Annotated in this window: 50 protein-coding genes (1 of these 50 running past the window's edge); 25 read left to right on the forward strand and 25 right to left on the reverse strand. The window is 71.7% G+C overall.

Annotated features, from left to right (window positions below; genetic code table 11):
- Nucleotides 1–731: 731 nt before the first annotated feature.
- Both K8612_RS35245 and K8612_RS35250 read right to left on the reverse strand, forming a co-directional pair.
- Nucleotides 732–1,016 carry a hypothetical protein gene (locus tag K8612_RS35245; protein ID WP_223743423.1) on the reverse strand — a complete coding sequence of 95 codons (285 nt, stop codon included), beginning with the start codon at nt 1,014–1,016 and terminating at the stop codon, nt 732–734.
- Nucleotides 1,017–1,060: 44 nt separating this feature from the next.
- Nucleotides 1,061–1,777: a class I SAM-dependent methyltransferase gene (locus tag K8612_RS35250; RefSeq protein WP_223765465.1), complete on the reverse strand. Its 717-nt coding sequence runs from the start codon at nt 1,775–1,777 to the stop codon at nt 1,061–1,063.
- 335 nt (nt 1,778–2,112) lie between these two features.
- Between K8612_RS35250 and K8612_RS35255 the strand changes: the two genes are divergently transcribed.
- Complete coding sequence (locus K8612_RS35255) at nt 2,113–3,618, forward strand: FG-GAP-like repeat-containing protein (protein WP_223765466.1); 1,506 nt, start codon at nt 2,113–2,115, stop codon at nt 3,616–3,618.
- 18 nt (nt 3,619–3,636) lie between these two features.
- Here the strand turns inward: K8612_RS35255 and K8612_RS35260 are convergent, their stop codons facing one another.
- A complete protein-coding gene (locus tag K8612_RS35260) occupies nt 3,637–3,933 on the reverse strand; it encodes a hypothetical protein (protein WP_223765467.1) in 297 nt (98 codons plus the stop codon).
- Nucleotides 3,934–4,168: 235 nt separating this feature from the next.
- Here K8612_RS35260 and K8612_RS35265 point away from each other — a divergent pair, with 235 nt between their 5' ends.
- Nucleotides 4,169–5,350, forward strand: coding sequence for a bifunctional methionine sulfoxide reductase B/A protein (locus tag K8612_RS35265; RefSeq protein WP_223743419.1), 1,182 nt, complete (start codon nt 4,169–4,171; stop codon nt 5,348–5,350).
- A 10-nt stretch (nt 5,351–5,360) separates the two neighbouring features.
- Here K8612_RS35265 and K8612_RS35270 read toward each other — a convergent pair whose 3' ends face one another.
- The 4 genes from K8612_RS35270 to K8612_RS35285 form a co-directional block, all read right to left on the reverse strand.
- Nucleotides 5,361–6,623 carry a trans-acting enoyl reductase family protein gene (locus K8612_RS35270; RefSeq protein WP_223765468.1) on the reverse strand — a complete coding sequence of 421 codons (1,263 nt, stop codon included), beginning with the start codon at nt 6,621–6,623 and terminating at the stop codon, nt 5,361–5,363.
- A gap of 90 nt (nt 6,624–6,713) precedes the next feature.
- Nucleotides 6,714–7,088, reverse strand: coding sequence for a DUF2256 and DUF3253 domain-containing protein (locus K8612_RS35275; RefSeq protein ID WP_223765469.1), 375 nt, complete (start codon nt 7,086–7,088; stop codon nt 6,714–6,716).
- 74 nt (nt 7,089–7,162) lie between these two features.
- A complete protein-coding gene (locus K8612_RS35280) occupies nt 7,163–8,233 on the reverse strand; it encodes a glycosyltransferase (RefSeq protein ID WP_223743416.1) in 1,071 nt (356 codons plus the stop codon).
- Entirely contained in the window at nt 8,230–9,369 is a 1,140-nt protein-coding gene (locus K8612_RS35285; protein WP_223765470.1) for a glycosyltransferase, read from the reverse strand. The genes K8612_RS35280 and K8612_RS35285 overlap by 4 nt, the downstream gene beginning before the upstream one ends.
- Before the next feature lie 234 nt (nt 9,370–9,603).
- Here K8612_RS35285 and K8612_RS35290 point away from each other — a divergent pair, with 234 nt between their 5' ends.
- The 4 genes from K8612_RS35290 (at nt 9,604) to K8612_RS35305 (ending at nt 13,422) form a co-directional block, all read left to right on the forward strand.
- On the forward strand, nt 9,604–9,990 hold the full coding sequence (locus K8612_RS35290) for a BlaI/MecI/CopY family transcriptional regulator (RefSeq protein WP_223743414.1): 387 nt from the start codon (nt 9,604–9,606) through the stop codon (nt 9,988–9,990).
- Nucleotides 9,987–11,816, forward strand: coding sequence for a M56 family metallopeptidase (locus K8612_RS35295; protein WP_223765471.1), 1,830 nt, complete (start codon nt 9,987–9,989; stop codon nt 11,814–11,816). The genes K8612_RS35290 and K8612_RS35295 overlap by 4 nt, the downstream gene beginning before the upstream one ends.
- Before the next feature lie 90 nt (nt 11,817–11,906).
- Nucleotides 11,907–12,782: a 4-hydroxy-3-methylbut-2-enyl diphosphate reductase gene (locus K8612_RS35300; RefSeq protein ID WP_223765472.1), complete on the forward strand. Its 876-nt coding sequence runs from the start codon at nt 11,907–11,909 to the stop codon at nt 12,780–12,782.
- Between the two features lie 250 nt (nt 12,783–13,032).
- A complete protein-coding gene (locus K8612_RS35305) occupies nt 13,033–13,422 on the forward strand; it encodes a VOC family protein (protein ID WP_223743411.1) in 390 nt (129 codons plus the stop codon).
- On the opposite strand, the gene K8612_RS35310 is transcribed toward K8612_RS35305, so the two are convergent.
- Complete coding sequence (locus tag K8612_RS35310) at nt 13,419–14,027, reverse strand: hypothetical protein (RefSeq protein WP_223765473.1); 609 nt, start codon at nt 14,025–14,027, stop codon at nt 13,419–13,421. The two genes, K8612_RS35305 and K8612_RS35310, sit on opposite strands and share 4 nt — an antisense overlap.
- Nucleotides 14,028–14,145: 118 nt before the next feature.
- On the opposite strand from K8612_RS35310, the gene K8612_RS35315 reads away from it, so the two are divergent.
- The 13 genes from K8612_RS35315 to K8612_RS35375 all read left to right on the forward strand — a co-directional run bounded on the left by K8612_RS35315 (nt 14,146) and on the right by K8612_RS35375 (nt 29,301).
- Nucleotides 14,146–14,973, forward strand: coding sequence for a lysophospholipid acyltransferase family protein (locus K8612_RS35315; protein ID WP_370639983.1), 828 nt, complete (start codon nt 14,146–14,148; stop codon nt 14,971–14,973).
- A complete protein-coding gene (locus K8612_RS35320) occupies nt 14,970–15,911 on the forward strand; it encodes an NAD-dependent epimerase/dehydratase family protein (RefSeq protein ID WP_223743408.1) in 942 nt (313 codons plus the stop codon). The genes K8612_RS35315 and K8612_RS35320 overlap by 4 nt, the downstream gene beginning before the upstream one ends.
- On the forward strand, nt 15,901–17,130 hold the full coding sequence (locus tag K8612_RS35325) for an MFS transporter (RefSeq protein WP_223765474.1): 1,230 nt from the start codon (nt 15,901–15,903) through the stop codon (nt 17,128–17,130). The genes K8612_RS35320 and K8612_RS35325 overlap by 11 nt, the downstream gene beginning before the upstream one ends.
- Nucleotides 17,131–17,274: 144 nt before the next feature.
- Nucleotides 17,275–18,486: an endonuclease domain-containing protein gene (locus K8612_RS35330; protein ID WP_223765475.1), complete on the forward strand. Its 1,212-nt coding sequence runs from the start codon at nt 17,275–17,277 to the stop codon at nt 18,484–18,486.
- Nucleotides 18,467–19,477 carry a hypothetical protein gene (locus K8612_RS35335; protein ID WP_223765476.1) on the forward strand — a complete coding sequence of 337 codons (1,011 nt, stop codon included), beginning with the start codon at nt 18,467–18,469 and terminating at the stop codon, nt 19,475–19,477. Before K8612_RS35330 ends, K8612_RS35335 begins: the two co-directional genes overlap by 20 nt.
- 25 nt (nt 19,478–19,502) lie before the next feature.
- A complete protein-coding gene (locus tag K8612_RS35340; protein WP_223765477.1) occupies nt 19,503–22,802 on the forward strand; it encodes an ATP-binding protein in 3,300 nt (1,099 codons plus the stop codon).
- Nucleotides 22,803–22,927: 125 nt separating this feature from the next.
- Nucleotides 22,928–23,218 (forward strand): hypothetical protein, encoded by a 291-nt coding sequence (locus K8612_RS35345; RefSeq protein ID WP_223765478.1) that lies wholly within the window; start codon nt 22,928–22,930, stop codon nt 23,216–23,218.
- 147 nt (nt 23,219–23,365) lie between these two features.
- Nucleotides 23,366–25,741 (forward strand): PAS domain-containing protein, encoded by a 2,376-nt coding sequence (locus tag K8612_RS35350; protein ID WP_223765479.1) that lies wholly within the window; start codon nt 23,366–23,368, stop codon nt 25,739–25,741.
- An 84-nt stretch (nt 25,742–25,825) separates the two neighbouring features.
- Nucleotides 25,826–26,650, forward strand: a complete 825-nt coding sequence (locus tag K8612_RS35355; RefSeq protein ID WP_223743401.1) for an aminotransferase class IV — start codon at nt 25,826–25,828, stop codon at nt 26,648–26,650.
- A 22-nt stretch (nt 26,651–26,672) separates the two neighbouring features.
- Complete coding sequence (locus K8612_RS35360; RefSeq protein ID WP_223765480.1) at nt 26,673–27,245, forward strand: alpha/beta hydrolase; 573 nt, start codon at nt 26,673–26,675, stop codon at nt 27,243–27,245.
- A gap of 97 nt (nt 27,246–27,342) precedes the next feature.
- Nucleotides 27,343–27,516 carry a hypothetical protein gene (locus tag K8612_RS35365; RefSeq protein ID WP_223765481.1) on the forward strand — a complete coding sequence of 58 codons (174 nt, stop codon included), beginning with the start codon at nt 27,343–27,345 and terminating at the stop codon, nt 27,514–27,516.
- A 78-nt stretch (nt 27,517–27,594) separates the two neighbouring features.
- Nucleotides 27,595–28,062 carry a carbonic anhydrase gene (locus K8612_RS35370; protein WP_223765482.1) on the forward strand — a complete coding sequence of 156 codons (468 nt, stop codon included), beginning with the start codon at nt 27,595–27,597 and terminating at the stop codon, nt 28,060–28,062.
- Nucleotides 28,063–28,104: 42 nt separating this feature from the next.
- A complete protein-coding gene (locus K8612_RS35375) occupies nt 28,105–29,301 on the forward strand; it encodes an MFS transporter (protein WP_223765483.1) in 1,197 nt (398 codons plus the stop codon).
- Between the two features lie 738 nt (nt 29,302–30,039).
- Here the strand turns inward: K8612_RS35375 and K8612_RS35380 are convergent.
- On the reverse strand, nt 30,040–30,777 hold the full coding sequence (locus K8612_RS35380) for a tetratricopeptide repeat protein (RefSeq protein ID WP_223743396.1): 738 nt from the start codon (nt 30,775–30,777) through the stop codon (nt 30,040–30,042).
- A gap of 96 nt (nt 30,778–30,873) precedes the next feature.
- Between K8612_RS35380 and K8612_RS35385 the strand changes: the two genes are divergently transcribed.
- A complete protein-coding gene (locus tag K8612_RS35385; RefSeq protein ID WP_223743395.1) occupies nt 30,874–31,587 on the forward strand; it encodes a hypothetical protein in 714 nt (237 codons plus the stop codon).
- A gap of 38 nt (nt 31,588–31,625) precedes the next feature.
- The gene (locus tag K8612_RS35390) at nt 31,626–32,453 is read left to right on the forward strand and encodes an alpha/beta hydrolase (protein ID WP_223765484.1); all 828 of its coding nucleotides are present in this window, start codon (nt 31,626–31,628) and stop codon (nt 32,451–32,453) included.
- A gap of 63 nt (nt 32,454–32,516) precedes the next feature.
- Here the strand turns inward: K8612_RS35390 and K8612_RS35395 are convergent, their stop codons facing one another.
- Together K8612_RS35395 and K8612_RS35400 are read right to left on the reverse strand one after the other, a co-directional pair.
- A complete protein-coding gene (locus K8612_RS35395) occupies nt 32,517–33,698 on the reverse strand; it encodes a FadR/GntR family transcriptional regulator (protein WP_223765485.1) in 1,182 nt (393 codons plus the stop codon).
- 416 nt (nt 33,699–34,114) lie between these two features.
- On the reverse strand, nt 34,115–34,999 hold the full coding sequence (locus K8612_RS35400; RefSeq protein WP_223765486.1) for an SDR family oxidoreductase: 885 nt from the start codon (nt 34,997–34,999) through the stop codon (nt 34,115–34,117).
- Between the two features lie 70 nt (nt 35,000–35,069).
- On the opposite strand from K8612_RS35400, the gene K8612_RS35405 reads away from it, so the two are divergent.
- The gene (locus tag K8612_RS35405; RefSeq protein WP_223765487.1) at nt 35,070–35,741 is read left to right on the forward strand and encodes a TetR/AcrR family transcriptional regulator; all 672 of its coding nucleotides are present in this window, start codon (nt 35,070–35,072) and stop codon (nt 35,739–35,741) included.
- Between the two features lie 96 nt (nt 35,742–35,837).
- On the opposite strand, the gene K8612_RS35410 is transcribed toward K8612_RS35405, so the two are convergent.
- The 12 genes from K8612_RS35410 to K8612_RS35465 all read right to left on the reverse strand — a co-directional run bounded on the left by K8612_RS35410 (nt 35,838) and on the right by K8612_RS35465 (nt 52,185).
- Nucleotides 35,838–36,641, reverse strand: coding sequence for a heme ABC transporter ATP-binding protein (locus K8612_RS35410; RefSeq protein ID WP_223765488.1), 804 nt, complete (start codon nt 36,639–36,641; stop codon nt 35,838–35,840).
- A 263-nt stretch (nt 36,642–36,904) separates the two neighbouring features.
- Nucleotides 36,905–37,984, reverse strand: a complete 1,080-nt coding sequence (locus tag K8612_RS35415; RefSeq protein ID WP_223765489.1) for an iron ABC transporter permease — start codon at nt 37,982–37,984, stop codon at nt 36,905–36,907.
- Entirely contained in the window at nt 37,981–38,844 is an 864-nt protein-coding gene (locus K8612_RS35420) for an ABC transporter substrate-binding protein (RefSeq protein WP_223765490.1), read from the reverse strand. The genes K8612_RS35415 and K8612_RS35420 overlap by 4 nt, the downstream gene beginning before the upstream one ends.
- Nucleotides 38,841–39,923 (reverse strand): hemin-degrading factor, encoded by a 1,083-nt coding sequence (locus tag K8612_RS35425; RefSeq protein WP_223765491.1) that lies wholly within the window; start codon nt 39,921–39,923, stop codon nt 38,841–38,843. The genes K8612_RS35420 and K8612_RS35425 overlap by 4 nt, the downstream gene beginning before the upstream one ends.
- Nucleotides 39,923–40,582 (reverse strand): HmuY family protein, encoded by a 660-nt coding sequence (locus K8612_RS35430; RefSeq protein ID WP_223765492.1) that lies wholly within the window; start codon nt 40,580–40,582, stop codon nt 39,923–39,925. Before K8612_RS35430 ends, K8612_RS35425 begins: the two co-directional genes overlap by 1 nt.
- 31 nt (nt 40,583–40,613) lie before the next feature.
- Complete coding sequence (locus tag K8612_RS35435; protein ID WP_223765493.1) at nt 40,614–42,644, reverse strand: TonB-dependent siderophore receptor; 2,031 nt, start codon at nt 42,642–42,644, stop codon at nt 40,614–40,616.
- Between the two features lie 433 nt (nt 42,645–43,077).
- Nucleotides 43,078–44,052, reverse strand: a complete 975-nt coding sequence (locus K8612_RS35440) for a metallophosphoesterase (RefSeq protein WP_223765494.1) — start codon at nt 44,050–44,052, stop codon at nt 43,078–43,080.
- Nucleotides 44,053–44,103: 51 nt separating this feature from the next.
- Nucleotides 44,104–44,454, reverse strand: coding sequence for a hypothetical protein (locus tag K8612_RS35445; protein WP_223765495.1), 351 nt, complete (start codon nt 44,452–44,454; stop codon nt 44,104–44,106).
- A 126-nt stretch (nt 44,455–44,580) separates the two neighbouring features.
- On the reverse strand, nt 44,581–45,960 hold the full coding sequence (locus K8612_RS35450; RefSeq protein WP_223765496.1) for a hypothetical protein: 1,380 nt from the start codon (nt 45,958–45,960) through the stop codon (nt 44,581–44,583).
- A gap of 49 nt (nt 45,961–46,009) precedes the next feature.
- On the reverse strand, nt 46,010–49,093 hold the full coding sequence (locus K8612_RS35455) for a hypothetical protein (protein ID WP_223765497.1): 3,084 nt from the start codon (nt 49,091–49,093) through the stop codon (nt 46,010–46,012).
- Nucleotides 49,090–50,256: a tryptophan 7-halogenase gene (locus K8612_RS35460; RefSeq protein WP_223765498.1), complete on the reverse strand. Its 1,167-nt coding sequence runs from the start codon at nt 50,254–50,256 to the stop codon at nt 49,090–49,092. Before K8612_RS35460 ends, K8612_RS35455 begins: the two co-directional genes overlap by 4 nt.
- A gap of 3 nt (nt 50,257–50,259) precedes the next feature.
- Entirely contained in the window at nt 50,260–52,185 is a 1,926-nt protein-coding gene (locus K8612_RS35465; protein ID WP_223765499.1) for a LodA/GoxA family CTQ-dependent oxidase, read from the reverse strand.
- Between the two features lie 199 nt (nt 52,186–52,384).
- On the opposite strand from K8612_RS35465, the gene K8612_RS35470 reads away from it, so the two are divergent.
- Nucleotides 52,385–52,843, forward strand: a complete 459-nt coding sequence (locus K8612_RS35470; protein WP_223765500.1) for a YaiI/YqxD family protein — start codon at nt 52,385–52,387, stop codon at nt 52,841–52,843.
- 15 nt (nt 52,844–52,858) lie between these two features.
- On the opposite strand, the gene K8612_RS35475 is transcribed toward K8612_RS35470, so the two are convergent.
- Both K8612_RS35475 and K8612_RS35480 read right to left on the reverse strand, forming a co-directional pair.
- Nucleotides 52,859–53,344, reverse strand: coding sequence for a hypothetical protein (locus K8612_RS35475; RefSeq protein ID WP_223743378.1), 486 nt, complete (start codon nt 53,342–53,344; stop codon nt 52,859–52,861).
- 112 nt (nt 53,345–53,456) lie between these two features.
- Complete coding sequence (locus tag K8612_RS35480) at nt 53,457–54,791, reverse strand: amidohydrolase (protein ID WP_223765501.1); 1,335 nt, start codon at nt 54,789–54,791, stop codon at nt 53,457–53,459.
- A gap of 247 nt (nt 54,792–55,038) precedes the next feature.
- Between K8612_RS35480 and K8612_RS35485 the strand changes: the two genes are divergently transcribed.
- A complete protein-coding gene (locus K8612_RS35485; protein WP_223743376.1) occupies nt 55,039–55,656 on the forward strand; it encodes an outer membrane beta-barrel protein in 618 nt (205 codons plus the stop codon).
- 7 nt (nt 55,657–55,663) lie between these two features.
- Nucleotides 55,664–56,363, forward strand: the start of a protein-coding gene (locus K8612_RS35490; protein ID WP_223765502.1) for a fatty acyl-AMP ligase. Its footprint extends 1,109 nt past the window's final position; 700 of the gene's 1,809 nt are visible here — the first part of the coding sequence; the start codon lies at nt 55,664–55,666; its stop codon lies off the right edge, out of view.

Consider the following 56,363-nt stretch of genomic DNA (forward strand, 5'->3'; position numbering starts at 1 on the left):
CTGGGGAGCGCGTGCTTCCGGCTCCAGGACGCGGCGCGCTGGGAGTCGGGGGCAACCTGCGCCCAGGCGGAGTTCGAGTTGCTTCGGGAGGCGGCGCGGGTGGCGGAGCGGCCCGGGCATGTGCTCCTCGTCCAGTCCCTGCAACGGGCCTTCATGGGAGGCGCCGCCAAACTGCTGCCGCTGCTGGGCGGAGCCGCGCTGCGCTCGTGGGCCTCCCGCGCGATGGCAATCCTGCACGAGCGCGACGTGCGGGCGCTTCAGCACGAGCTGCCGACACTGATGAAGGCTTGCGATGAGCTTGTGCTGGATGCCTTCGCTCCTGCTCCCCAGGCACCTGCGCCCCCGGAGGCCCTTCTCACTCAAGAGGGCATCCTTGGTGCGACAGCGTCAGCCACCGGGCGGGAGGATGCTCTGGAGGTACTCCCTGCCGTCGCGGACCTGAGCCTCGATTGCCTTCCGCCTGCATCCGAGGTGCTCGGGGCTGCTCCGTACCCTCGGGCACAGGGCCTCTCCGTGGCTCCGACCCGTGAGGCGCCTCTGTCGCCAACAGCGCCGGGGCTGCCTCCTCATGAGCATGGAGGGGAACGCGCCGAAAGCGAGGAGATGGGCTCGGCCCCGGGCAACCTGCCCGACTGTCGGACGGAGGGGGACGGCTCGTCTCCGGAGAGTGGCCCCTCCTGCGCGAGGCTTGCTTCAGCGCAGAATGGGGCAATGCGGCTTGGGCTGCCTGATCAGCCGCCGTAGCAGTTCAGGGTCGAACCGCCACAGTAGCTGGAGCCGGAGTTGCTCCAGGAGCCCGCCGAGTTGGTGCAGATCTGGTTCTGCCGGCGCTCCAGCGTCGGCGTGCAGCAGCCCACCTTGATGGTGCGCGTCTGACCGGGGATGCAACTGGCCTGCGCGGACACCTCCTGCGTGTCCTCCTGCGCCGGCGCGCCCTCCTCCGGCGCCTCCACGCCACAGCCCACGGTTCCCAGCAGGCAGCCCACCAGCAACAGTCCCCGCTTCAGCGTCTTCATGTGTCGCTCCCGGTTGTCGTGATTCACGGCGGCCCGGGACGCTATCAGGGAGTTCCTTCTTCACCAGGATGAACGGGATTGCCTGAGCCCGGCAGTCGGGCCCACAACACCGTGGCGTTGGGCCGGGCTGGCTCCGGGGTGATGCCCAGCTTCTTGAAGTCCTTCGAGTAGCGCGAGCCCTTCAGCACCACCAGCCGGCGTGCCACACGCCGGGCCTCGTCCACCGTCTCGCGCGTCAGCGGCGCGTAGTCCGCGTGGCGGCGCAGCGCTTCGAACGCGGCGGAGGACTTGCGCTCGCGCTCGAACATCGGGTCGAAGAGCACCACGTCGAACGCGCCGTCCGGCAGCGTGCGCAGCCGCGCCGCCGCGTCCGCGTGCACCACGTCCACCGCGCAGGAGGCCGGGTGGCGAGGCAGCCCCGCGAGCCCGTGACGCACCAGCAGGTAGAGCGCCGGACTCTTCTCCAACGCGGTGACGTGGCCGCCAGGCCCCACCAGCCTCGCCGCCACCTGCGCATCCGCGCCCAGCCCCAGCGTGCAGTCCAGCACGCGCTCCCCTTCGCGCAGCCCCGCGACGCGCAGGAGCTGGTCCTCCTTCACGCCCGCGTCCAACTGCTTCACGCGCAGGTGCGCCAGGCCCGGCGAGAAGCGCAGCGTCCCTTCCGCGTCCACCAACGACACCGCCGTGGATTCGAAGACGACGAGCGCGTCCGCCGTGTCGGTGAGCAGCTTCTTCAGGGGCAGCTTGTGGTGACGCTCCACATACGGAACGCCCACCTCCTCCGCCGCGCACCGCGCACGGTGTGCGAGCTGTGCGTCCACCCGGTCCGACGTGGTGACCACCAACGGCTGGCGGGGGAAAGACAGGGTTCCAGACGGAAGGGACATGGGGCGGCACAGCCTACCCCGCGCGCAAGCCGTCCCTCCGGGGACATGCCCCTGTCCACCGCCCGTCACCCCACCCGCCCCCGGGACACATGGCCCCGCCCGGCCCCCCTTCTTACTTCTTCGACACCGCGCGGGGATGTCATGGAAACCGCGTTCATATGGCCTTGCCGGTTCAGGGCCGTGAATCGTGAATGAAGAGGGGGATGGACATGAGACACCCACGAATGGCCCATGCGGGCGTGATGCTGTTCAGCGTCGCGGTGCTGGTCGCCATGGCGCTGCCGCGGATGGCGGCCAGCCCGGCCCGGCCGCTGCTGGACGCGCCTCGCGCCTCTCCCACGGGGATGGGGCCGCGCGCCGTGGCGCTGGGAGACTTCGACGAGGACGGACACCTGGACGTCATCACGGCCAACCACACCGCGGGCACCGTGTCCGTGCTCCACAGCCTGGGGGACGGGACGTTCTCGCCCGGCCTGGAGCGGCCCACCGGCGCGCTGCCCGGCGCGGTCGCGGTGGGGGACTTCGACGGGGATGGCCACCTGGACGCGGTCACCAGCCACTTCGGGGGCACGGTGTCCGTGCTGCTGGGGCGCGGGGATGGGACGTTCGGGGCGCGGACCGACCACTCGGTGGGCGCGGAGCCCTCGGCCGTGGACGTGGGCGACCTGGACGGCGACGGCCGCCTGGACGTGGTGACGGCCAACGCGCTCGATGACTCCGTGTCGGTCCTGCTGAACCGGGGCTTTGGACAGTTCGTGTCCCAGAAGGACGTGACCACCGGCACCAACCCCTTCGCCGTGAAGGTGGGGGACGTCAACCACGACGGGAAGATGGACCTCATCACCGCGAACTTCGTGGACACGGTGTCGGTGCTGCTCGGCAACGGGGACGGGACGTTCCAGCAGCGCATGGACTTCGCCACGGGCAACGCGCCCTACTCCGTCGCGGTGGCGGACGTGGACGGCGACGGGAAGATGGACCTCGTCACCGCGAACTTCCGGGGCCAGAGCGTGTCCGTGCTGCACGGCAACGGCACCGGCGCGTTCCCTTCGCGCGCGGACTTCCCGGTGAAGGGCGGGCCGTACTTCGTCGCGCCCGGCGACTTCAACGGCGACGGGATGCTGGACCTCATCACCGCGAACTTCAACGAGGACACCGTGTCCCTGCTGCCCGGGCAGGGCCACGGCGCCTTCGGCGCGCCCACGCGCCTGCCCACCGGCGAGGGCCCCGCGGCGGTCGCGGTGGGTCTGCTCGACGGTGACCTGAAGCCGGACGTCGTCACCGCCAACACCCGGAGCCATGACGTGTCCGTGCTGCGCGCCGCCGCCTCGGCGGACGTGGAGGTGACGCTCACCGCCGTCCCCAGGCCGGGGGTGTCCGTGCCGCGCATCGACTACACGCTCACCGTCACGCAGCACGGGCCGGATCCGCTGACCCGGGCCGTCATCACCGTGGCGCTGCCCCCGGGCCTCCTGGCCAGCACCCGGGACTGCCTCATGGTCGCCGGCACGCTCCAGTGCGAGGTGGGACCGATGGCCGTGGGCGACACCGCCCTCCTGCGCTTCAGTGCACCGCTGCCGCGCTCCAGCGTGGGACTGTCCTACCGCATCACCGCCACGCGGACGCTCAGCGTCCCCGCCGACCCTCACTCCGCCAACGACGCCGCGAGCCAGGACTACGTGTCCCTGGGAGGGCTCGCCGCGACGTGGTGGTAGTGGTCCGGACGGAGCGCTTCAGCGCGAGCGCTTCAGCTTGGACCACATGAGCCCGACGAAGGTGTCGGGGGCGGGCTCCGCGGTCATCAGCTCCTCGTCTTCGTGACCGCGCACGGGTTGCGGCAGGGGCTTGGGGGCCACGGGAAACGGCAGGGGCTCACTGGTGTTCAGCCCCTGCGCGTGGCGCTCCATCACCTCCGCGAAGGAGCGCTGGGGCGCGCTGCGCTCCGACACCGGCGCGGCGCCCTCCACGCCCTGGAGGGCCCGGATGCGAAGGATGACGTTGGCGCCCTCCGCGCGTGAGATGCCCGTCACCCGCCCGATTGGACCTCGTGGCCCGCGTGCCCGGCTCATCGGCTCCCTCCCGGTCCTTGCCTGAAACCGTAGCCCTTCCAGCCCCCCGCCGGCCACTGCCCGTCCCTCCAGCGCGCCACGGAGAGGCCCGCCCGGCTGGCAGGTCTGCATCCCTCCGCTGTAACCGCCCCCGGGTGTCGCGCGTACGTTGAGGTGGCGCCCACTCTTCTGACGGCGCCCGGAGGCTTCGCGACCCATGTCGTCCGCCCGAGCAGTGTCCTCTTCCCCCCGCCTGTCGCTGGCGCGCCGGCTGTGGCCCGCCGTGCTGGTGCTGGCCACCGCCCTGAGCGCGTGCACCGAGGCGCGTGGCGCCCCGCCCGGCGGCAAGCCCGCGGCCACCGCGTCCGCGCCCGTGCAGGACGGCCGCGCGTACACGAAGCCGTCCGACGCGGAGCTGAAGCGCACCCTGTCCCCCCTGGCCTACCAGGTGACGCAGCACGAGGCCACCGAGCCTCCCTTCCGCAACGCGTACTGGAACAACCACGAGGAGGGGCTCTACGTCGACGTCGTCAGCGGCGAGCCGCTGTTCTCCTCGCGCGACAAGTTCGAGTCCGGCACCGGCTGGCCCAGCTTCACCCGCCCCCTGGACAAGGCCCACGTGGTGGAGAAGCGCGACAGCACCCTGGGCATGGAGCGCGTGGAGGTGCGCTCGAAGGACGGCGACTCGCACCTGGGCCACGTCTTCGAGGACGGCCCCGAGCCCACCGGCCTGCGCTACTGCATCAACTCCGCGTCGCTGCGCTTCATCCCCGTGAACGAGCTGGCCGCGAAGGGCTACGGCGCGTGGCTGCCCGCCTTCGGCCGCGCGGCCCCGAGCGAGCCCCAGGGCGCGCTCGCCCCCGCCGCGGGCGCCACCGTGCTGGCGAAGGCCACGGCCCCCACGCAGGCCTCGCGCGAGACGGCGTACCTGGCGGGCGGGTGCTTCTGGGGCATGGAGGACATCCTCCGCAAGATTCCGGGCGTCATCGACACGGAGGTCGGCTACACGGGCGGCGCGAAGAAGGGCGCTACCTACGAGGACGTGCACACCGGGGAGACGGGCCACGCGGAGGCCGTGCGCGTCGTCTTCAACCCGAAGCTGCTGACGTACGAGGCGCTGCTGGAGCAGTGGTTCTTCCGCATGCACGACCCGACGACGCTCAACCGCCAGGGCAACGACGTGGGCTCGCAGTACCGCTCCGCCATCTTCTACCTGTCGGACGAACAGCGCCGGACCGCGGAGGCGGTGAAGGCCCGCGTGGACAAGTCCGGCAGGTGGCCCCGGCCCGTCGTCACGCAAATCACCGCCGCCGGCGAGTGGGTGCCCGCCGAGGGCTACCACCAGGACTACCTGGTGAAGAACCCCGGCGGCTACACCTGCCACTACCTGCGTGACTGACGGAGCGCCCTCACGCGGCGCGGTCGTGCACCTCGAACGTCATGCCCGCCTTGCGCAGGCGCTCCACCAGCACCATGCCCATGGCGGACGCGGGGGTGAGCACACCGCCCCGCTTGGGAATGGTGTCGAAGGCGAGGCACAGCGCGGACTCCGCCAGCATGCGCGCCGTGGCCGCGTAGCCCGGGTCGCCCTTCGCCGCGACCTTCCCCTCCACCTTCACGCGCTGGCCGCTCTTGGGCGAGTGCCCCTCGCCCAGGAGCCGCACCTCGAAGTGGCCGCGCTCGCGCACGGTGGCGGACGGGCCCTCGCCCGGCGCGGGCAGCACGTGCTTCTCCAGGAGCTCCCGCACGGGGTCCACGTTCGACAGGACCATGAAGCCGCCCAGCCCCGCGGTGGTCGCCGCGGCGAGCGCCAGGCCCCTGGGCCCGGGGCCGAAGTCGGAGACCTCCGAGTAGAAGAAGTCCCGGCCCCACGGGTAGCCCAACAGCGCGTTGGAGCGGCGCACGACGCGCGTGTTGACGGAGGCCATCACGAAGGGCGCGGTCCACGTGCCCGTGTCCGGGCTCTTCTTCACCGTGGCCAGGTCGCGCTCCTCCTTCGTGCCCCGGGAGGGCTCCGGGTCCAGCGCGTGGGCGCTGGTCAGCACCTTCTTGAGGGCCGGCTCGGCCTTCACCGCCGCCAGGGTGTCCATCATGCTGGCGATGGTGCCGCCGCTGAAGCCGCCGCGCATGCGCGTCAGGTGGAAGCGCACCTGGTCGCAGTGGCCGCCGTGCTTCTCCCGCATGTAGTCCTGGACCATCAGCGTGCCCAGGTCGGAGGGGATGGAGTCGAAGCCGCAGGTGTGCACGATGCGGGCGCCCGTCTCGCGCGCCCGCGCGTCGTGGGCGTCGATGGTCTTGCGCATCCACTGCACCTCGCCCGTCAGGTCGCAGTAGTCCGTGCCGGCGCGGACGCAGGCGGCGACCAGCTCGTTGCCGTAGCGCGCGTAGGGGCCCACCGTGGAGATGATGACGCGCGTGCGCGCCACCATCGCGTCCAGCGAGGCCGCGTCCTTCGCGTCCGCGAGCACCACCGGCAGGTCCGCGAACTCCGGCCGCACCGTGGCCAGCTCCGAGCGGACCTGCGAAAGCTTGCCTTCATCCCGCCCGGCGAGGGCCCACTTCGCGCGGTGCGCGTCCTGGTTGCGCGCCAGGTACTCCGCCACCAGGCGGCCGGTGAATCCCGTGGCACCCCACAGGATGATGTCGAACGCGGGCTTCTTGTCGTGGGCCATGGGGCGGCGCGTAGCCGGACCCTCCATGTGCGCGCAAGCGCGATTCCACGCTGCGTGAACGCCCTGTGCAGGGCGCCACATCCCGGGACGTCAGGCGCGCAGGCGCAGCCGGAGGGGCCCACGCGCGGTGGACGGGTCCACCACCCGGCCCCCCTGGACGATGTCCAGCACGCCCCGCGCGACGAGCCTGCGCGCCGCCTCGCGCACGGGCTCCATGCACGCGCGCCAGTCCTCCCCACCCGACGCCCGGGCGACCTCCGAGGGGCACACGGTGGCGCCGCCCGCCCGCTGGGAGAGCAGCTCCAGGATGCGCGCCTCCCAGGGGGAGTCCCGCGCCTGGGTCCGCTTCCCCCGGCACGCGTCCGAGCAGTAGCGCACCTGTTCCCAGTCGCGCGCCCACTTGCGGCGCCAGGTGATGTCCCGGCCGCAGACGGCGCAGGGCTTGGGGGGCGGAGGCGAGGCCATGTGCCTCCATCGATGCGTCCCGCCCCGCCGGATTTCAACCCCGACCGACGCCAGCGCTCGCGCACCCGGAGGATTCAGCCCAGCGCCGCCTCCACCTCCAGGGCGCGGTGCGCGTACGTGTGCTCGGCCAGCACGCGCCGGAGCGCGGCCTGTCCCATGCGCCGCGCATCCTCCGGGGTGAGGCGCCGCAGGTGCTCGGTGACCTCTTCACCGGAGCGGGCCACCAGCACCTCGCGGCCGGGCTCCAGGAACTGCTCCACCCCCTCGAAAGCGTCGGTGATGAGACAGGCCCCCGCGCCCGCGGCCTCGAACACGCGCGGGGCCGGTGAGAAGCCGAAGCGCGCCATGCTGTCGCGGTGGAGGTTGAGCACCGCGCGCGCCGAGCAGTTCAGCGCGTTGTGGTCCTGCGTGTAGACGTGGCCCAGGCGCCCGACGTTGGCGGGCACGACGCGCTCCTCCCAGCCGTTGCCGCCCAGGAGCATGCGCGAGCGGGGCAGCGCCTCCGCGACCTTGAAGAAGCAGGCCTCCACGCGCGCCTCGCGATCCGGCAGCCGGTGGCCCAGGAAGGCCAGGTCACAGGCGAAGCGCGCCTCGGGCGCCGCGGGGTGGTGCGTGTCCGGGTCCACCGCGGGGGGGATGGACACGCAGTGCCTGGCTCCCAGCTCGCGGTACGCGTTCACCACCGGCGCGCCGCCGCCGGACGTGAGGATGTGGTCGAAGCGCGGGATGCACTGGCGGAAGAGGTGGTGGGCGTCCTTCGCCACGCGCTCCAGCGTGGCGGGCGCGCTCAAGTCCCAGAACACCACCTGCGTGCCGGAGCGGCGCAGCTCCAGCACGCGCGAATCCAGGTACGCGTCGAGCGCGCCCACGTCACTGGCCTTCACCACGACGTCCACGCCGAAGGCGTCATCCAGGCACTCGTCCACCGAGCCCAGGTTGTTGGAGTAGACGACGACGCGGGCCCAGTCCGGCGCCTGGAGGTCGCGGTGCTGCTGCCAGCCGGAGACGTCCGGTTCATAGACAGTGACCTGGTGGCCACGCGCGTGAAGGGCGCGGAGCAGGCCGCGGTAGCAGGTGGCCGCGCCGTTCCACCAGGTGGACACGACGCTGGCACCGAAGAAGGCGATGCGCAGGCCATGGCTCATGCGAGGACTCCTTCCGAGGACAGCGGATGGAGGGCGGCGCCAGACATCCCCAGCTCCTGACAGATGACGAGCAACGCCTCCACCCGGTGCGCGCAGGTGTGCCGTGACAATACCGTGCGCAGGCCTGCTTCCGCGAAGGCGTGCCGCATCTGCGCGTCCGAGACCAGCGCGGACAGGTGGCGCCGCATCTCGGCGCCGTCCCGGGCGACGAGGTAGTCCCGGCCCGCGGTGAAGAGCCCATCCGAGTCCTCCCAGGGGGACGACACCAGCGGGATGCCGCACGCCAGCGCTTCGAAGGGGCGGATGGTGGGGATGCCGGGCAGCAGCGTGGCGTAGGGCCGCCGGGGGATGTGCACGGTGACGCGCGCCTGGGAGAAGGCCAGGGGCACGCGGTGGTTGGGCAGCCAGCCGGCGTACTCGATGCCGGCTTCGAAGAGGGCGCGCAGGACTGGGGCCGGGTAGCGCACGCCGTGCACCCGCGCGGAGAGGCCCAGCTCGTGCACCGGCTCCACCAGGAACTCCTGCAGCTCCTGCGTGCGCTCGTCATCCCCCCCGTTGCCAATCCAGACCAGGTCCCGCACCTCGCGGTTGCGCGGACGCGGGTGGAACACGCGCACGTCCGCGGCCTCATGCCAGGTCCATGCGCGCTGGGCCCAGCCCTTCTCCATGTAGAGGTCGCGCAGCACGTCCCCGGAGGCGAGCACGCCGTCGTAGCGGGACAGCGCGTAGCGGGCCATCGACCCGGGCGCGCTGACACCGCGGTGCCAGGTGTCGTGGAAGAGGAGGCGGAAGCGGCCGCCGTCACGCCGCTTCGCGCCGATGCGGCGCACCAGGTCCGGCGGCGTCCAGGCGTGCACCAGCACCAGGTCCGCGTCATCGAGCACGGTTTCCAGGTCCAGCGCTTCGGGCGCGTAGCGCTCCGGACGCACGTGCGGGTAGAGGGCGCGGACCTCGTTGAGCACGGCCACGCCGTGGGGCTCCTCCAGCAGACACTGGAAGCTGCGCGAGTCCTCGGGTTCGAGCACGCGCACGGAGTGGCCTCGCGCGGCCAGCTCCGTCACCACGCCGCGCAGGAAGTGGGCGTCTCCATGGTTCCAGTCCGACAGCAGGGAGTGACAGAAGAGGATGACACGCATGGATGGACGGCTCCTCGGGCCCACACCGCCGCGTCCATGGGCCCGGTCGGGAAAACGGTAAACACCCCGCCGTCCGGTTCACCCCTCCCTGATGGCTTGTCTGGGCGCCAGCCTTCGCGTGCACCCCACACCTCCCTCCAGGGCCCCTTGCCCATGAAGTACGAAGGGCTTCGTTGACATCTACGAAATCGTTCGTATAACTATCCGTAGGAAGCGGTGAGGAGAGAGGAAGCCATGAGCCGAGGAAAGCTGCCGCGACCCACGGATGCCGAGCTGGCCATCCTGCGGGTGCTGTGGGACGGGGGCGCGCGCACGGTGCGCGAGGTCCACGAGACGCTCCAGGACGGGAGCGGCTACACCACCGTCCTGAAGACGATGCAGATCATGACGGAGAAGGGGCTGGTGACGCGGGACGAGTCCCAGCGCGCGCACGTCTACAGCGCCCGGCTCCCCCGGGAGAGCACCCAGCAGCAGTTGGTCACCGACCTGGTGGACCGCGTGTTCGGCGGTTCGCCGGCGCGGCTCGCCCTTCAGGCCCTGTCCACGAAGAAGACGTCCCCGGAGGAGCTGGCGGAGCTGCGCCAGTTGCTGGATTCGCTGGAGAAGGAGTCGGGGTCATGAACGGTCTCATTTTGGAAGCGGTGGGTTGGGCGCTCGTGCACCTGGTGTGGCAGGGCGCGTTCGTGGCGGTGGCCCTGGCGCTGGCGCTCCGGTGGGTGGGGCGGCGTTCCGCGAACCTGCGCTACGCGCTGGCGTGCGGCGCGCTGGGCATCATGCTGGCGCTGCCGGTGGCCACCGCGTGGCGGCATGCCTCGCGCGCGACGGAGCTCCGTCCGGCGCGCACGGCGGTCGTCCCGCGGCCCGTGGCGCCCATGCCGGTCCCGGTGTCCGCCGCCGTGGCGCGGCTGCCCGCGTCGCGTCCCCTGCCCGTGAAGGAGGCCGCGAGGCTGCCCCGGCTGGACGAACTGTTCCAGCAGGTGGGCGAGCACCTGCCCTGGCTGGTGCTCGCGTGGGGTCTGGGCGTGGCGACGTCGTCGCTGCGGCTGCTCAAGGGCTGGATGGGGCTGCGCCGGCAGGTGGACGAGGCGGTGCACGCGTCATGGGAATGGCAGCAGCGGCTGGAGGTGCTGGCGCGGCGGATGAACCTCACGCGTCCGGTGCGCCTGCTGGTGTCGTCGAAGCTGGACGTGCCGTCCACGCTGGGCTGGCTGAAGCCGGTGGTGCTGGTCCCCACGGCCACGCTCACCGGGCTGGCCGTGCGCGAGCTGGAGCTGGTGCTGGCCCACGAGCTGGCCCACATCCGCCGTCACGACTTCGCGGTGAACGTGGTGCAGACGCTGGTGGAGACGCTGCTCTTCTACCACCCGGCCGTGTGGTGGATGTCCCAGGTCATCCGCGTGGAGCGCGAGAACTGCTGTGACGACCTCGCGGTGCGGCAGGGCCCCGGCGCCCTCCCCTACGCCCGAGCGCTCACCGCCCTGGAGGCGCTGCGGTTGCAGGGCACGGACGCCAGCGGGCCCGCGATGTCCGCGCTGGGCGGTTCGCTGAAGGACCGCGTGCGGCGGTTGGTGGTGACGCCCGCGTCGCGGTGCTCGTCGCGCTGGGCGGCGGGGGTGTCCATCGTCACGCTGGCCAGCAGCCTGGCGCTGGCGGTGCCGCTGACGGCGCTCGCCGTGCAGCACCCCGCGAAGGCGCCGGAGTCGAAGGCCCTGGCGTCTCCTGCCGTGAGCGCCGCCGGGGCACCTGCCCCGCTCGCGGGCTCACAGCCGATGCCGCTCCCGGTCCTCGCGGCGCCCCCTGCTCCGCCCCCGGCGCCCGCTCCGGTCATCGCGCCGGTTCCGAACCCCGGGCCCTCCTCGAAGGAGGCGGCTCGCGCGGCGAGGAAGGCGTCGGACGATGCCGACGAGAAGACCCGCGTGGGTGTGGATCCGCTGAGCGTGGACCAGCTCGTCGCGCTAAAGATCGCGGGCGTCACGCCGGAGGTCGTCGAGCGCATCTCCGCCATGGGCTACGAGCCCACCGTGAACACGCTGGTGGGCTTCCAGCATGCCGGCGTCACTCCGGACTACGTGAAGTCCATGACGGACCGCTTCGGCCGGTCCATCTCCGCCGAACAGCTCATGGCCCTGAAACACCTGGGCGTCACGCCGGAGTGGCTGAAGCAGATGGCCGCCCTGGGCTTCGACACGGTGGACTCCGACGACCTGCTGTCCGCGAAGGCGCTGGGCATCAACGCCGCGTGGCTCAACGAACTGAAGGCCGCGGGCTTCGGGAAGCTGAGCCTGGATGAAGCCGTGCAGCTCCGTGCGCTGGGTGTCGACTCCCGCTACCTGCGCGAGCTGGAAGGCGCGGGCGTCAAGCCCACCACCGTGGATGAGCTGGTGCGCCTGCGCACCGGCGGCGTGGACGCGGACTTCATCCGCCGCATGCAGAAGCCCCGGAAGTAACCCCTCCCTTCCCCTCCCAAGCGGCCCCACCGCGCGCGCCTTCCCGGGCGCGCGGGAGGGCCGCGCCTTGCCCGAAAAGGAGTCGCCGTCATGACGTCTCGCCTGTCTCCGTGGCTCACCCTGGTCGTGATGCTCTTCACCCTTCCCGTCCTCGCCGCTGACGCACAACGCACCGGCACGTGGGGGGCGTCCGTGAAGGAGCAGCAGTTGCATCTGTCATTGCAGCCCAAGGACAGACCGGATTCGCACCACGGCTTCTCCGCGCCGCTCGCCGACTTCCAGGGGCTGTCCACCGCGGACGGCAGCAGCGCCCCCTTCAAGCTGGTCCGCGAAGCGGGCACGTTCGACTTCGAGGGCCGCTTCAAGGACGAACAGGGCGTGGGCACCTGGCGCTTCACCTCCGACGCGAGCTTCACGAAGAAGCTCGGGGAGCTGGGCATTCCCAAGCCAGACGCGGACCAGCAATTCCTCCTGGCCATCCTGAACGTCGGCCCGAAACGCGTCCAGGCGCTCGCGGCCGTGGGCCAGAAGGTGACCACGGTGGAGGAGCTGGTCCAGGTGGGCATCTTCAACGTCACCCCGGAATACGTCCGGGCCATGGCCGCGGAGGGCTACCCGAAGCTGACGCTCGAGCAGCTCGTGAGCTGCCGCATCCACAACGTCACGCCGGAGCGCATCCAGGGCCTCGCGGCGCTGGGGTTCAAGGGCCTGCCCCTGGACTCACTCCTGTCCATGAGCATCCACGGCGTGACGCCGGACTTCATCCGCGAGATGCGCGGCCTGGGCTTCAAGGACCTGAGCGCGGAGGAGCTGGTGTCCATGCGCATCCACGGCGTCACCGCCGCCTTCGTGAAGGAGATGCGCGACGCGGGCTACGAGAACGCCACCGCGCAAGACTTCGTCTCCATGCGCATCCACGGAATCGACTCCGTCTTCGTCCGCTCCCTGTCCAAGAAGCGCAAGTAGCCAGGCGCGGTGTCCTGGTCTCCCCTCCATCATCCGGCGCCACCGCGTGGACCGCGTCCATCGACTCCGTGAAGGTCTGGAAGCCGGGCCCGGGCATGAGCGGGCAGTAGGCCTTCTGTCCTGACGCGGACGGCGCACTTAAGGCCGTCCGCGCCTTTCACTCCGTCGTACCTTCCTCATGCTTTTCGGTGTATCCCTGGCTCCCCCCTCAACGGGCTTCCCCCCTGCCCGGCCCATCAGGAGCGCAGCCATGCACCACAGCCGACTCAGCACGTTCGTCATCGACTGCAAGGTCGAGGACCTCGAAGCCGCCACCCGCTTCTGGAGCGCGGCGCTGGGACGGAAGGCTAAGCCGGTGGACCCGGACTCGCCCCACTACCGCGAGCTGGAGGCGACGGACGCCGAGCCCTCGCTGCTCCTCCAGCAGGTGGAGCACGAGAGCCGCATCCACCTGGACATCGAGTCGGATGACCTGGACGCGGAGCTGGAGCGGCTGGAGGCCCTGGGCGCGAAGCGCGTCGCCTACGTGAAGCGCTGGTGGGTGATGGAGGCCCCCACGGGCCACCGCTTCTGCATCGTCCGCCCGCAGCGCGGTCCCCTGGAGGGCCGCGCCAACGTGTGGGACGGCGAGGGCCGCTAGAGGCGCCCGCCCTCGCCCGGGCCCAGCGCGGCCTGGAGCAGGTCCAGGAGCCCCGGCCACTCCTCGGCGGACAGCCACAGCCCCTCCGGCGCGTGCTCCGCGGTCATCCGCAGGGAGGAGGACTCGAAGAGGCGCGCCGCCAGGGCGCCCTCCTTCGGCAGCGCCCCCTCCACCCGGAGCACCTGCCCGTCCCAGGCCAGCCCCGGCGGCAGCAGCTTGCGCGCCAGGGCCTGGAGCGCGGCCCTCCCGGCCCCCGTGCGCAGCGCGCCCATCAGCAGGGACGAGGCGCCGGGGGACTCCTCCAGCTCCACCCGGCCCGGCGTGGCCAGCCACAGCGTGTAGCGCCCCCCGGCCAGCTCCACGCGCTGGGGGGTGGCCTCCACCCGCAGCTTCCAGCCGCGCACGTCCAGCCGCAGGTCGTACACGGACGGGGTGGTGTCCCAGGCGCGCAGGGTGAACCCCTTCACGCGGCCCAGCACGCCCCTGGACAGCGCCTCCACCCGCGCGTGCGACAGGCGCACCCGCCGCCCGGCCACGTCCACCGCCACCTGGTTGGACAGCCCCGCGGGCAGGGCCTTCGCCCACGCGACCACTCCGTCCAGCATTCCCGTCCACGGCTGCCCCGCCATCGTGCGTCACTCCCTGGGGGCCCGGCCGGGGCACCCGTCCAGCGCACAATGGGGGACGCGGGCCCCCCGTGCAAAGCGCACGCGCGGTGCTACGGTGCGCCCCGTGCCCCAGAGCGAGTCGCTGTCAGAGCGGGTGGAGCGGTTGGAGCTGCCCTTCAACGAGTACGGGGTCGACCCGTACGGCATCTCCAAGAAGCACCTGAAGCTGGCGCTGGAGTTCTTCGCCTTCCTCTACCGGAACTACTTCCGGGTGCGCTGCACCGGCGTGCAGCACATCCCCAAGAGGGGCCGGGGCATGCTGGTGGGCAACCACTCCGGCGGCGTCGCGGTGGACGGGATGATGGTGCTCACCTCCACCCTGCTGGAGATGGACCCGCCCCGGCTGGCGCAGGGCATGGTGGAGCGCTTCATCCACAAGTTCCCCGTGGCCTCGCTGTGGGCCAGCCGCACCGGCCAGTTCACCGGCCTGCCCGAGCACGCCGTGCGCCTCCTGGAGGACGACCGGCTGCTGATGATTTTCCCGGAGGGCGCCCGGGGCACCGCGAAGCTCTACCCGGACCGCTACTCGCTGGTGGACTTCGGCACGGGGTTCATCCGGCTGGCGCTCCAGACGCGCTCGCCCATCATCCCCTTCGCCTTCCTGGGCGGCGGCGCGGCCATCCCCACGGTCACCAACGCGTACGCGCTGGGCAAGCTCCTGGGCATCCCGTACGTCCCGCTGACGCCATACCTGCTGCCGCTGCCCCTGCCGGTGGGGCTGGAGATCCACTACGGCGAGCCGCTCGTCTTCGAGGGCACGGGCGACGAGGAGGACCACGTCATCCAGGGCTACGTGGACCAGGTGAAGGCGAGCATCCAGCGGCTCATCGAAGACAACCGCGCCGAGCGCAACCTGCGCCGGGCCCGGAGGCTGTTGCCATGAGGGTGTTGATCGCGGGCATCTCCGGCGGCATCGCGCGCAGGCTGGCGCTCAAGCTTCGGGACAGCGGCCATGAGGTCGCGGGCATCGACGTGCGCCCGTGGCGGGACGCGCCCAAGGGCATCGACATCCACCCGGTGGACATCCGCAAGCGCGCCGCCGAGGACGTCTTCCGCCGCTGGAAGCCGGAGGCCGTCATCCACATGGCCACGGTGACGGCGTTCACCGTGCAGGGCCACGAGCGCGGCCGCATCAACCTGGACGGCACCAAGGCCCTCTTCGACCACTGCGCGGCGCACGGCGTGAAGCAGGTGCTCTTCGTGGGCCGGCACACGTTCTACGGCGCGGCGCCGGACTCGCCGCTGTACCACAGCGAGGACGAGCCCCCGCGCGCGCTGGAGGCCATCCCGGAGCTGGCGGACCTGGTGGCCGCGGACCTGTACGCGGCGACGGCGCTGTGGCGCCTGCCGGACGTCACCACCGCGGTGCTGCGGCTCGTGTACACGCTGGGCACGCCGGGCACGGGCACGCTCGCGAACCTCCTGCGCGGCAAGCGCGTGCCCATGGTGCTGGGCTACGACCCGCTCTTCCACGTGCTCCAGGAGGAGGACGTGGTGACGGCGCTGCAGTTGGCGCTGGAGAAGCAGGTGCGCGGCATCTTCAACGTCGCGGGGCCCGCGCCCATGCCGCTGTCGGTCATCATCAAGGGCACGGGCCGCACGCCGGTGCCGCTGCCGTCGCCGGTGCTGTCGCTGCTCTTGGGGCGGGCGGGCTTCCCCCGGCTGTCCGTGGGGGCCACGGACCACCTGCGCTACCCCATCGTGGTGGACAACAAGCGCTTCCTGGAGGCCACGGGCTTCCACGCCGCCTACGACGAGGGCCGCATCCTGCGCGCGTACGCGGACGCGCTCCCGGTGGACCGGGCGGGTCATGGCGGCTGAGAGCGTGGCCGGCGCCTCCGCCGCCACGCCGGGCCTGCAGCGCCGGGTGGAGGCGGTGGTGTTCCTCACCGTGTTCCTGGACCTGGTGGGCTTCGGCATCGTCATCCCGATGCTGCCCTTCTACGTGCAGTCCATGGGCGGCTCGGCGCGCACGGTGGGCATCCTGCTGGGGTGCTTCAGCTTCACGCAGTTGCTCGCCACGCCGCTGCTCGGGCGCTACTCGGACCGGCACGGGCGGCGGTCGGTCATCCTGCTGAGCCTGCTGGCGAACGCGGTGGCGATGGCGCTGTTCGCGCTGGCCAGCCACCAGCGGCTGCTGCCGCTCCTGTTCGCGTCGCGCATCCTGGCGGGGGCCACGTCCGGCAACATCGCCGCGTGTCAGGCGGCGCTCGCGGACGTGACGACGAAGGAAACGCGCGCGAAGGCCATGGGGCGCATTGGCGCGGGCATCGGCCTGGGCATGGTGCTGGGGCCCACGCTGGGCGGCCTGTTCTCCGGCCTGGGGCCGTGGGTGCCGCCGCTGCTCGCCGGAGCCCTGGCGCTGGTGGGCTTCGCGGGCGCGCTCCTCGCGATGCCGGAGACGCACCCGGTGGAGAAGCGCGTGGCGGCGAAAGCCCAGACGCGCTGGTCCGCGCTGCGGGACGCGCCCCAGCGCAAGGCCCTGGGGATGGTGCTGGGGCTGTTCTTCGCGGTGTTCCTGTCCATGACCACGCTCCAGGTGGCGTTCGCGCTGCTGGTGCAGGCGCGGCTGGGCTGGGGCTCCAAGGAGGTGGGCTACACCTTCGCGGTGGTGGGGGGCCTGGGCATGGTCATCCAGGGCGGGCTGATTGGCCCGCTGTCGCGCGCGGCGGGTGAGTTCCGGCTGCTCATCTGCGGAGCGCTCCTGCTCGCGGGCGGCATGGCGGGGCTCGCGGTGTCTCACCAGGCGCTCGCGATGATGGCCTCCGTGGTGCTGGTGGGCGTGGGGACGGGCTTCCTGCAGCCCTTGATTTCGAGCCAGGCCTCCCAGGTCGCCCCGCCGTCCCAACAGGGCGCCGTGCTGGGTCTGGCGCAGTCGTGCGGTGGGCTGGCCCGCACGGTGGGTCCGGTGGCGAGTGGCTGGATGTATGCGTCATGGAGCACCCAGGCCCCCTTCCTGACGGGCATGGTGTCGGCGCTCGCGGCGGCGGTGCTGGGCGTGCTCCTCCATCGGGAAACCGGCGGCGACGCGGGGCGCTAAAGCCTTTCAGACCCACCCGGGTCCCTGCCTTCCCGGCAACGCCATACCTCCTTTGGGGGGCTTGTCTTCACCCGACCCGTGGGAGCAGTCTTTTGCTCACGAGGGGGCGGTGAGGCCATCACTCCCGGGGGGTAGTGCTTGCCATTGGCGGGAGAAGTCGCGCTGCTGGATGCGTTGGACCGTCAGGCCCGGCGCCGGGCGGAAGGCATCGCGACCCTGAGCGTGTTGGAGGGACCGGAGGCCCTGGGGGGGACCCTCTGGAGTCAGTGGGCGGCGCGGCACGGGCTGACGGTGGTGGAGGTGTCCGGGGAGGACCCGCACGAGGCGGCGCTGGGGTGGGCCCGGGCGCTGGCGGCGACGCGGGACCTGGGAGCGGACGCGGAGGCGCTGGCGACGTTCAGCCTGACGGCGGCGAATCCCAGACACACGCCGGTGTTCCGGGGAAAGACAGCCCATGAGCGGCGCGTGTTGCTGGACGCGCTGCCGCCGCCCGCGGTGCTGGCGGACGCCACGTGGGCGCTGTGCCGGGAGCTGGTGATTGGCCGTGAGGCGGTGGAGCCAGGAACGCTCCCGGAGGCCGTGCGCACGGCGTTCGCGAGGAACCCGGGCGCGGGGCTGCGCGCGTTGCACGCGCTGGTGCCGCCCGGGCAGGCCCCCGTGGTGCGAGTGGCGGTGGGGGAGGCGCCATCGTGCCGGGGGCTCCAGGTGGCGGGGGCGTTGAGCAGCGCGGTGCCGGCGCTCGCGGTGGCGTGCGTGGTGTCCAGCGAGGCACTGGGGGCGTTCCTGGCGGGCGGGGAGACGCGGCTGAAGGCGCTGGTGCGCGAGGGCGTGCTGGAGGTGCCGGAGGAGCCCTCCGAGACCGCGAGCGCGGTGGCGACGCTCCGGAGGCTGGAGCGCGCGGGGGCGCCCGAGCAGCAGCGGGTGAGCGCCGCCGAGGTGGCGCTGGCGGTGCTGACGGGCGCGGGCGAGGCGGGCGCGGACCGGGCGCGGAGCAAGGCGGAGGCGTACCTGCGCGACCGGCTGGAGGAGCACTCGCGCACGGCGGGCCTCTTCGAGCTCAACGCCCGGCTGCGCCCCGAGGACAGGCGCAGTTGGGAGGTGGACCTGCTGTGCCGCTCGCTGCGCATCGCGGTGGAGATCGACGGCTACCACCACTTCCAGGATCCGGAGCGGTTCCGCCGCGACCGGCGCAAGGACCTGGACCTGCAGCGCGAGGGCTACTGGGTGTACCGGCTGCTCGCGACGGACGTGCTGTCCCGGTTGGAACACATCCTCCACACCCTCGACACGTTGATTGAAGCCCGCGGGCACGCGCCTGGCGGGCGGGAGCCACGACATGGACACCGACACTCCTGATACCCGGATTCAGGGCCTGGCCCTGGCCTGGCTGGCGACGCGCTCGGAGAAGAAGGCCGGCACGCGCACCGAGCTGGCGAAGACGCTGCACGCGTTCGTGGAGCACCGCTGGAGCCGGGGCGAATGGACCGGCCGGTTCGACGCGCTGCTGACGGAGCTGCTGGAGGACAAGCTCGTGGAGGCCCGGGGCCGTTCGGGGCTGGCGTTGACGGGGGCGGGCCGTCAGCAGGCGTTGAAGTTCCTGCGGGTGGATTCCCCCAAGGGGCTCACGTGGAAGCGCGTGAAGCAGCAGCACCTGCTGGCGAAGGGGCTGGGCCTGCCGGGCTCCAAGTCCGCGCTGGGGCGCTTGTCGGACGCGGACGGCGTGCGGGCGCTGGTGCTCAAGCGGGCGCACCAGGTGGAGGGGCCGGAGACGCCGACGCTGGCGCAGGTGCGAGACCGACTGCTGTGGCGGCGACTGGGCGTGGAGACGGACGAGGCGTTCACGCTGCGCGCGGTGCAGGCGCACCTGCTGGGCAAGCTGCTGGACCAGGAGGTCCGCGACCCGAAGCGCGGCGTGGAGCAGTTGGCCGCCCGCGCGGTGGGGGCGCCGCGGGTGGACGCGGAGGTGGTGCGGATGGCGGCGCTGCGGCAGTGGGTGCTGGCGGAGGCGGACAAGGCCTCCGTGCCCAGGCCGAAGCCCGTGGAGGCGCCCGTGCAGCCACTGCCCACGGATACCGCGTCGTTCGCCACGCGGGTGCTGGACGCGGCGAGGGGCATCCCGCCCTCGGGCCGCTTCGGGGACAACAAGGTCTTCATCTCCCACGTGTGGAAGGCGTTGCAGCCCGAGTGGGCGGACCGCCCGGCGTTCAATGAGGCCCTGCTCGCGGCCAACCGCGCGCATGAGCTGGCCCTGGGGCGCGCGGACCTGCTGGCGGCCATGAACCCCCGGGACATCACCGAATCCGAAGTGCGCACCGTCGGCGCCACCTTCCACTTCGTCGTCCTTTAGCTGAATCCCTCTCAGGAGCCTCTCCATGTCCAAAGACGCCCGGCTGCAAGCGTTCCTGTCCGATGGCCCCGAGATCTTCAACAGCGTCCAGCAGGGCCAGACGCTCTGGAAGCGGGATCCGTTCGACGTGCCCTCCATCAACGCCCCGGCACGCGCGGCGTTCGAGCGGCTCGTGAAGCGCGCCACCGCGCAGACACCGCCCGAGGACGGGAGGATCCTCCTCTTGAAAGGGGACTCCGGCAGCGGCAAGACGCACCTGGTGCGTGCCTTCCGCAACAGCGTGCACGAGAGCGGCAGGGGCTACGTCGGGTATCTGCCCATGACCGTCGATGTGACGCACTACGACCGGTACATCCTGTCGGAAGTCATCGACTCGCTGGAGAAGCCGTACGACCACGGACATGTCGAGGACACGGGGTTGATGCTGCTGTCCGAGGCCGTGCTCAAGCGCTGCAAGAACATCTTCGCAGCCAACATTCCCGAAGAGGACCTCCTCGATGACGAGGAGTTGCACGGCAACATCCGCGCGGTCGCGGACGACCTGCACGCGGACCCTGCGTTCCGGAACATCGACGTCAACCTCCTGCGCGCCCTGCTCTGCCTCCAGCGCCGCGAGGCCCGCTTCCACCACCGCATCGTCCAGTGGCTGCGCTGCGAGGAGATGTCACCGGAGGACCGGGCCATCATCGGCAACCTGGTCCCGCGCAACACCGAGGAGTCCCCCAGCCGGATGCTCATCCAGTTGGGCCAGCTCATGGGCATCTTCGGCAAGGCGATGGTCCTCTGCGTCGACCAGGTGGAGGACATGCTCGACTTCGAGCAGCGGCCCCAGATGGAGCCCTCCTTCCGCCGCGCGATGAGCACGCTGGTCGCGCTGGCGGCGCAGGTGCCCACGGCCGTCGTGGTGGTCTGCTGCCTCTCCGACTTCTGGACGGCGACGCGCATGCACCTCAACCGCGCGATGCTCGACCGTATCGAGCGCAATCCCGACCCCGTGGACCTGGAGATCAACGTCACCGCGCAGACGGGGCGGGACATCGCGGCCCGCCGGCTGAAGTCCCTGTACGAACAGCAGGGCATCGCGTTCAACCCGGCCCAGCCCACCTACCCCATTCCGCCCCAGGGCTTCGAGCTGCTGAGCGGACAGCGGACGCGCGACATCCTGAACGCCTGCCACCGCTACCGGGAGCAGGCCATCCAGGACGGCAAGCTGCCGGCGGCGTTCCCCCTGCCGGAGAAGAAGCAGCCTCCCGCGAAGGGAGTCACCGTCATCACGCAGACGCCCCCTGCGCCGGACCTGGATCAGGCCTGGACGGACTTCAAGGCCCGGTTCAAGGAGCGTGTGCCGGAAGAGGACGCGGAGATCGCGGCCCTGCTCGACTGGGGCATCCAGGTGAGCGCGGAGGAGCTGGGAGGCGCCACCCGCTTCCGGGTGGAGCCCCTCGGGGACGACGCGCTCGACGTCACGCTCCAGCCGGGGAACACCCACCTCTACGTCGCGATCTGCAACACCACCTCCCGGGGTGGACACCTGGCGAGGCGGATGGAGAGCGCCATCAGGGCTGCGAAGAAGAGCCTGCCGGTGCTCGTGCGCTCCACGGAGTTCCCCGGGGGCCTGGGCACGCTGGTGGCGGACCAGACCGCGGTGCTCCACCGCAAGGGCGGCAGACGCGCGGTGGTCGGCCCCAGCGACCTGCGGGAGCTGCTCGCGCTGAAGGCGTTCCGCAAGCAGCACGACGAAGCCGCGTTCCTCGGCTGGAGCCGCGTGGCCCGCCCCGTGACGCGGCTCCAGGGCATCACGGACCTGCTGGCCCTGGAGAAGTACACGCCTTCCACCACGGTGGCCGTGGCGTCCGCCACGCCCGTGCCCAGCAAGGCCGGCACTTCAAGAGAGGCCTCCGTGACGGACGGGGTCAACGAATGGGAGGTCACTCCCGCGGGCCCCATCCTGCCGCACACGCCAGAGGAGCCCACCCCCACGGCCGTCGCGGAAGAAGCGCCCAGGCCCCCGAAGAAGGGCGAAGGGACCAAGGCGCCGAAGAAGGAGGAAGGCCCCAAGGGCCAGATGCGCGTGGGCGTCTCCGAAGGCGTCTTCACCAACACCGTCTACGTTCAGGCGGATGAGCTGAACAAGCACAGCGCCTTCCTCGGGGGTCCTGGCAGCGGCAAGACGACGCTCGCCCTGAACCTCATCGAGCAGTTGGTGATTCAAGGCGTCCCCGCCATCCTCGTGGACCGCAAGGGCGACCTCGCCGCGTATGCGCGCGACGAGTCGTGGGAGGAGGAGCTGGACGACCCGATGATGGTCGAGCGCCGCAAGCTGCTGCGGGAGCGCGTGGACGTGGCGCTCTACACGCCGGGCCGCTCGGACGGACGCCCGCTGTCGATTCCGGTGGTGCCCCGGGGGCTCGACAAGCTCTCGCCCGAGGAGCGCGACCAGATCCTCCAGCAGGCGGCGGACGCCCTCTCCACCATGCTGGAGTACAAGAGCAGCCAGAAGGACAAGGCCGCGAAGGCCCTGCTGGCCCTGGCGCTGCGCCTGCTGGTGCAGCGCCCGTCCGGCAAGGAGATCACCCTGGACCTCATCCAGCGCTTCGTCGCCGCGCAGGACATGACGCTCGTCCAGGAGGCGCATGGGCTGGATGACAAGGTCTTCATCAAGCTGGCCCAGGACCTGGCGACGCTGCGGCTCAACGCGCAGAGCCTGCTCTCCAACACCGGGGAGAAGCTCGACATGAACGAGCTGCTGGGGCTGGGGGCCGCGAAGGTGCCGGGCAAGACGCGGCTCACCATCATCAGCACCAAGTTCCTGGGCGGACTGCACAGCTCGCTGTTCTGGGTGTCACAACTGCTGGTGGAGGCCAACCGCTGGGCCAGCCAGCACCCGTCGCCCAGGCTCCAGGCGGTCCTCCTCTTCGACGAGGCGGACATCTACCTGCCCGCGGTGGGCATCCCCGCCACGAAGCAGCCCATGGAGAACCTGCTCCGGCGAGCGCGTTCGGCCGGCGTCGGCGTGATGCTCGCGACGCAGAGCCCCGGCGACCTGGACTACAAGTGCCGCGACAACGTGCGCGCCTGGTTCGCGGGCCGGGTGAAGGAGGAGACCGCGCTCCGCAAGCTCAAGCCCATGTTCTCGGAGGCGCGCGTGGACGCTTCGGTTCGCCTCCCGGCGCAGAAGACAGGTCAATTCCATGTCCTGCGTGAAGGTCAGGTGGAACAGCTCAAGGCAGACCGGAACATCATCAAGACAGAGCAACTGTCCGAGGAAGAAATCCTCCAGCTCGCGCACCGCTCCGGGGAGCAGGGCATCCGCAACGCGGGGTGAGTCCACCCGGGTCGTGCATCCAACACACCCCAGGCATTTGAGAGCCTTTGCGCCCACCCACGGACCTTCGCGCGCGCCAACGTGGCACCATCGCCAGGCAGCCCCCCCTCTCTCCTGGAGACACCATGCGCCGTTCATTGATGCTGGGTCTTGCCGTCGTCGGACTTCAGTTTGGCTGTGGAATGGACGAAGCCGAGCAGCGCGCGGCCTCGGAGCCGGAGAGGCGCGTTGACGCGCTCTACCGCTGCACGACCGACTCCTTGACCATCTATTACAGCGACGCCACGTACACGACGCAGGTCGGCTCGGATCGGTGCTTCTGCGGCAGGGCTCCCTTGCGAACGGGCCAGATGACCGACTACGCGCTCACGGGATTCAGTGAGGACTGCCCCGGGTTCGCGCCGGCGGCCCAGTAACCCTCCGGCACCGAAGCCCGCGGGCAGGGGGGCGCTCCCCTCCCGCGGGCGCAACCGGCCCCCGAGCAGAGCACCGTCCCCGCGCGGCTTCTCGCGGCAGTGGCTCCCATACTTCCTCCAAGTGTCTTTCATGGAGGGATGGGAGGAATGGCCGTACGACAGGGCCAGGACTGGACCTCGCGCAGGCGCCCCACGCCCGAGGGTGCCTCGTCCATCCAGGCCCTCGACGCCCTGGAGCGCATCTCGGACGCGGTCTTCGCGCTCGACCGCTCCTGGCGCTTCACCTACCTCAACGCGAGCAGCGAGTGGCTGCTGCGCCGCCCGCGCGAGGAGCTCCTCGGGCACAACGTGTGGGACGAGTTCCCCGAGGCGCGCGGCTCCGTGTTCGAGCAGGAGTACCAGCGGGCGCTCACGCAGCAGGTCCACGTCGCGTTCGAGGCCTACTACGCCCCCCACGATGCCTGGCTGGACGTGCGCGCGTACCCCTCCTCGGGAGGCCTCACCGTCACCTTCCGGGATGTCAGCGCCCGCGTCCGCGCCGAGCATGCGCGGCACGAGTCGGAGAAGTTCCTGCGCGCCACGCTCGACTCGCTGTCCACGCACATCGCCATCCTGGATGGCCAGGGCGCCATCCTCGCCGTCAACGCCGCCTGGAGGCGCTTCGCGCGCGACAACGGCTGTCAGGACGCGGACCGCCGCTGCGGCGTGGGCGCGAACTACCTGCGGGTGACGGAGGCCGCGCGCGGCGCGAACGCCAGGGAGGCGGCCTCCGTGGCCCAGGGCATCCGCGACATCCTCGCGGGCCACCGCGAGTCGTTCCTCCTGGACTACCCGTGCCACGAGCCCGGAGGAGGCAAGCGGCGCTGGTTCCTGCTGCGCGCCACGCGCTTCATCGGGTCAGGCCCCATGCGCGTGGTGGTGGCCCACGAGGACATCACCGCCCGCCACGAAGCCGACGAGGCTCGCAACCGGCTGGCGCGGGAGGAGGCCGCCCGCGAGGAGGCGGAGGCCGCGCGCGAACGGATGAACGCGGTGCTCGAGCGCATCACCGACGGCTTCGCCGCGTTCGACCGGGACGGGCGCTTCACCTACGTGAACCGGCCCGCCGAGGCCCACTTCGGCCTCCAGCGCGAGGTGCTGCTGGGCCGGCGGCTGGAGGACGTCTTCTCCATCGACCACGGCCCGGCCATGGCGGCCCTGGTGCGCCGGGCCTCCGCGGCGCAGCACCCCGTGGAGGAGGAGCAGCCCTCGGTCGTGGACAACCGCTGGCTGCGCGTCGTGGCGTACCCGTCCCCGGAGGGGCTCTCCGTCTACTTCCGCGACATCACGGAGAAGCGGCGCGTGGAGCTGTGGGGCCGCTTCCTCTCCGACATGGGCGCCGCCAGCACGCGCTCCCTGGACTGCGGGGAGGTGGTCCGCACCGTGGTGACGCTCGCGGTGCCCACGCTCGCGGACGGCTGCGCCATCGCCACGCGGGGCGGCTGCCCGGAAGAGGGCCCCTCCACCGAGGTCACCGCCGTGACGCCCGAGCTGGCGGACGCGCTGCGAGCGGCGTGCGTCCCCGGGGCCCCAAGCGCCCTGGGACGGACCGTGGCGCGGGCGGTGCACACGGGGGCGGGCGTGCTGCTGTCAGGGCCCGCCGCGGACAGCCCCGGCGTGGAGTCCGCGGTGGCCGTGCCGCTGGCCTTCCAGGGCCACTCCCTGGGGGAGCTGCTGCTGGTGTCCACGCACACGGGCCTGCGCTACGGCCAGGAGAGCCTCCCCCTGGTGGAGGAGCTGGCGCGGCGGACTGCGCTGGCGCTGGAGAACGCGCGGCTGTACCGCACCGCGAAGCAGGCCGTCGCCGCGAGAGACGAGACGCTGGGCATCGTCTCCCATGACCTGCGCGCGCCGCTGAACACCATCTCCCTGCTGTCCCGCTCCGCGGAGCGCAGCCTGAGCCGGACGCACGAAGAGGCGAGCGCCACGGAGGCCCTGCGCAAGGTCCGCCTCGTGGTGGGCAACATGGAGGGGCTCATCGACGACCTGCTGGAGGTGGCGCGGGTGGAGTCGGGGCACACGCTGCTGGATCTGGAGCCGCTGGACGTGCCCCCGCTGCTCCACCAGGTGCAGGCCCTGAACGAGCTCCTGGCGGCGGACAAGGCGCTGCGGCTCGACGTGGAGACCGGGCCGGACCTCCCCCGGGTGCGCGCGGACCGGGCGCGCCTGGTGCGCATCTTCCAGAACCTGGTGGGCAACGCCATCCGCTTCACCCCGGCCGGGGGCCGCATCCTCCTGAAGGCCGAGCGCCAGGGGGAGCAGGTGTGCTTCCGCGTGGTGGACTCGGGGCCGGGCATCGACACGCGGTCGCTGCCCCACGTGTTCGACCGCTTCTGGCAGGCCATCCACACGCGCAAGGCGGGCGCCGGGCTGGGGCTCGCCATCGTCAAGGGGCTGGTGGAGGCCCACGGCGGCCGGGTCTGGGTGGAGAGCCAGCCGGGCCACGGCGCCGCGTTCTTCTTCACGCTGCCCGGCACCCCGTGACGCCCCTCCCCGGGCGCGGGCCCGGGTCTAGTATGGGGCCATGCACTTCGACGGCGCCCTGCCCGCCTCCCGCCAGGCCTGAACATGTTCTCCACCGTCTCCGTCGATGGCGTCGTCCAGCGCTGGGAGGACCTGCGCCTGCACGACTTCTCCCAGGGCTTCTTCTTCGGCGCGGGCTTCTTCACCACCTTCCGCATCGACGCGGGGCAGCCGAGGTTCCTCGCGCGGCACCTGTCCCGCCTGCGCGGGAGCCTGGACGCGTTCCCCACCGCCGTGCGCGCCCCGGCCCCCGCGCTCCTGCGCGAGGACGCCGTGCGGGAGGCCCTGGGCCGCTGCCTCGCCGCGGAGCCGGCGATGGGGCCCCGCTTCACCGGCGTGGGCAAGCTCGCGGTCAGCGACGGCCACGTGCTGTGCACCTTCCGTCCGTTCCCCGCGGAGCTGGAAGCCCTGCACCGGCAGGGCCGCGAGCTGGAAGGCGTGGAGGCCAGGGCCTACCGGCGCGCGGAGCGCACGGTGAACCACAAGGGCCTGTCGTACTTCCGCCAGCACGCGCTGCTGCCGTGGCTGCCCGTGCTCACCAACGAGGCGGAGGAGGTCTGCGAGCTGCCCACCGCCAACCTCTTCGTGCAGGTGGACGGCGCGCTCGTCACCCCGCCGCTGTCCGCGCCGTGCCTGCCGGGCATCTCCCGCGCGGTGCTGCTGGCCATGGCGTCCGTGGAGGGCCTGCCGGTGGTGGAGCGCGTGCTGCCGCTGGCGGACCTGGCCCGGGCGCAGGCGTGCTTCTACAGCAACGCGGTGGCGCTGGCCGTGGGCGTCCCCCGGCTGCTGGGCCGGGAGCTCCCGGACAGCCTGCGGCTCGCGGAGCGGGCCCGCGCCGCGCTCGAGGCCCGGGCCATTCGCGAGGGCTGAGCCCGTGGCACACTTGGCGGCCATGACGACCCGCTCGCTCATCATGGTCCCCCGCTGGGCTGGAAGCCCCGACACGGACTTCTACCCCTGGCTCACCGCGAAGCTGCGCACGCCGCCCCTCTTCGACACCGTCCGCGCGCTGGACATGCCCACGCCGGGCGCGCCCACCGTGGACGGCTGGGTGTCCACGCTCGCCAGGGAAGCGGGCCCCGTGCCCGCGCCCTCCACCGTGTTCCTGGGCCACAGCGTCGGCTGTCAGGCCGTGATGCGCTACCTGTCCGCGCTGCCTCAGGGCCACACCGTGGAGGGCGCCATCTTCGTCGCGGGCTGGTTCGAGGTCGACACGCCCTGGGACACGCTGCGGCCGTGGCTGGACACGCCCATGGACTTCGAGCGGATCCGCGCCGCGCTCCGCCGCTGCGTCGTGCTGCTGTCGGACTCCGACCCCTTCACGTCCGACTTCCGCCGCAACACGCGCCTCTTCGAGGAGCGGCTGGGCGCGGAGGTGCGCGTCGTCCCCGGGGGACGGCACTTCAACAACCCCCAGGAGCCCGCCGTGCTGGCCGCGCTCCAGGAGCGCTTCGGGGCGCGCTGAGCCGCCGGCCGGGCAGGCGCCGGACATGGCAAACGCCCTGTCCACCCCCATCTTGGGAGGACATCGAAGGACTTCCTCCAACGACAGGGGGCTCGACATGGAGACGAAGAAGCCAGACGAGAAGCAGGTCCAGCGCCAGGGCCTGAGCGAGGACGAGCGCCTGCGGCACAAGGGCGGCGGCCGCGAGGCCGAGGCCGACCGGCACGCGGGCCCGAAGCCCGAGGGCAACGGCGGCACGGGGCAGCCCGCCGCGTTCCCGGAGCACCACTGACGCCGGGCGCGCCGCCGGGTTCCACGCGACGCCTCGAAGGAGCTTTCGCGGGGGCCGGGAGCCATTAACCTGGGGGGCATGTCCGCTCCCGCTCCCTTCGTCTCCCGCGTCCCCTTCGAGGCCGCCCACCCGAAGACCCTGGCCGTGTACTGCTCGGACGGGCGCTTCACCGAGGCCGTGGAGGACCTGGCCCGCCACCTGGGCCACCCGCGCATCGACACGCTCACGATTCCTGGCGGTCCCGCGCTCCTCAACCGCTGGGCGTCGGACTACCTGGAGAGCGAGGGCTTCACGAAGGCCGCCCGCTTCCTCATCGAGGGGCATCACATCGAGGACGTGCTGCTGCTGGCGCACGCGGGGTGCGGCTACTACCACGCGAAGCACAGCGCGCTGGGGCCGGACATCGCGGTGGAGCAGCAGTTGAAGGACCTGCACTTCGGCGCGAAGGAGCTCCAGACGGCGTACCCGCACCTGCGCATCCACCTCTACTACGTGCGCCCCCACGGGAAGACCCTCGAGTTCGAGCCCATCCCCCGCGAGGGCTGAGCCCGAAGCGACAGGCGTCCGCCGACCTGATACGGGACGCCCGTGAAGACACCCAACGCAGGCAGGGCGCTCCTGGCGTTGTCCCTGGGAGGCTTTGGCATCGGGACGACCGAGTTCGCCACCATGGGCATCCTCCCGAGGATCGCGAGCGGGCTCGGGACGACGATTCCCCGGAGCGGACACGTCATCGCCGCCTATGCGCTGGGCGTGGTCGTGGGGGCGCCGCTGGTCGCCATCGTGACGGCGCGGATGTCGCGCCGGGCGCTGCTGCGGGTGTTGATGGTGGCGTTCACGCTGGGCAACACGGCCTCGGCGCTGGCGCCCACGATTGAAACGCTCATCGCGGCCCGGTTCATCGCGGGCCTGCCGCACGGGGCCTACTTCGGCGTGGGCTCCGTCGTGGGCGCGGAGCTGCTGGGGCCCGGGCGCAAGGGGCGCGCGGTGGCGCTGATCATGGCCGGACTGACGGTCGCCAACATCGTCGGCGTCCCGGCGGCGACGTTCCTGGGGCAGCAGGTGGGCTGGCGCAGCACGTTCCTGCTGGTCGGTGCCATCGGGCTGGTGACGCTCGTGGCCCACTGGCTGTGGGTGCCGCACGTGGCGACGCTGGGAGGCAGCAGCATCCGGCAGGAGCTGTCCGCGCTGAAAGAGCCGCAGGTGTGGTGGACGTCGCTGGTGGGCGCGGTGGGCTTCGGAGGGCTGTTCGCGGTCTACAGCTACATCGCGCCGACGCTGACGCTCGTGTCGGGGCTGCCCGAGTCGGCGCTGCCGTGGGTGCTCGCGCTGTTCGGCGTGGGCATGACGGTGGGGGCGATGCTGGGCGGACGTCTGACGGACCATTCCGTGTCGCTCGCGATGTGGGTGGGGTTCGGCGCGACGACGCTGGTGATGGGCCTGTTCGCGCTCACGGCGCGGTCGCCGTGGGCAGCGGTCCCGCTGGTGTTCCTCATTGGCATCGCGGCGCAGTTCCTCGCGCCGGCGGTGCAGGTGCGGCTCATGGAGGCCTCGCCCGGTGCGCCCTCCCTGGCCGCGTCGATGTCCCACTCCGCCCTGAACATCGCCAATGCCGCGGGAGCGTGGCTGGGCGGACTGGTCATCGCGGCAGGGTATGGCTACCTCGCGCCGGCCTGGGCCGCCGTCGCGCTCACGCTGCTCGGAGCCGCCCTCTTCGCGGTCGCGAACCGCGCCAGCGGCCGTCCCGCGCAGGCACAAGCCAAGCACGCATCAAGTCCTGCTTGAAGGTTGCGCGGGTGGCGCTGGCGGTGGCCGAGCAAGCACTCCCGCGCCATGGCTCCAAGTACAGCCGCCACGACTTCCCCTGCCTCGATTGACAGCGTGCCTGCGGGTTCAGCGCGTCTACCGCTTGGACCTCAGAGGTACGGGAGTGCTGCCCGTTGAGCATGAAGTCTGTGTCAGGTGCTGGGTCTCAAGGGTGCTCCGGACCACACGACGCTCTGGCGAGCACAACGTCGGTTCCCACCACCGCGGTTGGGGCGCCTGTTGGATGAAGCCGTCCGCATGGCGGGGCGCGCGGGCTTGATTCGACTTCAAGACTCGCCTTTGCGCGTGCGCTCACTTCTGGCCCAGGTGGCGGATGTGGGCACACCTGAGAAGTGCAGCAACGGGTGCTCCAAGCCCAGCACCGCCACTCTTCAAGCATCATCCCATCCAAGTGAAGCCCTGCACCCTTTGCGCGTGCAGACCCCTGAGCGTCGGAGCTTGCTGCTGCACCTTCCCAGGCGCCTGTACGCCCGGCGTTGGCAGGCCGAGAGCTTCTTCTCCAGCCACAAGCGGCGCTTCGGTGACGCGCTCGCGGGGCGTACCTGGCGGCAACGCGCCCGCGCAACACTCCTGCACGGCGTGCCGCACAACTGTGCACTCCTCAAGGCCGCCTGAGGATCGCAACAGAGCAAGCGCCCCGCACCGGATGCCGCTTCCTGGCCCCACGCCGGAGCATGCCGAGCACCGAAGAGGCGCTCAGCGCGGCCCACCCTCACGGGTCGCTACGTCTTGGAGCCCGCTCCGCATCGCATCCAGCAATGACGGCGGATCGCCCACGCGGAAGGCCTGGAGCCCCGCTTCGAAGTCGGCGCGAGCACCCGCGGCATCACCGCGCTGGAGCCGGAGCACGCCCCGCTCGTGGAGCAGCTCGGGGTCCACCGCTTCGCCCTGCTGGGATGCGAGTGCTTCGGTGAGGTCCTGCTCCGCGGCCTCCGTCCGCCCCGCGCGGGTGCGGCTCCGGGCCCGCTGCTGGAGCAGCCACGGGTTGCCCCGGTCCTCCGCCAGGGCCGCCGTCCAGTCCGCCTCCGCCTCCGCGAACCGGCCCAGCGCTTCGAGCGACTGCGCGCGCTTCATGTGCAGCACCAGCGCCTTGCGGAACCCCGCGGCCTCCACCTGCGTGAAGCCCTCCACCGCCTCCGCGTGCCTGCCCAGCCGGGCGAGCGTGAGCGCCCGGTGGTAGCGCGTGGCCACGTGGCCGGGCGCCAGCTCCAGCACCCGGTCGAACCAGGGCAGCGCCTCCGCCGGCTGGCCGCCCCACACCCCGAGCGTCAGCCCCACCTCCACCAGCACCCGCACCTGCGTCGGATGCGCCTCCGCCAGCGTCCGCGCCAGCGCGAGCGCCGACGTGTAACGGCCCCCCCGGCGCAGGCGGTCCACCTCGCGCAGGGGCTCGGAGAGCTCCGGGGGCCACGCCTGTCGTCCGTTGCGTTCCATGTGGGTGGGGGCGGTCGCCCGGCATTTCGCAGGCACTTCCCGGGGTGTCAAGGTGGCGACTTGACCCGGGAGCCCGGTCGCGCGAAGAGCGCTGGCATGAAGCCCTGGGAAACAGTGGAGCGAGCGCAGATGCCGGACGTGGGTGAGGTCGTGCTCGCCCGGCGGGACGAAGAGTACGTGCTGCGAGTGCGCGGCCAGACGTTGATGTCCAGCCGCCAGCATGGTTCAGAGATGGCCATGGCCGAGGCCGGCTGCGCGAACCTCACGCCGGACGCGCCCGCCCGGGTGCTCGTGGGCGGGCTGGGCTTCGGCTTCACGGTCCGCGCCGTGCTCGACCGCCTGGGCCCGGGCGCCCGCGTCGTCGTCGCGGAGCTGATGTCCCCGGTCGTGGAGTGGAACCGGGGCGTGCTCGCGCCGCTGGCGAAGGCTCCGCTGGAGGACCCGCGCGTCACCGTGGTGGAGGGTGACGTGGGCAAGGTGATGCGCAGGCAGCAGGGCGCCTTCGACGCCATCCTGCTCGACGTGGACAACGGCCCGAAGGCCCTGACCCACCCGGACAACGACAGCCTCTACGACCTCACCGGCGTGTCGCACGCCTTCAACTCCCTGCGCTCCAACGGAACGCTGGTGGTGTGGAGCGCCGGGCCCTCGCCCGCGTACGTGAAGCTGTTGGAAGAGGTGGGCTTCTCCGTCCAGCTCCTCCACCCCGCGGCGCACGGCACCAAGGGGACGCGGCACACCCTCTTCGTCGCCCGGCGCGTGCCCAAGGCGAAGTCGCAGTCGTCGTCCAGGCCGCCGTCCCGGCGCTGAGCCCCACGAGCATTCTTCCCCTCCGGAGGTGGCAGCCCATGCGCTGTGTCCGTCTGTTCCTGCTCGCGGTCCTCCTCGTCAGCGGCGTGGGCCATGCCGCTGAAACGGAGCCGATGCCTCCGCACGCGACGTTCACGCTGCCGTCGAAGAAGCTCCGGGAAACGCGGCGCATCAACGTCTATACGCCGCCCGGCTACGACGCGGCGAAGGGCGTGCGCTACCCCGTCCTCTACATGCCCGACGGCGGCGAACAGGAGGACTTCCCGCACGTCGCCACCACGGTGGACACCGCCATCCGCGCAGGGGAGATGCGGCCCGTCATCCTGGTCGGCATCGAGAACACCGAACGGCGCCGGGACATGACCGGCCCCACGCAGGTCGAGGAGGACAAGAAGATCGCCCCGCGCGTCGGCGGCTCCGCGGCCTTCCGCGCCTTCCTGCGCGACGAACTGATACCCCACGTCCGCCGCAAGTACCGCGTCACCGACGAGACGGCCATCATCGGCGAGTCGCTCGCGGGGCTGTTCATCATGGAGACGTTCTTCCTCCAGCCCGGGATGTTCAGCACCGCCATCGCGCTGAGCCCCAGCCTCTGGTGGAACAACGAAGAATGCGTGCGCAAGGCCGGAGAGCGGCTCAAGGCGAGGCCGAACCTGAAGGCCACGCTCTACATCGCGTCGGCCGGAGACGACGTCGCCTCCGAGGCCGGACGCCTGGCCGAAGTGCTCCGAGCGAACGCGCCCACGGGATTGCAGTGGAAGTACGACCCCCGGCCCGACCTGCTCCACGCCAACATCTACCGTTCCCTGGAGGCGAAGGTGCTGAGGGAAGCCTTCGCACCCGCCTCCACCAAGGTCCTCCCTTGAGCGTGGAGCCAGAAGCGAGGGCCCTCCAGTTGGAACACCAGAGGATGCAGGGGCTGTCGCCATTCACGAAGCAGGCAGGCCCAGCGAAGCGGCGATGAAGCGCCAGAGGCGAGCAGTCCACCGGCCCAGGAGCCCCCAGCCATCAGGGAACGGGCTGCCGTCCGAGTGCACCGCCACGTGAAGGAAGCCGTGGGAGCCCCGGGAAGGAACCTCGGGCAAGAGTTGCTCCTCCGACGAACCCAAGGCGCCCGAACTGGTATGACAAGCGGACGCGTTGCCAGGGGCCGCGCGCATTGAATCCCCGGCGCATGCCCCACCTGGCTCGCGGGTTTGCTCCACACGAAAGCCGTGATTCTGGAGGCAGGGGACACCCCCGAGCACCTCACTGCTCTCGACAGACGACACGGGCCAGCCAGGGCCACGCTCCTCAACACAGGGATGCGCCTCCGGAGCATCGACCTGCGCGGTGGCCACCCCAGGGGTGTCGGAAAAGTCCTCCTGGGCGCATGCGGCTTCGGGGGATGCAGATACCTGAGGAGCAGGAGCAAAGGCATTCAGCACGAGTTCATCGCAAGCCTTCATCAGCGCCGGCAGCTCGTGCTGAAGCGCCCGCACGTTCCGCTCCGAGAGGGCCTCCCTCGCACAGGTGGCCCACGCGCGCAGCGCCTCTCCGCCCAGCAGCGGCAACAGTGGGCCGGCGCCGCCAAGGAATGCCCGCTGCAAGGATTGGACAAGGAGCACGTGCCCGGGACGCGCCGCCACGCGCGCCGCCTCCCGAAGCAACTCGAATTCCAAGTGGGCGCAAGGTGCCCCCGGCTCCCAGCGCCCCGCGTTCCAAAGCCCGAAACACGTGCTCCCCAGCCGGTCCAGGTCGCGGTCCGAAGCCTTCGAACAGCAGTCGACGAGCAGCTCCACCAACACCTGCCGCTTGAGGCTGAAGTAGCCCTCCAGAAGCCACCGGGTCTGCGGGGAGCGCGCGTCATGCAGCGCCAGCCCCAGGTTCTCCAGCGTCAGCGATTCATCCAGGGCCACCGCGCGAGTCTTTCGCCCGGGGCGCTGCACCACCAGTCCCCGCGCCGCCAGCCGCCGCAGCGCCTCGCGGATGGTGCCCCGGCACACCTCATAGCGACGCGCCAGCTTCGCTTCGGAGCCGAATTGTCCGCTCGGGTGCAGCCGTCCCAGTGCGATATCGCGCTCGATTTGCGCTTCCACATACGCCACGAGTCCTCCCCGTCCCATCCCCATCCCCTCCTCGTTTCAGCATCGCCATCCAACCACAGGGGTCTGACATGGACGCGAAACCTCATTGTCCGCGCCCCCTGCCGGAAGGAGGCCCCCGCCGGGCGCGCTTCCGGAAAACCTGTCCGACTGTCGGACAGGTTTTCATCGCTCGGGCCCGGCGGGGGGCCTCGGCCCGTGCTTTCTCTTCGCGTCCGAGCACGGATACGGCCATGGCCCACTCTCGAGGTTTGGGCTTCAGGTGGCGCAGCTCTGTCTGACTGTCGGACAGGTTTTCGGCGAGCGTGCTCGGAGGGCGGCGCAGCCTCTGGCGCTCCGTCGTTTGGAAACCCGTGCTCGCTGAGCTTCGTGCTGGCGACAGTCCTGGCGGACATTGAGCCGGTGATGGGTGTCTCCCGGCGTCCTGGGTCAAGGGCCCTCCGCTACGGCACGAGCCGCGCGGTGCCCGTGCGCACCGCCTCTGGAGGCCGCATCATCCCGGCCGCCACGCGCAGACCCAGCCAGCGCGGCGTGAAGCGCGTCAGGTTGGCCTGCAGCCAGTTGCGCCATCCCGGCACCACCGACGCCCGGCCCTGGTCCAGGGCCTTGAGCGCACTCAGCACCACCTCCTCCGCTGTCGCCATGGGACCGACGGCGGCCTGCTGGGTGCCCACCACGTCGAAGAACGCCGTCTTCACGGGCCCCGGGCACAGGGCGGTCACTCGCACGCCGCGCTCGCGCGTCTCCTCCGACAGGGCCTCCGTGAAGGACAGCACGAACGCCTTCGTGGCCGCGTAGATGGCCATGTACGGCACCGGCTGGAAGCCCGCGATGGAGGCCACGTTGAGGATTCCGCCCACGCCGCGCGCGAGCATGTCCGGCAGGAACAGGTGGCTGGTGTCCACCAGCGACGTGACGTTGAGCATCACCTGTTCGTGCTGCCGTGCGAACGGCGCCGCGTCGAAGGCACCGTGCGTGGCGAAGCCCGCGTTGTTCACCAGCAGGTCCACGCGCAGCCCCTTCTCCTGGCAGCGCGCGTGCAGTTCGCGGCCCGCGCCCTCGCGACCCAGGTCCAACGCGATGACCTCCACCTGGATGTGATGGGCCTGCGTCAGCTCCGCCGCCAGCGCGCGCATCCGGTCCTCGGAGCGGGCCACCAGGATGAGGTCCATTCCTCGCGCCGCCAGCTCGCGGGCGAACACCACCCCCAGGCCGGACGACGCGCCCGTCACGAGCGCGCGGTGGCCCGCGTAGGGGAAGGCCTTGCCCTTCAGGGTGGCCGGGGAGACAGACGAACGAACAGGGGACTGGGACGAGGTCGTTTGCATGAGGTTAGAATGTGAGCGGTCGCTCACGTTCTCAACTCGCGTGGTGCTCACATTCCCTCAAGGAGGCCTCATGCCCCGCCGTCCCCCGCCTTCCCGTCGCAGGGCGCCTCGCCAGGAGCGGGCGCAGGCCACGGTTGACGCCATCCTCACCGCGACTGCTCGCGTTCTGCTCAGGGATGGCTACGAGGCCGCGAGCACCAACCGCATCGCGCAGGAGGCGGGGGTGAGCGTGGGCTCGCTCTACCAGTATTTTCCCAGCAAGGAGGGGCTGGTGACGGCGCTGATGGAGCAGCACCGCGCGCGGTCACTGGCGGACTTCGAGGCCGGGCTGGTGCCGCTCGCCGGGCAGCCGCTTCCGGTGGCGATGCGCGCGCTCATCCGGCAGGTGCTCGCGGTGAAGCGGGAGAACCCTCGCCTGCATCAGGCGCTGCATGAACTGATGCCGCGGATGCGGCAGTGGGGCCTGTCGGATGCGTACACGCAGCGGCTGCACCGGCTGGTGCGGGCGTTCCTCGCGCCCCGCTTCGAGGACCTGCGCCCCCGGAACCTGGACATGGCGGTCTTCATCCTGGTGAACGCGGTGGAGGCGCTGTGCCACACGGCGCTGACGGACCGGCCGGACTACGTGGAGGACGACGCGTTCGTGGATGAAATCGCCGCGCTCGCGGTCGGCTACCTGCGTCCGGAGCCGGCCCTGGCGCGGCCCCGGCGAGCGACGCGGGAGCGCGTGTCCCGCGTGTGAAGGGCACAACGTCCTTCCGCGAGGAGGGTCCGACGCGTGACCTTGGAGGGGCGTTCGCGCGCGTGGACGCCCTCCTCGCGGGAGGAAGGCCGTGGGTCAGGGCGGCGCGGGTGCGCGGCCCAGGGGAATCACCAGCGGTCCGGGCTGGTCCGGCCGCGACACCACCTCGACTTGCACTCCGAAGGTGCCAGCGATGAGGCCGGGAGTCAGCACGCTCGAAGGCGTGCCCGTCTCCACGCACCGGCCCTGGTCCAGCACCGCGATGCGGTCCGCGTACCGCGCGGCCAGGTTCAGGTCATGCAGCACCGCGAGCACGGCGCCGCCGTCCTGCGCGAACGTTCGGGCGCACTCCAGCACCAGGTGCTGGTGGGACAGGTCCAGGCTCGCCGTCGGTTCGTCCAGCAGCAGGTAGCGGTGGCCTCGGGCGGGAGGCGTCCACAGTTGGGCCAGCACGCGGGCCAGTTGCACGCGTTGCCGCTCACCACCGGAGAGCGTGGTGTACGCGCGCGAGGCCAGGTGCTGCGTGTCGGTGGCATCCAGCGCCGCTCGGGCGATGTCCAGGTCGGACGTGTCGCCGCCACGCCGGGCATGCGGGCTGCGGCCCAGTGCCGCCACCTCCAGCGCGGTGAAGCCGAAACCCAATGAGGACTCCTGCGGCAGCACGCCCAGGCGCTGCGCACGGTCCAGAGAGGGCCACTGGTGCAGCGCGCGGCCCTCCAGGTACACGTCGCCGGTCTTGCATCGCAGTTCGCCCGACAGCGCCGCGACGAGGGACGACTTGCCCGCGCCGTTGGGCCCCACCACGGCGAGCACCTCGCCGGGCCGGACCTCCAGCGACAGCGGACCGGCCACCCTGCCCCGCCCGCGCCAGACCTCAATGCCGCGAGCTTCCAGGCTCATGCCGCTCCCTCGCGAGCAGGCAGCGCGATGACGCCATCCACCGGCGGTGTGGCGGTGCGGCCCGCTTCATTTGCCTCACGGCTCATGCCGCCTCCTCGTGCGTAGGCAGCGCGGTGGCGCCATCGCCCGGCGGCATGCGCGGTGCGGAGGTGCGGCCCACTTCATGAGCCTCGCGGCTCATGCCGCCTCCTCGCGAGCAGGCAGCGCGATGACGCCATCCACCCGCGGCGTGGCGGTGCGGCCCGCTTCATTAGCCTCGCGGCTCATGCCGCCCCCTTGCGCGCGAGCAGCCCGATGAAGGCCGGCACTCCCAGCACCGACGTGAGCGCGCCCACTGGCAGCTCCGACGGCGAGACCAACGTGCGCGAGAGCAAATCCGCCGCGAGCAGCAGCGATGCCCCTGACAGCGCGGACGCGGCCAGCAGCCGCCGGTGGTCCGGACCTAGCGCGATTCGCAGCAGCGCCGGCACCAACAGGCCCACGAAACCAATCATCCCGCAGAACGACACCGCGGCTCCCACGCCCAGCGCGGCGGCGAGGATGAGCTTGCGCTTGAGCCGCTCCACGTCCACCCCCAGGTGCCACGCCTCACGCTCACCCAGGAGCATCAGGTTGAGCGCCCGGGCCTCGCTCAAGAGCACCGCCAGCGTCACGACCAGCGGGAGCGCCGCGGCGCCCACGGTCTCCCACGACGCTCCTCCCAGACTGCCCAGGCTCCAGAACGTGATGGTGCGCAACTGCGCGTCCGAAGCGCTGTGTGTGAGAAGCCCCATGCCAGCGAACGCGCCCGCGCTCACCGCCACGCCCGCCAGCAGCACGCGCGGCGTGTCCGTGCGCCCTCCTCCCGTGCCCAGCCGCAACGCGAGCACCGTCGCCGACAGCGCGCCCAGGAAGGCCGCTCCCGGCACCATCAGCATCCGGAACGGCCCCACGTGCGCGGCCAGCGTCACGTCCAGCACGATGGCCAGCACCGCGCCCAGCGCCGCCCCGCTGGACGTTCCCAGCAGGCCGGGCTCCACCAACGGATTGCGGAAGAGGGCCTGCAGCGCGGCGCCCGTCGTCGCCAGCACCCCGCCCACCATCACGGCCATCAGCACGCGCGGCAGGCGCAAGGTGAGCAACACCGCGCGCTGCGTGGTGTCCAGCCGGTGGGAGGCCTCGCCCAGGCCCAGCGCCTCCCAGAGACTTCCGAGGATGGCGGACGGAGGCACCGTCATGGAGCCCACCGCCAGCGCCGCCAGGACCATCCACGCCAGCAGCAGCCCCAACGTCACCCAGGGCCCCGCGCCCGGCAGCCGGGAAGACACCGGACGCGACGCGGGCATGGCCTCCGACGCGCTCATTTGCCGGCGCCCTTCGCCGAAGCCGGGGCCACCGCGTCCTGCACGCGGGCCACCGCCTGGCCCAGGTGGGGCCCCAGCCCCATGAAGTCCACGTCCTCCACGGTGACGAGCTTCCAGCCCTTCACCTGCGACAGCCCGGGCAGCTTCGCCAGCCCCTCCGCGCCCCCCACCGCCGACACCGAGCCCTCGGGCAGCAGCACGAACTCCGGCGCCGCCGCCACCACGGCCTCCGCGCCCAGCGGCTTGTAGCCTGACAGCGAGTCCGCCGCGTTCACCGCGCCCGTCAGGCGGATGAGCGTGTCCGCCACGGTGTCCGAGCCCGCCACCATCATCGTGCCCGCGCCGCGCGCGTAGATGGCGAGGATGCGCGGCGGCTTCGCGCCCTTCACCCGCGCAGCGCGCTCCGCCGCCTTCGCCAGGTCCTGGTCCAGCTTCGCCACCAGCGCCCTGCCCCGCTCCGGCGTCCCCAGCCGCTCCGCGATGCCCTGGATGCGCGCACGCGCGCCCTCCACCGTGGGAGCGTTGGAGAACGTCTCCACCGCCATGCCCGCCTGCTTGAGCTGCTCCAGCACCGGCGGAGGCCCGGCCTCCGCGGAGCCCAGCAACAGGCCCGCGCCCAGCGACAGCACCCCTTCCGCGGACAGCGCGCGCTGATAGCCCACCGTGCGCACCCGCGACGCCTCCGGCAGCGCCGCGCTGGAGTCGTCCACGCCCACCACCCGGTCGCCCGCCCCCAGCGCGAACACCGTCTGCGTGATGGCCGGTCCAATGGTGATGAGCTTCGCCACGGGAGCCGCCGCGTGTGACGACAGCGCGAACAGGGCCGTGACGAGGCCCCACTTCGAGGCCGTCCGCCTCATGACGCCACCTCCACCGCGGGCAGTGTCTGGACCAGCTCCCCCATCAGCGCCCGCCAGGCCGGGGACTCCCGTTCGCCCGGCTTCCGCTTGCCGAAGAACAGCGCGATGTTCTCCCCCGCCTTGTCGAACAGCTCCAGCGAGGTGACGTCGCCATCGCGCGTGGGCTTGCGCACCACCCAGGCGGTGTGGACGTGGTCCGCGCGCACATGCAGGTTGAAGCCCGGGTCCATCACGTTCATCCATGGGCCCATGGGCCGCACCGTGCGCACCGGGCCGGTGTGGATCTGGATCGCGCCCGGGTTTCCCACGAACACCATGATGGGCAGCTCCGACGACGCGGCGCGCTCCAGCGTCCAGCCCAGTGCGTCCGGCCTCACCGGCTGCGCGAACTCCGTCCCGGCCAGCCGCAGCGCCTGCGTGCGCGCCACCTTGAACCGGTGGAGCAGCGCGAAGAACTCGTGCGTGTCCTGGAGCGCGCGCCAGCCGGCCTTGAGCCCCGGCGTGTCGATCTCCGAATCCGGCCGGGGCCCGGCGGGCGGAGCCACCGGCACCACATCCAGCACGTGGCGCGGATCCTCGTGCTGGAGCTCGCGCACCAGCCCCTCGAAGGCGGCGACGTTCGCGTCGTCCTGGAGGTAGATCTTGTGCACCGCCGTGCCCGCCGCGTCGAACACCTGGAAGCCGCGGCGCACCTGGCCGGAGAGGTCCTCGCGCAGCGCGAAGACGAAGCACCAGCGCGACAGGAACAGCCGCAGGTCGATGTCCTCGTCCAGCACCAGCGCCCGCGCGCCGTGCAGCTCCACGTTGCGGTAGACGCCCTTCTTCTCATGCACGGCGGACGCGTTGCGCGTGAGCGCCATCACCCGGCCCAGTGATTCCAGCCGGGGCAGCAGTACGTCGAAGCGCGGCTCCAACCGCACCAGCTCGCCGCTCACTCCGGTGACGAGCAACTCCGCCTCGCTCACCCCCAGCCGCTCCGCCGCGTCGCGGATGCGCAGGCGCGGCTCGGCTTCACGCAGGGCCTGCCAGCGCTCCCGCAGCGCGGCGAGCGGGCCTGCCACCGCCTCCGTGCCGCCCATCACGGCCGCACCCCGGCCGGCGCGTCCACCTTCGCCCAGAGCAGCTTCATCATCCCGGGCGTGCCTGCGGCGTCGTAGTACGACTGCACCCGCACCTTGAAGTACGCCCCTGAATCCGAGCGCACGACGTAGAGCTGGTCGCGCGGCGTGAGCATGTGGGTCGCCAGGTCGTAGAGGTACCAGCCGTCCCCCGCGTTGAAGACGGTGTCCGGGCTGCCGCCGGTGTCGGGGCCGTCCGCCGCGTCCGTCAGGTAGCCAGACGCGGGTGCCTGGGTGAGCGCCGCGAACGCCACGTTCGGCACGATCGCCACCTCCACGCCGCCCGTGCCGCTGACGCCGCCGCGCGCCTTCACCGTGTAGCGCTGGAAGGCCAGGTCCCAGACCGCGTCCTCCGCCGCGCTCACCTGCTTGCCCGTGTCCAGATCCACGCCAACCCACGCCTCCGCGTTGGACGCGTCCACGACGGAGGTGAAGGAGCCATCGCCGTTGTCGTGGTGCTTCAGGTTCGCGCCGTCCTGCGGCGTGACGATGGGGTCCTCGTCGTCGCCGGGCCCGGGCGTGGGCTGGAGGTCGTCACCGCACGCGGTGCCCAGGGCCGCGATGAGCAGCGCCGCGCGGGCGCGGCCCAGGAAGGTGGGACGGAGGGGAATGGGGAACATGCGGACTCCTTCAGGGTGCTGGGTGGAGGAATCAGAACCGGGTGGAGACGCCGGCCTGGAGGGTGCGGGGGGGAATGGGCAGGTCCGTCGGATTGCCCGCACCGGTGAGGTTGCTGCCCACTGCGAAAAGCTGGAGCCCGCCCGCTGGCATCCGCCAGGCGACCCGGGCGTCCAGGGAGACGGTGGGGCTGGCACGGTAGGAATCCGCCACACCGTCTCCGTTGGTATCGGGATGGAAGGGACGCTCGCCGGTGAGCGCGCCGCGCACGTGGGCCTCCAGGCCCCAGGGGCGGTGGCGCCACGTGGCCTGCGCGGTGAGCCGGTGGCGCGCCTGACCTTCCAGCGCGAGGCCGGTCTCCTCGTCGGTGCCGTCGGTGAGCGTGTAGCTCAGCTCCAACTGGACGCGGCCGGGCAGCGCCTGCCGCAGCCCCAGCTCTCCGCCGCGCACGCGGGCCCGGGCGATGTTGACGTACGAGTAGCGCAGGAAGTCGCCCTCGGACTGGAGCGACGCGGAGATCATGTCGCGCAGCGAGTGCTGGAACAGGCCCACCCACACCCCGGAGTCGCGCGTGGGGCGCGCCTCCACGTCGAGGCTGAAGCTGCGCGAGCGCTCCGGCTTCAGGTCCGGGTTGCCGCGCACGGTGTAGCCCACCGAGGGGTTCTCGAAGTCGATGAACAGGTCCTGGAAGCTCGGCGCTCGGTAGCCCCAGCCGTAGCCGCCACGCACGGTGAGCCACGACAACGGGTCCACCTTCAGCGCCACGCGCGGCGTGGCCGCGAACCCGAACCGCGAGTCCACGTCCAGCCTTCCGCCCGTCACCAGCACCAGCCCCGGCTTCTCCGCCAGCGTCCAGTGGTCCTGCGCGTACACGGAGCCGCGCCCGCGCCGGCCGCTTCCACCGTCCAGCCGGTCCGAACGCAGCCACTCGCCCAGGTACTCGGTGCCCATCACCAGCGCGTGTCCGCCGCCGGGGCGCGTGTCCACCTGCGCGCCCACGCGAGCCTGCTGGTCGCGCGTGTCCTCCACGGTGTCCAGCGCGGAGGCGTTGCGCTGGTCGCGCAGGTAGCGCCGCTCGAAGTGCCCGTAGGACACGTCCGCGCGCAGCGTCGTCGTGTCGCCCAGGCGCCAGGACGGAGATACGCGCGAGGCGAGGCTGTTGTCCCGGCTGGCGCGGTCGAACACCGCGCCCGCCGCGCCCAGGTCCACGCCGCGCTGGATGCGGTGGGAGAAGGACGCGGTGCCCTCCAGCGACATCGCCCCAGCGCCGCGCCAGTCCCCGCGCGCGGACAGGTCGTAGCCGCTCAGGCTGCTGCCCGTGGTGCCGATGTCCGAGGCGTCCAGGTCATAGGCCGAGCGCCGCTGGAGCCCGGCGCTCATGCGCAGGCCCCACGCGTCGCCGCGCGTCTCACCCGTGGCGTCCAGGTCCAGGCGCCCGAGCGTGCCGTACGCGGCGCGCAGGTCCGCGCCCAGCATGCGCTGCGCGCGGCGGGTGATGAAGTTCACCACGCCCGCCACCGCGTCGCTGCCGTAGAGCACGGAGCCGGGGCCCTTCACGATTTCGACCTGCTCGATGTCCTCCAGAGACAGGCGCGACAGGTCGATGGTGCCGTCCACCTTGCCGGTGACGCGCTCCCCGTCCACCAGCACCAGCACGTACTCCGGGGCCAGTCCCTGCATGGACAGTCCTGCGCCCGCGAAGCCCTGCTGCACCACGAAGCCCGGGCGCGAAGAGAGCAACTCCGACGCGTCTCGCGCGCCGCTCGCGACAATCTCCGAACGGGTGATGACCTCGGTGGCCACCGGCGTCTCGCTCAGGCGCTCCCGCGTGCGAGAGCCCGTCACCACCGTCTGGAACGCGGCAGGCTCATCCACCGCGAGCGCGGCATTCACCGCCTGAGCTGGCTTCGCGGGCACGGCCTCCGTGGCCCTGGCGGTGGCTGCCAGTTCCGACGCAGCCGCAGCCTGAGCCACGCCGCCATCCGAGGACGGCACGTCCTCCGCCCAGGCCAGGCCCGACAGGGCACTCCACAGCAGCGCGCACAGCCACCAACGCCCCTGCATCCCACGTCCTCCCGGCACGAAAGCCGGGGGCCTCCCCTCACGGGAAGCCTGACGGGCGCTGGGCTCAAAGGGCCTCGGGCCTCAGGAAACACACTGCCTCGGGCCCCTCACCGGAGGCCCGTCCCTTCACTGCGTCTCAGCCGCGACCCCTCCGGGGAGCACCGCCACCCCGTGGCTCCGCCGACGCCCCCGGCTCCAGCGGCACCACCCGCGTCCGGTGACACCGGCGGCACTTCAGCTCCACACCGCCCGGCACCAGCCGCGCCAGCAAGCTGCCGCACAGGCAGCGCAGCTCCCCGGCACCTCCCTGTGGCCCGCATCCCTCGTGCATCGCGGCTCCCGCGCTCGATGGGGTCAGACGATATTGATACTGACTCTCAAAGTCAAAAGACTTCCGGCGCCCCCTCCCAGTGGGCGTTCAGGGAAGGACCGTCTACTTCGTGCCCGTCTTCGCCTCGGGGCGCGGGGCGGGCGCGGCGGCCTTCGTGGGGGTGAGCAGGGGCACCCGGCCTTCGGGATAGAGCGCGGTGAGCCGGTCGCCGCGAAGCTCCAGCGCGGCCAGGTGGCGGCCGTAGTGGGTGCTGAGTCCCGTGTCGATGACGATGACGCGGCCACCGAAGCGGATGGAGAGCCGGCCATCCTTCGAAGGCGTGTGGCCCATCACCATGCGGCGGGCACCGAAGCGCTCCAGCACCTGCGTGAGGCCCGCGTCCCACTTCGCCTCGTCATCGATGGCGTAGCCGCGGAACCACACCGGGCCCTGCGGATCCACGCCGCCGCCGGGCGCCTGCCCCGGCGTCAGGTCCTGCCACACCCAACGGTTCACCTCCTCCAGCGTGGCGCCGGGGACGGTGGGCGCCAGGCCGCCGTGGAGGAAGAGCGTGTCGTTGATGCGGATGACCGCGGGGTGCGAGCGCAGCCACTTCCCATAGCGCCCGTCCGCGGCGTAGGCGGCGGCGTGGCCCCGGAGCCCCCGGGGTTCACCCGGGCCGTCAGCGACGGGGGACTGGTCCGCGAAGGAGGCGAACTCGCCGGGCGTGACGTAGCGCAGGTCTCCGCGCATGTTCATCACCTCGTGGTTGCCCAGGAGCGGGTGCACGCGGCCGCCGGCCTTGCGCGCCTCGGTCTCCAGGCGCATGAGCAGCTCGAAGGCGTCGCGGGTGTGGTCCCCCCGGTCCGGCAGGTCCCCGGTCTGCACCAGGTGCGCCTTGCCGCCAATCCAGCGGTCCTTCGCGTCGATGAGCCCCGCGAGCCGGAGCACCTCCTTCAGCGCCTCCACGTCCCCGTGCACGTCCGCCACGGCGACGATGCGCTCCACGCCCTGGAAGACATACGGGTCCTGCGCCTTCGGGGCGGCGGCACCCGCGAGCGCGGGCAGGAGCAGCAGGGACAGGAGAACGGGACGCACGGGCTTCCTTCCTTCGAAGAGGGCGGAAGCCTAGCGCACGTCCCGCCCGGCCTATGCGTTCGCGGCGGCGTAGATGTCCAGCAGCGTGACGCCCGCGACGGCGCCGGTGGCGGCGAGCAGGCGGCCCTTGCGCACGCCCGGCTCGCGCAGGCCCTTGCCCAGGGTGGCCAGGTCCAGCGCGTCACCGGCCACGCGCGCCCACAGCCACGGGCGCTTCCTCGCGGGGCTCAGCAGCGCCACCCCGGCGGCGAGCTCCCGGGCGCCGTAGGCGCGCACCCACCGGTCCCCGCGCGAGATGCCGAAGAACCGGAGCAGGTTCCACGCTCCCAACAGCTCCGTGACGCCCAGGCCCACGCTGAACCAGCCCAGCGCGCGCGGCAGCTTGCGCATCGCCTTCGCCATGACACCGCCTCCTTCCAACAGAAAGGTCCGGTGGAAAGCTGAGGGCGTCTCCGGCGCACGCCAAGACCCTTGGCCGTCCGGGCGCTGGCGCATGCCGGAAGGCAGCCAGGCGACGGAGCCCCTGCCCTACGGGGAGTTGCCGCGGAAGCGGGCCGGGACGGCGCGCAGGAGCTGCGGATCCCTCCAGTCCCAGACGCGCTCCGTCGCGCTGTCCACGTCCACCGGCACGGAGTTCCACGCGTGCACGTCATAGGAGGTGGAGGCGCGCCAGTGGAAGACGACGCTGAACGCGGCCGTCACGGCCAGCACGCCCGCCAGGACGCGGTGCTGGCGAGGCGCCTCCAGCGCGAGCTGCACCGGATACGCGAGGAAGACGACGAGATAGGGCAGCACGTCCGTGAAGAAGCGCGGCCCCACCGAGTGCCCCGCCCACCAGATGGGGAACGCGGAGATGGCCACCCAGTGCAGCAGCACGATGATGGCGAAGGCCTTCTCGGCGGGCTCCAGCTCCCGGCTGCGCCACCGCTGGACGAACCCCACCCCGGCGAGCACCAGGAACGGCGAATAGAGGAGCAGCCCGCGCGACGGGCTCACCAGGTTCGCGGCCAGCGCCATGACGAAGCGCGACCCCATGAGGTCCAGCGGGTGCGTGTAGTACGGCGACAGGAGCGAGCCGTAGACGTGGAGGTTGTACCCGCAGAACGGCAGCGCCACGAGCGCCGCGCCCGCGAAGTACGCGGGCAGCAGCCGGCGGAAGCGCAGCACGAAGTACGCGGTGACGACGACCACGGAGAGCGAGTGCGTGGGCCGGCACACATACGCGAGCGCCACCGCGAGCCCGGCGAGGAACGCGGTGCGCGGCGTCTGCGCGGGCCGCGCCAGCAGCAGCACGACACAGGCGACGGCGAGCAGCCCGGGGCCGTGCTGCCAGAGGACGCGGCTGGCGGTGGAGTACGCCGTCGTCCCCAGCCCGAAGAGCAGCACGGTGACGAGCGCGGCGCGGGGGGACACGCGCCTTCGCAGCGCGACGAACAGCACGCCCGCGGCGGCGCACACGTAGAACGAACCGATGAGCTGCTCGGTGCGGTGGAAGGAGCCCAGATCCACCTTGCCGGTGCTCCGGAACAGCTCCAGCCACGCCAGCGCCTCCGCGCCCGGAGTCCCCAGGTGCGCGAGCAGCGGCCGGCCCAGCGAGAACAGCCCCTCCGCGGCCGCCAGGAACGGGAGCGCGGAGACCATCACCCCGGGCGGGTACTCGTAGTAGGTGCGCCCGCCGTGGACGCCGCGCGCGTACGCGGTCGCCGGCGTGAATGACGGCGCGTACTCGTCCAGGTCGGCGTTGCCCTCGTGGAGGATGCTGGCCGCGGACGGGATGGACCACAGCGAGTCCGTCTGCATCTGCACCTGGCTCGCGGTGTAGACCGCGAACAATCCCAGACACAGCAGCCAGACCGCCAGGGACGAGGCCGCGAAGTCGCGAGGGGACGGGGAGGACGCCGGAAGCATGACATTGCTTCTAGCGAATCCCCGTCCACCCCGCGCGCCCTGACGTCACCTACGGCGTGGACACCTGCGTCCACTCGCCCATGACCATGGTCCAGTTGCTGAGGAAGTCGACCTTCTTCGACGGCTGGCTGGGGTCCGGCGCGTACGACAGGCCGGACTGGTTGTTGAGCCGGCTGGTCATGTAGATGAGCCGCGACATGGCGGGGCCCGGCGACTTCGGCTGGCCCTGGACGTTCGTCAGCCCCTCCTTGAAGCGCGCCGCCAGGTAGAAGGGCGGGATGGTCTGGTAGTTCACCCGCACCCGCGCGGACTTCCAGCCGGCCGCGCGGTTCGTGGGGACGCGGTACGTGACGCGGTCCAGGCCCGGCGCGGACTTCGCGCTGTAGTCCGGGTCGCTGGTGACGCTCGTGTCACCGGCCCCCAGCACCGTGCTCATCGGCTCCGTCAGCGTGGCGAGCTGCTGGAGGTTGAGCCCCAGCAACGCGTCCGAGGGATTGCGCGCCGAGGGCGGCACCCAGCCCAGCGGCAGGATGCGGTTGTCCTTCACGCCCTGGAACTGCTGCAGCTCCGTGGAGGTGAGCTGCTTGTAGTCGTCCACCACGCGCAGCTCGTAGATCTGCGCCTGCGACTCGTCGGTGATGACCTGGCGGTGGGGCTGGAGCTGGCCGGCGGTGGTGGCGAACTCGGAGGGCAGCGTGTTGCTGCCAGCCACGTTGCACGCGCCCTGGCAGATGGCACCCCAGGCGTTCGGCTGACCGGACGCCCAGAGGACCCGGCCGCCGTCGCCCAGCAGCTCGAACTGCACGAAGGCCCGGCGGAAGCCCGCGCCGCTGGGGAACTTGTGCCCCACGTTGTTGGTGACGGTGACGGCGAAGTCCTGCGTGGCGCCTGCGTTGGTGGGCGGCGCGACGGACACCTGCACCGCCGGCTTCAGCGGGTTGAAGACGCCCTGCGACGTGTTCACCGCCAGGTCCAGGATGGACTGCTCCGCGTTGAGCAGGTTCTTCGCCACCGCGTAGCTCCGGCTCGCGTCCGTCAGCAGGGGCGCGGCGGACTCCGGCAGCGTCAGGGACAGGAACAGGTCATCCACCCCGATGTTGGCCGGCAGCACCACGGTGACCGAGCGGGTCCCCGGGCTCAGATGAACCTTCCGGTTGAAGCTCAGCCACGTGCTGTAGGGCGGGTTCTTGAAATCGGGCACGTCCGGGATGTGGCTCGAGCCCCCGAACGTGAGCTGGATTGGCAGGTTCTTCTCGAAGGCGTTCCGGTAGAACACGCTCGCGCCCCAGTTCAGGTCCACCTCGCCGCCGTTGCGGTCGATGTACTGGGCGTACTGGGACACGTCGAGCGTCAGCGTCGCCCCCTCGGTCCCGGAGGCGCCACCGCGCACGGTGAAGAAGTATTGGCCGTGCGCGGGCTTGACGGTCCCTTCGCTCTTGACGGCCTGCATCTGGGTGCCCGCGAGCACCTTCCAGCCCTGCGTGTCGCCATTCTCCGCGCCCGGGTTGAGGATGAGGTTGCCCGTGCGCGTGCGGATGGCCGGCGACTGGAGGAACGGCGGCACCACCGAGTTCTCAGACGGGTAGTACTCGATGCCCAGCACGTCCGGGAACTGCTGGAACATCTCGTGGACGAAGAGGTTCACGCCCAGGAGCGTGTGCCGGTTGTACTGGCGCGGCGTCGTGGCCGTGTTGCCCTGGTAGAACTTCGCCAGGTCCGCGTTCACCTGCGCCACCGGCTCGAAGCCGTCGTTCGTGGACACGCTGGCCAACTGCATGTGGCACGTGAGGCAGGACGCCGTCTGGGTGGCGTAGCCGCTGTTGAGCCACTCGAAGTACGTCGTCTGCTCGTAGGCCAGCCCCACGCAGGGGTCCGTGAGGAAGTCGCCGGTGAAGTTCTTCTGCCCGGTGGGGCAGCTCGCCGGCTTCACGTAGCCGCCGCGCGACTGCGCCTCTTGAATGGTCAGCGCATTGCTGTACCGGTCCGGCACCTTGGGCAGCACCACCACGTGGCAGGAGCCGCACACCGTCGCGTCGCGCAGGTACGGCTGGCCTCCCGCCGCGTTGGTGGCCGTCTCCAGCCCCAGGCCCGCCGCGGCCATGGGCGCGATGTTGAGCCCCGTGTCCGGCCCCACCACGGAGCCCGGCCGGGTGTTCATGTGCGAGGTGAACGGGAACGGCGGAGGCTGACTGGAGTCGCCCGCGTCCTTCAGGCGGTTGGACAGGTTCCCGCCGAACACGCTGTTGGCTTCGCTGCCGTAGAACGTCGTGAAGTCCTTGCCGTCCCAGGGCAGGCCCTGCTGGGGCGCCACGTCGTGGCACGCGGCGCACGACACGCCGTCGCGGCCCAGCGCGCCCAGCGTGGCGTTGGCGGGGCTCGCGTTCGGGTCGTGGACGGGGCTGGTGTAGCCGGAGCCCTCGGGCGTCGAGTACAGCATGAAGTGGCTGAAGAGCTTCCCCTGCTGGTTCGCCTGCCGCTGGCCCAGCGGCGAGTGGCAGCGCAGACAGAGGTTGTCCACCTGCTCCGGCTGGTTCGGAGACAGGGCGCGCGTGTTCTCCACCTGTGCCAGGAAGACGGGGTCGCGCGCCGCCAGCGCCTTGATGGAGCCGCTCCAGTCCCCGAAGAGCGACCAGTTGGACGCCAGGTCCCGCTTGCCGGAGGGGTCCACCCGCGCCACGCCGGGCTGCGCCCAGAAGGACATCTGCGGCAGGTCCGTGCCGGACGCCTTCCAATCGCTGTCATGGCAGGACTGGCACACCAGCGACGAGTTGAAGTTGCCCGACGCCAGGTCCAGGCCGTTGTGCGCGATGTCCAGCGACCGCTTGGGCAGCGCGAACAGCGACGCGCGCGTCAGGTTGGGCACCGTCACGCCGGCCCGCTGGCTGTAGTACGTCAGGAACTGCTGCACCGACGGGTGGTTGTCCGCCAGGGATGACGTGAGCGTGTTGCCGTGCGGGAACACCGGGAAGGGCGGCGACAGGTAGCCGTCCATCGCGGCCACGGCCTGGGTGGGTGGCGCGTCCAGGGTGCGCTCCCAGGAGGTGCACGCGCCCAGCGCGAGGACTCCGGCGAGCGGGAGCGCCCCCGCGGCGGCGAGCAGGTGGCGCGAAGGTCGATGGCGTCCGGTTGTCATGCGTTCTTCCCAACGGCGAGGGGGTTCAGGGCTGCGGCGAATGGAAGGGGTGCGTGGGATTGCTGGCGGTTGCGCCAGTACGGCGCCGTGGGCCAGCGGCGCTCCAGGCGGTAGTAGCCCTCGCGGATGCGCAGGTGCTCCTGGAACTCGTGCCGCGTCCGCGCCTCGTGCAGGCGCAGCGCGGAGGGGTCACCCCGGAGGTACCGGCCCACCGCTTCGGCGGCCTGATGCGCCGAGCGCAGGGCCTGGGACGTGCCCTGCGAGGACAGCGGATCCAACGTGCACGCGGCGTCCCCCACCGCGAGCCAGTCCTCGCCGTGCAGGCGGTCCAGGCAGGCGACGTTCGCGGACACCGCGCGCAGGCAAGCGCCGGTGAAGTCACAGGCCTCCAGGCGGCGGCGCGTCTCCGGCGCGCGCGCCATCCGGGCGCGCCAGGCCCCGGCGTCCTTCGGAGACAGCCCCTGGAGCGAGTCCCGGTCGCCCATCAGCCCGAAGACGACCTGGTCCCCGGGCATCCGCGCGGAGTACCACCAGCCGTCCTCGCACGCCTCCACCAGCGTGAGCGCGTCCACGTCGCGGCCGGGCTGGAGCGCGAACGTGCCGCACACGCCGAAGGCGCGGTCCACCGTGTGGCGCCGGGCCCCCCGCGACGTGGCGAACACCGCGCTCCGTCCCGTGGCGTCCACCACGAAGCGCGCGTCCACGAAGGCCCGGGGCGCATCCGCCTCCATGGCCAGGAAGAGCCGGTGGCCGCCGCTCGCCAGGGGCGCCCAGTCCGTCACCGCCGCGCCGGTGCGCACGTCCACGCCGTGGCGCGAGGCCTCGTCCGCGAGCATCCGGTCGAACCGGGCGCGGTCCAGGTGCCAGCCCGTCCCCCACGGCGAGCGCAGGTGGTCGTTGTAGCCCAGCGCGGAGTCCCCCCAGCGCGAGCACGAACCCATGGAGCGCAGGTGCCCCTGGCGCGCGAACGCCTCCCAGACGCCCAGCCGCGCCAAGAGCCGCCGGCTGTCCGGAGGCAGCGTCTCGCCCAGGTGGGGCTGCGCGTAGGTGGAGCGCTCGAACAGGACGACGCGCGGGCCCGGGTGCCTGCGCAGCGCCAGCGCCAGCGCCGCGCCCGCGGGACCGCCGCCCAGCACGGCGACGTCAAACCGGAGGTCGCCCACGGCTCAGGCCGTCCTGTCCTTGTGCTCCAACGGCCGGCGCTCGACCTCCAGGAACAGCGGGCCCGGGCCGGACTGCTTGAGGATGAAGCCCAAGTCCTTCCAGTTGAAGACCATGGTCTCGTCGACGACGAAGTTGGCGCCGGCCGGACGCGTCCAGTAGTCCTGCTTCACCTGGCCGCCCTCCAGGTACGAGACGAAGTACGGCCGCTGCGCGGGCCACCACCAGAGGTTGGTGTAGTCGGTGGTCTGGTTGGAGCACTCGTTGAAGTCCGCCTGCCACGGCAGCGCCATGTACTTGGTCGCGTCTCCGGGCTGGAGGCCGTGGCCCGCGGTGGGCTCGGTGTCCCACTGGAGGCCCGCGTTGCCCGTGGACGGCATGGGCTTGATGCGGAAGGGCTCCTCGTAGATGGCCGGGTCGCGGCACAGCCAGGTCATCTCGATGCCCGGGCAGAACGGCCCGCCCACGCAGTTCTCCAGCACCCCGCGGTCCCACTGCTCGCCGGGCCCCAGCGTGGACGCGGGCGGCGGGTCCTTGGAGTACACCTGCTTGCTGAACTGCTGCAGCAGGAAGTACTGCGTGCGCGTCAGCGTGAAGTACTTGCTCGGGGCGCTGGGGATGACGTTGGGCTCGCCCTGCAGCGGATCATCCCCGGCCAGCTTGGGCATCAGGCCCGGCGTCGGGTCGTTCTCATGGCCCGGCTGGCGCAGGTAGCCGAAGAAGTTGGACGGAGACCCGTCCTGCCGCACCACCCCGTCATGTCCCTCGGTGCCCTGCGCGTTGATGTTGGCGACCCACTGGTAGATGGAAGGCCGCGCCAGGATGGGGCGGATCTCCGCCTGGAAGTTGGGCACGTAGCCGGGGTTGAAGCCGTTGGGGCCGTAGAGGTCCGGCGCCAGGTTCCTCGAGCGCACGAGCGCGTCGTAGATGGTGTCGTGGAGCGTCACCATGTTGAGGATCTGCGGCGCGTAGGCCGGCGGCGCGACCATCACCCAGGCGGGAGTCACCTCCACGGAGGTGCCGTTCGGGAGGATGACCCGGGCGGTGACGGGACCGTCCGAGGTGTCGTCCCACCAGAAGTTGTTGTTGGCGTAGTTGTCGATGCGCGGCTGCTCGTACGCAATCGCTTCCACGTCCAGGGCCAGGCCCGTGCCGACGTTCTGGCCGAAGATGCCGATGATGGCCGCCCGGAACGCCGCCTCCGTGGGATACCCGATGTCCGCGATCTGCCGCAGCCCCGCGACCGCGGCGGGCGGCAGGTAGCCGGGCGCGTTGATGTCGGTGGTGTTGACGGTGTTGAGCAGCGCCGTGGTGACCATCCACCGCGTGGAGCACCCGGAGCGCCCGTAGCCGCCCCGGAAGTCCATGCGGCCCTGGCCGTCCACGGAGAGCTGGCCCAGCGTGGTGATGTCGCTCTGCTCCGGCACCAGGCCCGTCGCCGGGAAGCTCACCGGGTAGCCCCGGGGCGCGTGCGCCGCGTCCAGGGCGGACTGGGACGGCAGCCCCGTGTATCCCCGGGCCGCGACCGTGCGGGGCCCCGGGTCGATGATGAGGCCATTGCGCTGCCCCGAAGGCGTCCGGGGGTTGCGCAGCGGCTGGCCGGCGTGTTTGCCATCCACGCCGGAGAGCTGCTGGAACTCGTACCAGGCCGCCTTCTTGTTGGCCACGTGCACGGTCCACAGGACGTCCTGGACGTCCTGCCCCAGCGTCACGGGGCGGCCCCGCGGGCTCTTGTCGTCATAGACGAACACCTGGAAGCGCGCCGCCTGCCGGCGGATGCCGCCCTGGGCGTCGCGGAAGGCCTTCACCTCCGTCTGGCCATCCTTCTCCAGCGGCAGCCCCCCGGCCGTCACCGGGCCCAGGTAGTAGTCCTCGCTGTTGCCAACGCGTGCGATGCCAATGGCAGGGTGGATTCGGTAGGTCGGGCTCATGGCCATGCCCCACCCCGCTGCAATCCACACACCAGGAAATCCATGCACAAGCCGCAAAGGATTCTGGAGGGTTGCGCGGGGCGCTGGCGGGCGCGCGGGCAGCCTGACGTGTCAGGGGTTGCGGCCGTGACGTGTCAGCCCGCGCGCTGACGCGTCAACGCGCCTGACCCGGGCGGGGCAATCAGCGAGGATGGCGCGCATGAGAATCTGGGTCGATGCCGATGCATGTCCGGGGCCCGTGCGGGACATCCTGCTGCGCGCCGTGCAGCGCGTGAAGGTGCCCATCGTCTTCGTGGCGAACAAGCCGCTGGCGCTGCCGCGCCTGGCGTACGTGTCCACCGTGCAGGTGGGCGCGGGGCTGGACGTGGCGGACCGGCACATCGCCACGTCCGCGGAGGCCGGGGACCTGGCCGTCACGCAGGACATCCCCCTGGCCGCGCTGCTCGTCCCCAAGGGCGTCGTGGTGATGGACCCGCGCGGGGAGCTCTTCACGCCGGAGACCATCGACGAGCGCCTGTCGATGCGGAACTTCATGCAGGAGCTGCGCGACAGCGGCGTGAACACGGGCGGCCCCGGCGGCTTCTCACCGCAGGACCGCCAGCGGTTCGCGGCCACGCTGGACCGCGAGCTGACCCGGCTGGCGAAGCAGCAGGGCTGAGGCCACGGCGTCTGTCTAATGGCCCGCGCCGCCGCTGCCCTCCGCGGGAGGCGTCCCGGTGGACGGCGCCACGGGGCTCGTGCCGATGCCCTTGTTGCGGTTCCAGGCCTCCGGGATGATGTCCAGCCGCGCGCCGGGGTTCTGTGACGGCACGGCCTCCGGGGCCAGGTTGTCCACGTCGCGCATGTCGATGCTGCCCGAGCCGCCCGTGCCCACCTCGTTGATGTCCACGCATTGCTGGTCCTCGGGCTTCGAGGACCACGGGCTGCCCGTGCCTCCGGTGGCTTCGGCGTTGGCCTGGGCCTCGGCGCCCACGGTTCCGTAGAAGTTCATGCCGTGCTTGGCCAGCATCTCCTGCGTGCGCGGCGACTCCTCCGAGTCCCAGGACATCTCGTCGCTGGCGAACGCCTTGGCCGGGGACTCCTGTGGAACGGACGCGGTCTGCGTGGCGCAGCCGCCCAGCAGGAGCGCGGACAGCGAGGCCATGAGCGGAAGCTTCATCGGGATGTCCTCCAGAAGTGTCGTCCGCTACTCAAGTTGGAGGCACTCGCGGCGGGGGCAAGCGACAGGGAGCCAGCCGGGCCAGCGGCCCCGCTCCAGGCCGGGGCCCTCTTCAATGGTCCGGGGACGCATCGCCCCCGTGCAGGCAGGCCAGCGCCGCCACGGTGAGTGACTCGCATCCCCCGCGCAGCGAGCCCGCGCGGTCCGGGGCGTAGCGGCTGGAGTGCGGCCCCGGCAGGTGCGCCATCTTCTCCTGGGGCGTCGCGCCCGGCGCCTCCTCCCAGGTCTTTCGCGGCGTGATGCCCAGGTACCAGTACGCGGTGGGCACCGGGTGCTCCGGCCCCCGGGCGAAGAAGGGGAAGTCCTCGCTCGCGGTGACGAGCACGCCCGGCACCAGCGCGTCGCGGCCGAACCACTCCGCGTGCGCATCCCGGACGCGGCGGAGGAGCTCCGGGTCGTTGCGGTTCACCGGCCCGCGGTTGACGACCTCCACCTGGGGAGGCGCTGGCGCGCCCGCCGCCGCGGCCTCGCCCTTCGCGATGCGCTCGATGGCGGCGAGCACCCGCGCCTGCACCGCGTCGTCCTCCGTGCGCACCGTCAGCTCCAGGAGCGCCTCCTCCGGAATCACGTTGGCGCGCGAGCCCGCCTGGAAGTGGCCCACCGTCACCACCGCGGACTCCAGCGGCGACAGCTCGCGCGACACGATGGTCTGCAGGCGCAGCACCACGCTGGCCCCCAGCACCACGGGGTCCACGGACAGCTCCGGCTGCGCCCCGTGCGCGCCCCGGCCGAAGAGGCGGATCCGCACGTGCGCGGAGCCCATCATCGTCACGCCCTCGCGGTGCATGAAGGTGCCCACCGGCAGCGGCGCCGTGTGCTGGCCCAGCACCGCGTCCGGCGTGCCGAAGCGCGAGTAGAGCCCGGCGTCCAGCATCGCCTTCGCGCCCTGGAGGGTCTCCTCCGCCGGCTGCCCCACCACCATCACCGTGCCGCGCCACGCGCCGCGCGAGCGCGCCAGCACCGCCGCCGCGCCCACCAGGCACGCGGTGTGGACGTCGTGGCCGCACGCGTGCATCACCGGCGCACCGTCCTCCGTCCGCGCGCGGCTCGCGTACGGCAGCCCCGTCTTCTCCTCCACGGGCAGCGCGTCCATGTCCCCGCGCAGGAGCACCGTGGGCCCGTCGCCGTTGCGCAAGAGGCCCACCACGCCGTGGCCGCCCACGTCCCGGCTCACCTCGTAGCCCTCCGCCTCCAACCGGCGCGCTACCTGGGCGGCCGTGCGCGCCTCCTGGCCGGACAGCTCCGGGTGTTCGTGCAGGTCGAGGTAGAGCGCGTCCACGTCTGGCAGCACCGCGTCCAGGTGCGCGAGGACGCGCCGGGCACGGGCCTGGAGGCCTGAGACGGTGGACGGGCCCGCTGCGGACTGGGGATGGGCGGCGTCGTTCATGGCGGTGGGCTCCCGTCCCGGACGCGAGGAGGTGTCGAGGGCATCCGGGTACGGCTCAAGGTGGAAGCCACGCGTCAGGCATCACAGGGGAGGGGCAGGGAGGCAGGCGGGGGCACGGCCTCGCGCGCCGCCTCCCCCACCCTCCGGGGCGCCGTGGGCCTCCGGGGTACCGCCTGTCCGTTCGTTGTCCGCCCCTCCCCCGGAGGCCACCTTCTGGCTGCGCACGCGACACATGGAGGGAGCGGTCATGAGGCGAAGCATCGCACTGGGGTTCTGCCTGGCGGGACTGACGGGTGGCGCCGCCAGCGCCCAGGACCCACCGTCGGACGCGCCCACGCAGGTGGGACGCGTGGATTGGCAGGGCCCCTACTTCCTCCTCGGGTTGGGCGTGGAGGGCTACACGGGCAAGCTCGCGCCCAACCTGGATCCAGGGCCATCGTATGGCGTCCTCGTGGGCTACCGCGCCAATGACTACCTGGGCGTGGAGCTGGGCTACAGCGGCGGCGTGAGCAACCTGTCCGTCGCGAACGGCTCGTTCTTCGGAACCCCGGACATCGTGCGGAACGGAGGGCAGGCGGCGCTCACGGTCGGCTTCACCCACACGCGGTTGCAGCCGTATGTGCTCGGGGGCATCGGCGTCGAGCGCTACTCGGTGCGCGAGGGCAACTTCTTCCGGTTCTTCGACGACACCGGGGGCTACGCGCCCGTGGGCGCGGGCGTGCGCTTCAAGTTCAACCCCCAGCTCACGGCCGAGGTGCGCGGCACCTACAGCTTCCTCTTCGGACAGGACTTCGCGCCCGCGCAGAACATTGGCGCGGGGGATGGCCGCTACGCGGGCCTGCTGATGATTGGCGGCAGCTATTGAGGTGCGAATGTCCGTCACGCTGATCGACCTCCTCGACGAGCGAAGCCGCCGTCCCGCGGATCCACGCCTCTACACCTTCCTGGAGGACGGCGCGGAGGTGACGCTCACCCGGGGTGCGCTGGCCTCCAGCGCGCACCGCATCGCCGCCGCGCTCCAATCGCTCGCGGCGAAAGGCGAGCGCGCGGCCCTGCTCTATCCGCCTAGCGCGGACTACCTCCGAGGGTTCTTCGGCTGCGTGTGTTCGGGGCTGGTGGCGGTGCCGGCGTATCCGCCGGACCCCTCCAGGCTGGAGCGCACCCTGCCCCGCCTGCGCGCGCTCATCGCGGACTCCGGGGCCACGGTGGTGCTCACCACGTCCGTCATCCTGTCCATGGCGGAGTTCCTCTTCACGGACGCGCCGGAGCTGCGCGCGCTGAAGTGGGTGGCGACGGACGCGCTGGGGGAAGGCGACGCGGGCACGTGGAAGCGGCCGGACGTGACGGCCGACACGCTGGCGTTCCTCCAGTACACGTCCGGCAGCACGGGGGCGCCCCGGGGCGTGATGCTCAGTCACGGCAACCTGCTGCACAACCTGGGGGCCATCCGCCGCGCCTTCCAGACATGCGACGACAGCGTGGGCGTCATCTGGCTGCCGCCGTACCACGACATGGGGCTCATTGGCGGCGTGCTGGTGCCGCTGGCGCAGGGCTTCCACACGGCGCTGATGT

The sequence above is a fragment of the Corallococcus sp. AS-1-6 genome (genome assembly GCF_020037015.1).
GTDB lineage: Bacteria > Myxococcota > Myxococcia > Myxococcales > Myxococcaceae > Corallococcus.

Excerpts from the sequence above, each read along its gene's own strand:
- K8612_RS35245 (WP_223743423.1), bottom strand. The coding sequence starts at position 1,016 with ATGAAGACGCTGAAGCGGGGACTGTTGCTGGTGGGCTGCCTGCTGGGA.
- K8612_RS35255 (WP_223765466.1), top strand. The coding sequence starts at position 2,113 with ATGAGACACCCACGAATGGCCCATGCGGGCGTGATGCTGTTCAGCGTC.
- K8612_RS35265 (WP_223743419.1), top strand. The coding sequence starts at position 4,169 with ATGTCGTCCGCCCGAGCAGTGTCCTCTTCCCCCCGCCTGTCGCTGGCG.
- K8612_RS35270 (WP_223765468.1), bottom strand. The coding sequence starts at position 6,623 with ATGGCCCACGACAAGAAGCCCGCGTTCGACATCATCCTGTGGGGTGCC.
- K8612_RS35275 (WP_223765469.1), bottom strand. The coding sequence starts at position 7,088 with ATGGCCTCGCCTCCGCCCCCCAAGCCCTGCGCCGTCTGCGGCCGGGAC.
- K8612_RS35280 (WP_223743416.1), bottom strand. The coding sequence starts at position 8,233 with ATGAGCCATGGCCTGCGCATCGCCTTCTTCGGTGCCAGCGTCGTGTCC.
- K8612_RS35285 (WP_223765470.1), bottom strand. The coding sequence starts at position 9,369 with ATGCGTGTCATCCTCTTCTGTCACTCCCTGCTGTCGGACTGGAACCAT.
- K8612_RS35290 (WP_223743414.1), top strand. The coding sequence starts at position 9,604 with ATGAGCCGAGGAAAGCTGCCGCGACCCACGGATGCCGAGCTGGCCATC.
- K8612_RS35295 (WP_223765471.1), top strand. The coding sequence starts at position 9,987 with ATGAACGGTCTCATTTTGGAAGCGGTGGGTTGGGCGCTCGTGCACCTG.
- K8612_RS35300 (WP_223765472.1), top strand. The coding sequence starts at position 11,907 with ATGACGTCTCGCCTGTCTCCGTGGCTCACCCTGGTCGTGATGCTCTTC.
- K8612_RS35305 (WP_223743411.1), top strand. The coding sequence starts at position 13,033 with ATGCACCACAGCCGACTCAGCACGTTCGTCATCGACTGCAAGGTCGAG.
- K8612_RS35310 (WP_223765473.1), bottom strand. The coding sequence starts at position 14,027 with ATGCTGGACGGAGTGGTCGCGTGGGCGAAGGCCCTGCCCGCGGGGCTG.
- K8612_RS35320 (WP_223743408.1), top strand. The coding sequence starts at position 14,970 with ATGAGGGTGTTGATCGCGGGCATCTCCGGCGGCATCGCGCGCAGGCTG.
- K8612_RS35325 (WP_223765474.1), top strand. The coding sequence starts at position 15,901 with ATGGCGGCTGAGAGCGTGGCCGGCGCCTCCGCCGCCACGCCGGGCCTG.
- K8612_RS35335 (WP_223765476.1), top strand. The coding sequence starts at position 18,467 with ATGGACACCGACACTCCTGATACCCGGATTCAGGGCCTGGCCCTGGCC.
- K8612_RS35340 (WP_223765477.1), top strand. The coding sequence starts at position 19,503 with ATGTCCAAAGACGCCCGGCTGCAAGCGTTCCTGTCCGATGGCCCCGAG.
- K8612_RS35345 (WP_223765478.1), top strand. The coding sequence starts at position 22,928 with ATGCGCCGTTCATTGATGCTGGGTCTTGCCGTCGTCGGACTTCAGTTT.
- K8612_RS35350 (WP_223765479.1), top strand. The coding sequence starts at position 23,366 with ATGGCCGTACGACAGGGCCAGGACTGGACCTCGCGCAGGCGCCCCACG.
- K8612_RS35355 (WP_223743401.1), top strand. The coding sequence starts at position 25,826 with ATGTTCTCCACCGTCTCCGTCGATGGCGTCGTCCAGCGCTGGGAGGAC.
- K8612_RS35360 (WP_223765480.1), top strand. The coding sequence starts at position 26,673 with ATGACGACCCGCTCGCTCATCATGGTCCCCCGCTGGGCTGGAAGCCCC.
- K8612_RS35365 (WP_223765481.1), top strand. The coding sequence starts at position 27,343 with ATGGAGACGAAGAAGCCAGACGAGAAGCAGGTCCAGCGCCAGGGCCTG.
- K8612_RS35370 (WP_223765482.1), top strand. The coding sequence starts at position 27,595 with ATGTCCGCTCCCGCTCCCTTCGTCTCCCGCGTCCCCTTCGAGGCCGCC.
- K8612_RS35380 (WP_223743396.1), bottom strand. The coding sequence starts at position 30,777 with ATGGAACGCAACGGACGACAGGCGTGGCCCCCGGAGCTCTCCGAGCCC.
- K8612_RS35385 (WP_223743395.1), top strand. The coding sequence starts at position 30,874 with ATGAAGCCCTGGGAAACAGTGGAGCGAGCGCAGATGCCGGACGTGGGT.
- K8612_RS35390 (WP_223765484.1), top strand. The coding sequence starts at position 31,626 with ATGCGCTGTGTCCGTCTGTTCCTGCTCGCGGTCCTCCTCGTCAGCGGC.
- K8612_RS35395 (WP_223765485.1), bottom strand. The coding sequence starts at position 33,698 with ATGGGGATGGGACGGGGAGGACTCGTGGCGTATGTGGAAGCGCAAATC.
- K8612_RS35400 (WP_223765486.1), bottom strand. The coding sequence starts at position 34,999 with ATGCAAACGACCTCGTCCCAGTCCCCTGTTCGTTCGTCTGTCTCCCCG.
- K8612_RS35405 (WP_223765487.1), top strand. The coding sequence starts at position 35,070 with ATGCCCCGCCGTCCCCCGCCTTCCCGTCGCAGGGCGCCTCGCCAGGAG.
- K8612_RS35410 (WP_223765488.1), bottom strand. The coding sequence starts at position 36,641 with ATGAGCCTGGAAGCTCGCGGCATTGAGGTCTGGCGCGGGCGGGGCAGG.
- K8612_RS35415 (WP_223765489.1), bottom strand. The coding sequence starts at position 37,984 with ATGAGCGCGTCGGAGGCCATGCCCGCGTCGCGTCCGGTGTCTTCCCGG.
- K8612_RS35420 (WP_223765490.1), bottom strand. The coding sequence starts at position 38,844 with ATGAGGCGGACGGCCTCGAAGTGGGGCCTCGTCACGGCCCTGTTCGCG.
- K8612_RS35425 (WP_223765491.1), bottom strand. The coding sequence starts at position 39,923 with ATGGGCGGCACGGAGGCGGTGGCAGGCCCGCTCGCCGCGCTGCGGGAG.
- K8612_RS35430 (WP_223765492.1), bottom strand. The coding sequence starts at position 40,582 with ATGTTCCCCATTCCCCTCCGTCCCACCTTCCTGGGCCGCGCCCGCGCG.
- K8612_RS35435 (WP_223765493.1), bottom strand. The coding sequence starts at position 42,644 with ATGCAGGGGCGTTGGTGGCTGTGCGCGCTGCTGTGGAGTGCCCTGTCG.
- K8612_RS35445 (WP_223765495.1), bottom strand. The coding sequence starts at position 44,454 with ATGGCGAAGGCGATGCGCAAGCTGCCGCGCGCGCTGGGCTGGTTCAGC.
- K8612_RS35450 (WP_223765496.1), bottom strand. The coding sequence starts at position 45,960 with ATGCTTCCGGCGTCCTCCCCGTCCCCTCGCGACTTCGCGGCCTCGTCC.
- K8612_RS35455 (WP_223765497.1), bottom strand. The coding sequence starts at position 49,093 with ATGACAACCGGACGCCATCGACCTTCGCGCCACCTGCTCGCCGCCGCG.
- K8612_RS35465 (WP_223765499.1), bottom strand. The coding sequence starts at position 52,185 with ATGAGCCCGACCTACCGAATCCACCCTGCCATTGGCATCGCACGCGTT.
- K8612_RS35470 (WP_223765500.1), top strand. The coding sequence starts at position 52,385 with ATGAGAATCTGGGTCGATGCCGATGCATGTCCGGGGCCCGTGCGGGAC.
- K8612_RS35475 (WP_223743378.1), bottom strand. The coding sequence starts at position 53,344 with ATGAAGCTTCCGCTCATGGCCTCGCTGTCCGCGCTCCTGCTGGGCGGC.
- K8612_RS35480 (WP_223765501.1), bottom strand. The coding sequence starts at position 54,791 with ATGAACGACGCCGCCCATCCCCAGTCCGCAGCGGGCCCGTCCACCGTC.
- K8612_RS35485 (WP_223743376.1), top strand. The coding sequence starts at position 55,039 with ATGAGGCGAAGCATCGCACTGGGGTTCTGCCTGGCGGGACTGACGGGT.